At 73.7% G+C, this 56,471-nt stretch carries 53 protein-coding genes and 1 pseudogene (2 of these 54 cut by a window edge); 20 read left to right on the top strand and 34 right to left on the bottom strand.

Translation table 11 applies throughout. The features are described 5' to 3' along the window. Together AB0G14_RS01040 and AB0G14_RS01035 are read left to right on the top strand one after the other, a co-directional pair. Window positions 1–870, top strand: the 3' portion of a protein-coding gene (locus tag AB0G14_RS01040) for a GNAT family N-acetyltransferase (protein WP_357692466.1). The gene continues 294 nt to the left of window position 1, outside the view; only the last 870 of its 1,164 coding nucleotides appear in the window; the start codon falls outside the window, past its left edge; it ends in the stop codon at window positions 868–870. Next, window positions 867–1,976: a GNAT family N-acetyltransferase gene (locus AB0G14_RS01035; protein WP_357692464.1), complete on the top strand. Its 1,110-nt coding sequence runs from the start codon at window positions 867–869 to the stop codon at window positions 1,974–1,976. Before AB0G14_RS01040 ends, AB0G14_RS01035 begins: the two co-directional genes overlap by 4 nt. Before the next feature lie 97 nt (window positions 1,977–2,073). Here AB0G14_RS01035 and raiA read toward each other — a convergent pair whose 3' ends face one another. From raiA to mtrA, 5 genes are all read right to left on the bottom strand, one after another. Continuing rightward, window positions 2,074–2,712: a ribosome-associated translation inhibitor RaiA gene (gene raiA / locus AB0G14_RS01030; RefSeq protein ID WP_357692462.1), complete on the bottom strand. Its 639-nt coding sequence runs from the start codon at window positions 2,710–2,712 to the stop codon at window positions 2,074–2,076. 249 nt (window positions 2,713–2,961) lie between these two features. Beyond that, on the bottom strand, window positions 2,962–3,666 hold the full coding sequence (locus tag AB0G14_RS01025; RefSeq protein WP_357692460.1) for a ComF family protein: 705 nt from the start codon (window positions 3,664–3,666) through the stop codon (window positions 2,962–2,964). Continuing rightward, the gene (locus AB0G14_RS01020) at window positions 3,666–5,459 is read right to left on the bottom strand and encodes an LpqB family beta-propeller domain-containing protein (RefSeq protein WP_357692458.1); all 1,794 of its coding nucleotides are present in this window, start codon (window positions 5,457–5,459) and stop codon (window positions 3,666–3,668) included. The genes AB0G14_RS01025 and AB0G14_RS01020 overlap by 1 nt, the downstream gene beginning before the upstream one ends. Further along, a complete protein-coding gene (mtrB, locus tag AB0G14_RS01015) occupies window positions 5,456–7,243 on the bottom strand; it encodes an MtrAB system histidine kinase MtrB (protein ID WP_357692456.1) in 1,788 nt (595 codons plus the stop codon). The genes AB0G14_RS01020 and mtrB overlap by 4 nt, the downstream gene beginning before the upstream one ends. Window positions 7,244–7,255: 12 nt before the next feature. Beyond that, window positions 7,256–7,945, bottom strand: coding sequence for an MtrAB system response regulator MtrA (gene mtrA / locus AB0G14_RS01010; RefSeq protein ID WP_357692454.1), 690 nt, complete (start codon window positions 7,943–7,945; stop codon window positions 7,256–7,258). 199 nt (window positions 7,946–8,144) lie between these two features. Between mtrA and AB0G14_RS01005 the strand changes: the two genes are divergently transcribed. The 5 genes from AB0G14_RS01005 to AB0G14_RS00985 are packed head-to-tail and all read left to right on the top strand — an operon-like array spanning window position 8,145 to window position 13,411. Next, a complete protein-coding gene (locus AB0G14_RS01005) occupies window positions 8,145–8,987 on the top strand; it encodes a hypothetical protein (RefSeq protein ID WP_357692452.1) in 843 nt (280 codons plus the stop codon). Continuing rightward, window positions 8,984–9,556: a DUF4129 domain-containing protein gene (locus tag AB0G14_RS01000; RefSeq protein ID WP_357692450.1), complete on the top strand. Its 573-nt coding sequence runs from the start codon at window positions 8,984–8,986 to the stop codon at window positions 9,554–9,556. Before AB0G14_RS01005 ends, AB0G14_RS01000 begins: the two co-directional genes overlap by 4 nt. Then, window positions 9,553–11,115 carry a DUF4350 domain-containing protein gene (locus AB0G14_RS00995; protein WP_357692448.1) on the top strand — a complete coding sequence of 521 codons (1,563 nt, stop codon included), beginning with the start codon at window positions 9,553–9,555 and terminating at the stop codon, window positions 11,113–11,115. Before AB0G14_RS01000 ends, AB0G14_RS00995 begins: the two co-directional genes overlap by 4 nt. Beyond that, window positions 11,112–12,104 carry a MoxR family ATPase gene (locus tag AB0G14_RS00990; RefSeq protein WP_357692446.1) on the top strand — a complete coding sequence of 331 codons (993 nt, stop codon included), beginning with the start codon at window positions 11,112–11,114 and terminating at the stop codon, window positions 12,102–12,104. The genes AB0G14_RS00995 and AB0G14_RS00990 overlap by 4 nt, the downstream gene beginning before the upstream one ends. Beyond that, entirely contained in the window at window positions 12,101–13,411 is a 1,311-nt protein-coding gene (locus tag AB0G14_RS00985; protein ID WP_357692444.1) for a DUF58 domain-containing protein, read from the top strand. Before AB0G14_RS00990 ends, AB0G14_RS00985 begins: the two co-directional genes overlap by 4 nt. A gap of 24 nt (window positions 13,412–13,435) precedes the next feature. Here the strand turns inward: AB0G14_RS00985 and AB0G14_RS00980 are convergent, their stop codons facing one another. Continuing rightward, the gene (locus AB0G14_RS00980) at window positions 13,436–14,422 is read right to left on the bottom strand and encodes a stage II sporulation protein M (RefSeq protein WP_357692442.1); all 987 of its coding nucleotides are present in this window, start codon (window positions 14,420–14,422) and stop codon (window positions 13,436–13,438) included. Window positions 14,423–14,455: 33 nt separating this feature from the next. On the opposite strand from AB0G14_RS00980, the gene AB0G14_RS00975 reads away from it, so the two are divergent. From AB0G14_RS00975 to AB0G14_RS00960, 4 genes are all read left to right on the top strand, one after another. Continuing rightward, window positions 14,456–15,511, top strand: coding sequence for an RDD family protein (locus tag AB0G14_RS00975; protein WP_357692440.1), 1,056 nt, complete (start codon window positions 14,456–14,458; stop codon window positions 15,509–15,511). Window positions 15,512–15,611: 100 nt separating this feature from the next. Continuing rightward, entirely contained in the window at window positions 15,612–16,058 is a 447-nt protein-coding gene (locus AB0G14_RS00970) for a hypothetical protein (RefSeq protein ID WP_357692438.1), read from the top strand. Then, the gene (locus tag AB0G14_RS00965) at window positions 16,055–16,927 is read left to right on the top strand and encodes a tetratricopeptide repeat protein (RefSeq protein WP_357692436.1); all 873 of its coding nucleotides are present in this window, start codon (window positions 16,055–16,057) and stop codon (window positions 16,925–16,927) included. Before AB0G14_RS00970 ends, AB0G14_RS00965 begins: the two co-directional genes overlap by 4 nt. Further along, window positions 16,915–17,082: a hypothetical protein gene (locus AB0G14_RS00960; RefSeq protein WP_357692434.1), complete on the top strand. Its 168-nt coding sequence runs from the start codon at window positions 16,915–16,917 to the stop codon at window positions 17,080–17,082. The genes AB0G14_RS00965 and AB0G14_RS00960 overlap by 13 nt, the downstream gene beginning before the upstream one ends. 152 nt (window positions 17,083–17,234) lie before the next feature. Here AB0G14_RS00960 and ahcY read toward each other — a convergent pair whose 3' ends face one another. From ahcY to AB0G14_RS00895, 13 genes are all read right to left on the bottom strand, one after another. Continuing rightward, the gene (gene ahcY, locus AB0G14_RS00955; RefSeq protein ID WP_357692432.1) at window positions 17,235–18,734 is read right to left on the bottom strand and encodes an adenosylhomocysteinase; all 1,500 of its coding nucleotides are present in this window, start codon (window positions 18,732–18,734) and stop codon (window positions 17,235–17,237) included. Between the two features lie 315 nt (window positions 18,735–19,049). Beyond that, entirely contained in the window at window positions 19,050–20,213 is a 1,164-nt protein-coding gene (gene manA / locus AB0G14_RS00950) for a mannose-6-phosphate isomerase, class I (RefSeq protein ID WP_357692430.1), read from the bottom strand. Between the two features lie 3 nt (window positions 20,214–20,216). Further along, entirely contained in the window at window positions 20,217–21,218 is a 1,002-nt protein-coding gene (locus tag AB0G14_RS00945) for a cation diffusion facilitator family transporter (RefSeq protein WP_357692428.1), read from the bottom strand. Window positions 21,219–21,294: 76 nt separating this feature from the next. Further along, entirely contained in the window at window positions 21,295–22,491 is a 1,197-nt protein-coding gene (locus AB0G14_RS00940) for an SIS domain-containing protein (RefSeq protein ID WP_357692426.1), read from the bottom strand. Next, window positions 22,488–22,673: a Trm112 family protein gene (locus AB0G14_RS00935; protein ID WP_350682673.1), complete on the bottom strand. Its 186-nt coding sequence runs from the start codon at window positions 22,671–22,673 to the stop codon at window positions 22,488–22,490. The genes AB0G14_RS00940 and AB0G14_RS00935 overlap by 4 nt, the downstream gene beginning before the upstream one ends. Before the next feature lie 62 nt (window positions 22,674–22,735). Then, window positions 22,736–24,121: a phosphomannomutase/phosphoglucomutase gene (locus tag AB0G14_RS00930; protein ID WP_357692424.1), complete on the bottom strand. Its 1,386-nt coding sequence runs from the start codon at window positions 24,119–24,121 to the stop codon at window positions 22,736–22,738. A gap of 69 nt (window positions 24,122–24,190) precedes the next feature. Then, window positions 24,191–25,330 carry a hypothetical protein gene (locus AB0G14_RS00925; protein ID WP_357692422.1) on the bottom strand — a complete coding sequence of 380 codons (1,140 nt, stop codon included), beginning with the start codon at window positions 25,328–25,330 and terminating at the stop codon, window positions 24,191–24,193. Window positions 25,331–25,670: 340 nt separating this feature from the next. Then, a complete protein-coding gene (gene nfi, locus AB0G14_RS00920; RefSeq protein WP_357692420.1) occupies window positions 25,671–26,363 on the bottom strand; it encodes a deoxyribonuclease V in 693 nt (230 codons plus the stop codon). A gap of 167 nt (window positions 26,364–26,530) precedes the next feature. Then, window positions 26,531–27,124: a DinB family protein gene (locus AB0G14_RS00915; RefSeq protein WP_357692418.1), complete on the bottom strand. Its 594-nt coding sequence runs from the start codon at window positions 27,122–27,124 to the stop codon at window positions 26,531–26,533. A gap of 80 nt (window positions 27,125–27,204) precedes the next feature. Beyond that, window positions 27,205–27,639 carry a hypothetical protein gene (locus AB0G14_RS00910; protein ID WP_357692489.1) on the bottom strand — a complete coding sequence of 145 codons (435 nt, stop codon included), beginning with the start codon at window positions 27,637–27,639 and terminating at the stop codon, window positions 27,205–27,207. 10 nt (window positions 27,640–27,649) lie between these two features. Next, on the bottom strand, window positions 27,650–32,008 hold the full coding sequence (locus AB0G14_RS00905; RefSeq protein ID WP_357692415.1) for a toxin glutamine deamidase domain-containing protein: 4,359 nt from the start codon (window positions 32,006–32,008) through the stop codon (window positions 27,650–27,652). A gap of 18 nt (window positions 32,009–32,026) precedes the next feature. Continuing rightward, on the bottom strand, window positions 32,027–32,368 hold the full coding sequence (locus AB0G14_RS00900; RefSeq protein WP_357692413.1) for a hypothetical protein: 342 nt from the start codon (window positions 32,366–32,368) through the stop codon (window positions 32,027–32,029). Continuing rightward, window positions 32,365–32,784: a YbaB/EbfC family nucleoid-associated protein gene (locus AB0G14_RS00895; RefSeq protein ID WP_357692411.1), complete on the bottom strand. Its 420-nt coding sequence runs from the start codon at window positions 32,782–32,784 to the stop codon at window positions 32,365–32,367. Before AB0G14_RS00895 ends, AB0G14_RS00900 begins: the two co-directional genes overlap by 4 nt. Window positions 32,785–32,858: 74 nt before the next feature. On the opposite strand from AB0G14_RS00895, the gene AB0G14_RS00890 reads away from it, so the two are divergent. After that, complete coding sequence (locus AB0G14_RS00890) at window positions 32,859–34,091, top strand: SUKH-3 domain-containing protein (protein WP_357692409.1); 1,233 nt, start codon at window positions 32,859–32,861, stop codon at window positions 34,089–34,091. 1 nt (window position 34,092) lies between these two features. Here the strand turns inward: AB0G14_RS00890 and AB0G14_RS00885 are convergent, their stop codons facing one another. Next, window positions 34,093–35,532 (bottom strand): aldehyde dehydrogenase family protein, encoded by a 1,440-nt coding sequence (locus AB0G14_RS00885; RefSeq protein WP_357692407.1) that lies wholly within the window; start codon window positions 35,530–35,532, stop codon window positions 34,093–34,095. Window positions 35,533–35,667: 135 nt separating this feature from the next. Between AB0G14_RS00885 and AB0G14_RS00880 the strand changes: the two genes are divergently transcribed. The 4 genes from AB0G14_RS00880 to AB0G14_RS00865 all read left to right on the top strand — a co-directional run bounded on the left by AB0G14_RS00880 (window position 35,668) and on the right by AB0G14_RS00865 (window position 41,573). Next, window positions 35,668–37,104, top strand: a complete 1,437-nt coding sequence (locus AB0G14_RS00880; protein ID WP_357692405.1) for a gamma-aminobutyraldehyde dehydrogenase — start codon at window positions 35,668–35,670, stop codon at window positions 37,102–37,104. Between the two features lie 5 nt (window positions 37,105–37,109). After that, window positions 37,110–38,384 (top strand): 4-aminobutyrate--2-oxoglutarate transaminase, encoded by a 1,275-nt coding sequence (gene gabT, locus AB0G14_RS00875; protein ID WP_357692403.1) that lies wholly within the window; start codon window positions 37,110–37,112, stop codon window positions 38,382–38,384. A 171-nt stretch (window positions 38,385–38,555) separates the two neighbouring features. After that, entirely contained in the window at window positions 38,556–40,490 is a 1,935-nt protein-coding gene (locus AB0G14_RS00870) for a S8 family peptidase (protein WP_357692401.1), read from the top strand. A 261-nt stretch (window positions 40,491–40,751) separates the two neighbouring features. After that, entirely contained in the window at window positions 40,752–41,573 is an 822-nt protein-coding gene (locus tag AB0G14_RS00865; RefSeq protein ID WP_357692399.1) for an NAD(P)H-binding protein, read from the top strand. An 86-nt stretch (window positions 41,574–41,659) separates the two neighbouring features. Here the strand turns inward: AB0G14_RS00865 and AB0G14_RS00860 are convergent. The 9 genes and pseudogenes from AB0G14_RS00860 to AB0G14_RS00820 all read right to left on the bottom strand — a co-directional run bounded on the left by AB0G14_RS00860 (window position 41,660) and on the right by AB0G14_RS00820 (window position 49,923). Then, a pseudogene (locus AB0G14_RS00860) lies at window positions 41,660–41,969 on the bottom strand (helix-turn-helix transcriptional regulator). Further along, entirely contained in the window at window positions 41,966–42,151 is a 186-nt protein-coding gene (locus AB0G14_RS00855; protein ID WP_357692397.1) for a type II toxin-antitoxin system RelE/ParE family toxin, read from the bottom strand. The pseudogene AB0G14_RS00860 and the gene AB0G14_RS00855 overlap by 4 nt, the downstream one beginning before the upstream one ends. A gap of 32 nt (window positions 42,152–42,183) precedes the next feature. Continuing rightward, a complete protein-coding gene (gene speB / locus AB0G14_RS00850; protein WP_357692396.1) occupies window positions 42,184–43,197 on the bottom strand; it encodes an agmatinase in 1,014 nt (337 codons plus the stop codon). Then, window positions 43,194–44,396, bottom strand: a complete 1,203-nt coding sequence (locus AB0G14_RS00845; RefSeq protein ID WP_357692394.1) for a saccharopine dehydrogenase C-terminal domain-containing protein — start codon at window positions 44,394–44,396, stop codon at window positions 43,194–43,196. Before AB0G14_RS00845 ends, speB begins: the two co-directional genes overlap by 4 nt. Then, window positions 44,396–45,856, bottom strand: coding sequence for an FAD-dependent oxidoreductase (locus AB0G14_RS00840; RefSeq protein WP_357692392.1), 1,461 nt, complete (start codon window positions 45,854–45,856; stop codon window positions 44,396–44,398). The genes AB0G14_RS00845 and AB0G14_RS00840 overlap by 1 nt, the downstream gene beginning before the upstream one ends. Then, window positions 45,853–46,662: an ABC transporter permease gene (locus tag AB0G14_RS00835; RefSeq protein WP_357692391.1), complete on the bottom strand. Its 810-nt coding sequence runs from the start codon at window positions 46,660–46,662 to the stop codon at window positions 45,853–45,855. The genes AB0G14_RS00840 and AB0G14_RS00835 overlap by 4 nt, the downstream gene beginning before the upstream one ends. Further along, complete coding sequence (locus tag AB0G14_RS00830) at window positions 46,659–47,570, bottom strand: ABC transporter permease (RefSeq protein ID WP_357692389.1); 912 nt, start codon at window positions 47,568–47,570, stop codon at window positions 46,659–46,661. The genes AB0G14_RS00835 and AB0G14_RS00830 overlap by 4 nt, the downstream gene beginning before the upstream one ends. Beyond that, window positions 47,567–48,733 carry an ABC transporter ATP-binding protein gene (locus AB0G14_RS00825; protein ID WP_357692387.1) on the bottom strand — a complete coding sequence of 389 codons (1,167 nt, stop codon included), beginning with the start codon at window positions 48,731–48,733 and terminating at the stop codon, window positions 47,567–47,569. The genes AB0G14_RS00830 and AB0G14_RS00825 overlap by 4 nt, the downstream gene beginning before the upstream one ends. A 5-nt stretch (window positions 48,734–48,738) precedes the next feature. Next, window positions 48,739–49,923 (bottom strand): spermidine/putrescine ABC transporter substrate-binding protein, encoded by a 1,185-nt coding sequence (locus tag AB0G14_RS00820; RefSeq protein ID WP_357692385.1) that lies wholly within the window; start codon window positions 49,921–49,923, stop codon window positions 48,739–48,741. A gap of 204 nt (window positions 49,924–50,127) precedes the next feature. Here AB0G14_RS00820 and AB0G14_RS00815 point away from each other — a divergent pair, with 204 nt between their 5' ends. Next, the gene (locus AB0G14_RS00815; protein ID WP_357455242.1) at window positions 50,128–50,640 is read left to right on the top strand and encodes an Lrp/AsnC family transcriptional regulator; all 513 of its coding nucleotides are present in this window, start codon (window positions 50,128–50,130) and stop codon (window positions 50,638–50,640) included. 42 nt (window positions 50,641–50,682) lie between these two features. Here the strand turns inward: AB0G14_RS00815 and AB0G14_RS00810 are convergent, their stop codons facing one another. The 3 genes from AB0G14_RS00810 to AB0G14_RS00800 are packed head-to-tail and all read right to left on the bottom strand — an operon-like array spanning window position 50,683 to window position 51,828. Continuing rightward, on the bottom strand, window positions 50,683–50,877 hold the full coding sequence (locus AB0G14_RS00810; RefSeq protein ID WP_357692383.1) for a DUF397 domain-containing protein: 195 nt from the start codon (window positions 50,875–50,877) through the stop codon (window positions 50,683–50,685). Window position 50,878: 1 nt separating this feature from the next. Next, window positions 50,879–51,067, bottom strand: coding sequence for a DUF397 domain-containing protein (locus tag AB0G14_RS00805; protein ID WP_357692381.1), 189 nt, complete (start codon window positions 51,065–51,067; stop codon window positions 50,879–50,881). After that, complete coding sequence (locus AB0G14_RS00800; protein WP_357692379.1) at window positions 51,058–51,828, bottom strand: helix-turn-helix transcriptional regulator; 771 nt, start codon at window positions 51,826–51,828, stop codon at window positions 51,058–51,060. The genes AB0G14_RS00805 and AB0G14_RS00800 overlap by 10 nt, the downstream gene beginning before the upstream one ends. Before the next feature lie 456 nt (window positions 51,829–52,284). On the opposite strand from AB0G14_RS00800, the gene AB0G14_RS00795 reads away from it, so the two are divergent. After that, a complete protein-coding gene (locus AB0G14_RS00795; protein WP_350703251.1) occupies window positions 52,285–53,631 on the top strand; it encodes an aspartate aminotransferase family protein in 1,347 nt (448 codons plus the stop codon). 80 nt (window positions 53,632–53,711) lie between these two features. Continuing rightward, complete coding sequence (locus AB0G14_RS00790; protein ID WP_357692376.1) at window positions 53,712–55,088, top strand: FAD-dependent oxidoreductase; 1,377 nt, start codon at window positions 53,712–53,714, stop codon at window positions 55,086–55,088. A gap of 110 nt (window positions 55,089–55,198) precedes the next feature. Here the strand turns inward: AB0G14_RS00790 and AB0G14_RS00785 are convergent, their stop codons facing one another. Next, window positions 55,199–55,567 carry a DUF3499 domain-containing protein gene (locus tag AB0G14_RS00785; protein ID WP_357692374.1) on the bottom strand — a complete coding sequence of 123 codons (369 nt, stop codon included), beginning with the start codon at window positions 55,565–55,567 and terminating at the stop codon, window positions 55,199–55,201. Window positions 55,568–55,722: 155 nt separating this feature from the next. On the opposite strand from AB0G14_RS00785, the gene AB0G14_RS00780 reads away from it, so the two are divergent. Further along, complete coding sequence (locus AB0G14_RS00780; RefSeq protein WP_357083062.1) at window positions 55,723–56,166, top strand: metallopeptidase family protein; 444 nt, start codon at window positions 55,723–55,725, stop codon at window positions 56,164–56,166. Between the two features lie 86 nt (window positions 56,167–56,252). Here AB0G14_RS00780 and AB0G14_RS00775 read toward each other — a convergent pair whose 3' ends face one another. Next, window positions 56,253–56,471: the 3' portion of a WhiB family transcriptional regulator gene (locus tag AB0G14_RS00775; protein WP_007455784.1), read on the bottom strand. It continues 39 nt past the right edge of the window; only the last 219 of its 258 coding nucleotides appear in the window; the start codon falls outside the window, past its right edge; its stop codon occupies window positions 56,253–56,255.

Here is a 56,471-nt window from a genome sequence, read left to right as displayed (position 1 = left end):
ATCGGGTACTGGACCGCGCCCTGGGCCCGGGGCCGGGGCGTCACCGTACGGGCCGCCCGGGCTGTCGCGCGCTGGGCCTTCGACACGCGGAAACTGCGCCGGCTGATCTGGCAGGCCGAGGTCGGCAACCACGCCTCCCGCCTGGTCGCGCTCCGGACGGGCTTCCGCGTCGAGGGGCAACTACGGCTGGCCGACCCCGCGCCGGAGGGCGGGCCGGACGGTTGGATCGGCTCGCTGTTCCCCGGCGAGGTGCCCGCCACCGGCGAGACCGGACCCGCCGGGCCCGGCACCCTGGAGACCCGGCGGGCCGCCGTCCTCGGCCGCCCCCAGCCCGTCCTCTTCGCCACCGCCGGCGGTGGTGAGCTGCGGCTGCGCCCGATGGAGGAGCGCGACCTCGACGCGGTCGTCGAGACCTGCCAGGACCCGGAGACCATCCGGTGGACCGCCGTGCCCGACCCGTACGACCCCGCCGACGCCGAGTCCTACCTGGTCTACTCGCGCGGCACCTGGGCGGCCGGCACCAGCGCCTGCTTCGTGGTCGCCGACGCCGACGACCGGTACACCGGCTCGATCGACCTGCGGCTCTCCCCCGCCGACCCGCTGCTGGCCGACGTCGGCTTCATGACCGCGCCGGCGAGCCGGGGCCGGGGCTTCATGCCGGCCGCGCTGACCGCCCTCGCCACCTGGGGCTTCACCACGCTGGGCCTGGCCCGGATCGAGTGGCGGGCCAACGTCGGCAACACCGCCTCGCGCCGGGTCGCCGAGAAGGCCGGCTTCACGGTCGAGGGGACCGCCCGGGGCGGGCTCACGCACCGGGGCGAACGGGTGGACGCCTGGGTCGGCGCGCTGCTCGCCGGGGACCTGACGTGACGCCCGAGGTGATCGACGCCCACGGGGTGCGGCTGCGGCCGTTCCGCCCCGAGGACGCCGCCGACCTGGCCGCCGGCTGCGCCGACCCGGTCAACCTGCGGTTCAACCCGGGCCTGCCGGAGCCGTACACCGAGGCCGACGCCCGATGGTGGATCACCGAGGGCGCCCCGGCGGCCTGGACCGCCGGCGGGGCCGCGTACGCCATCGCCGACCGCGCCACCGACCGGCTGGTCGGCGGGGCGGGCCTCGGCCAGGTCGTGACGCAGCGCCGGCAGGCCGAGGTGGGCTACTGGGTCGCGCCCTGGGCGCGGCGTCGCGGCGTCGCGACCGCCGCGACGCGGGCCCTGGCCGACTCGGCGTTCCGGTGCGGGTTCGACCGGCTGGAGCTGCTGACCCACGCGGAGAACCCGGCCAGCCAGCGGGTGGCGCTCGCCGCCGGCTTCCGCCACGAGGGGGTACGCCGGGCGGCCGGCCAGCTCCGCGGCGGCGGCCGGACGGACCTGATGGCCTGGGTACGCCTCGCCGACGACCCGCCCGGCCCCGGCCCCCGACCGCTGCCCGACCTGCCCGAGGGCCGGCTCACCGACGGCGTGGTGACGCTGCGCCCGCTCGGCCCCGACGACGTCGACCTGATGTACCGCCTGCACACGCTGCCGGAGGTGGTGGCGAACCAGGCCCCGCCGGTGCCGCCCACCCGGGCGGCGATCGAGCGACGCTGCCGGCTCTCGGAGAGCGGGTGGCTGACCGGCAGCATCGCCCGGCTGCTGGTCCTCGACGCGACCACTGGCGAACCGGTCGGCAGTTGCGGGATGTCCTACCTCGACGCCGCCGCCGGGGAGGCGGGCATCGGCTACGCGCTGCTGCCCGCCGCGCGGGGTCGCGGGCTGGCCACCCGGGCGGTGCGGCTCCTCGCCGGCTGGGCGTTCGGGCCGGCGGGGATCGCTCGGCTGACGGCCGGCACCCTGCCCGGCAACGTGGCGTCGCAGCGGGTGCTGGAGAAGGTCGGCTTCCGCCGGGAGGGGCTGCTGCGCGGCCGGCTGCCGGGCCTGGCGGGCACCCGGATCGACGACCTGGTCTTCGGGCTGCTCCCCGACGAACTCCGCTGACCCGCGCCTGGTCGCACCTCGGGCGTGCGGTGGGCCGGAGGCCCGACGTCCGGTCGGCCGTGGCGGCGGCGCGGGCCGCCACCACGGCGCCGGAGGATCAGAGGGCGAGGGAGATGATGCCGTAGTCGTAGGCGTGCCGCCGGTAGACGACGCTCGGCCGGCCGGACTCCTTGTCCTGGAACAGGTAGAAGTCGTGGCCGACGAGTTCCATCTGGAACAGGGCGTCGTCGACGGTCATCGGCTCGGCGGGGTGCACCTTCTCCCGCGCGATGTGCCAGGGCTGCTCGTCGTGCTCCTCCTCGACCCGTTCCGCCACGGCCGTGGCCGTGCCGGCGCGGGCGCCGTCGACGGACGCCCCCAGGGGCGCGTCGAGGTCGGCGACCGGCAGGCCGGCGGTGGCGGCGGCGACGGAGAGCGGGGCGTGCCGACCCCGGTGGACGCGGCGGCGGTCGGCCGCCCGGCGCAACCGGGTGTCGAGCTTGGCGATGGCCGCGTCGAGCGCGCTGTAGAAGTCGTTCGTGCACGCCTCCGCCCGGATCACCGGGCCCCGGGAGACACAGGTGATCTCGACGCGCTGGCAGTGGTCCGCCTGGCGGGGATTCCGCTCGTGAAAAAGCTCGACATCGACACGAATAAGTTTGTGGTCGTAGCGTTCGATCTTTGCGAGTTTCTCCGCTACGTGCACCCGGTAATGGTCCGGCACTTCGACGTTACGGCCCTTGACCACGATGTCCACGTGACCTCCCTAGTTCGGACGGTCGTTCGATCCGGCATCCGGTCGCGCGCATCTGGGGGAGGTCCCACTCGGCGTCGACCGGTCAGTGCGGCTACGCCTCCTTTCACCGCCGGGAGCGGGTGGGAAGACCTCCTACCCCCGACAGGAAAACGCTAACGCCTGTTCGCCCGGCAGTCACCCCCGGTCGCGGAGACGGCCAGAAATTTTTCACACCTCATACACCAACGGGTGAAACGGAAACACTGTCGGTTACGACCGGTGCCGTTTCTCGGTCGCGGCGAGCACGGCGGCGACCGTCGGCGACAGCCCGCTCACGGTCAGCGCGCGTGCCACTGCGGCAAGGGTCGACCCAGTGGTGAGGATGTCGTCGAGCACCACGACCGCGGTCCCGTCCGGGGCGGGCGCGACCCGGGGGCGGACCCGGAAGGCGGACTCGGCCGCCGCCGCCCGCCCGGCGCTGTCCAGCGTCACCGAGTCGGGGCGGGGCAGGGCGCGCAGGGGCCGCCGCACCCGCACCGGCCAGCCCGCCCGGCGCAGCCGGTCCGCGCAGTGCCGGGTCAGCCGGCCGAGGTGGTCGCCGTACCGGGCGCGGGCCGCCGCCGCGGTGTCCGGCACCGGCACCAGCGTCACCGGCCGCGCCTCGCCAACCGCCGCCGCCACGACCTCGGCGAGCAGCGCGCCCAGCGGCCGGGCCAGCCCGTGCCGGCCGTGGTCCTTGTACGCGAGCAGCGTCTCCCGCAGCGGGCCCGCGTACGGGCCGAGGGCCACGCAGGGCGGCAGGTCGGGCGGGGCGGGGGTGGGGCGTACCGCCCGGGGCCGCAGCGCGTCCAGCGCCGCCGCGCACTCCGGGCAGACGCCGTGCCGCAGCCCCGGCCGGCGTTCCCGGCAACCGGCGCACTCCACCGGCAGCACCAGGTCGGTGAGGTCCGACCAGAGTCCGCCGAGGCGCGGCATCAGTAGAGGAAGAAGGGGGCGGTCGGGTTGCCGGCACGCGTCCCGGTCGAGGGCGGCGACACCTGCACCTGCTCGGGCTGGATCCGCTCGAACGGAGCGCTGCCGTACGCCACCTCGTTCGCCTCGTACATCGCCGCGCCGCGCGGCACCTCCGTGTTGGCCGGGTACGCGGCGAGGTGGGTCACCCGGGCGCCGATCTTGTCCTCCACCCGGCTGTCCCGGGTGCCGTCCACGCTGACCTCGTAGACCGCCGGGCGGCCGACCTCCCCCGCGAGGAGCAGCTTGTCCTCGCCGTACCAGTCGACGGCCGACAGGCCGGTCAGCCGGGTGGGCAGCCGACGGGCCGGACCGAGGGTGACCCCGCCCTCGGTGGGGCTCAGGGCGGCGACGTAGAGCGCGCCGCCGGCGATGACGGCGATCCGGTGCCCGTCCAGCGAGGCGGCAACCGCGGTCACCGTGCCGGAGACGCCCAGCGACACGGGGGTGAGCTGCGCCTGGGCGTCGAACCGGTAGAGAGCGCCGTCGGCGACCACCAACCCGGCCGGCTCGCCCCGGTCCGTCGAGCGCAGCCAGACCGGCCGGCCGATCGCGCCGTAGCCCTTCGCGCTGCGGTTGAAGACGGCGACGGGGTCGAGCCCGGCGCCGACGGACAGCCACTGACGACCGGCCTCCGTGACCACCAGCGCCGCCCGGATCTGGTCCTCCGCGCGGCTGAGCCCCGCCGTCACGACGTTCCTGTTCGCCTCGGCCGCCACCGGCACCGTGGCGATCGTTCCGGCCGCGTCGGACAGCGGGTGGATGGCGCCCTCGTAGACGCAGAACCGCTGGAAGCCGCCGCCGACCCGGTACACCGGGTTCGCCTGCCGGTGCGCCTCCAGGTCGGGGATGTCCTTCCGGGGCTGGGTACGGATCTTGATCTCGAGCTGTCCGTCGACGTCGTACAGCGACCAGGCGAGCTGCGTGGCGAGCTGCTCCAGGCGGACCTTCTCGTCCGGCATCTCCAGGTCGACCTCCCAGCGGCCCTCCGTCCGGGTGGCGTTGTTGATCAGGCGGGTGCCGTCCGGCAGCCCGGTGACCCCGGAGCGCAACCAGAGGGAGGGACCGGCGGTCAGCCACTTCACCACCTCGCTGACCAGCCGCTCGTCGGGCACGGCGAGGGGCAGGTAGCGCTGGTCCGGCACCAGCCGGGTGCGGGCGGAGTTCCAGAAGTAGATCGTCCGGCTCTGGTAGTACGCCTCGAGCGCGTCGACGCTGAGCAGCAGCACGTTCGGCGGGTTGGCCACGAACAGGCCCGGCTCCCCCCTGCCCTCCTGCCGGGGCGGGCTGCGCAGCTCGAACGTGTACGACGTGGTGCTCGTCTCCGGCGGGGCCAGCGTGCCGTCGGCGCGCAGCTGGCCGACCTGCTGCACCTTGAGGGTGACCTCGATCTTGCTCGGGGCGGTGACGATCACCGGCTCCTCCGTGAGCCGGACGACGGTCAGCGCGACCTCGCTGCCCTCCTTCACCTGGAGGCGGTCCTGGTCCTCCGGGGTGATGAAGTTCCGGACCCGCTGGTAGGCGCGGTCCGGCTCGCCCGCCGCGGCGGAGAGGAAGTTCTTGACGAACTGCCCCGGGGTGCTGCCGCTCGCACTGCGGTTCGGGGGCTCGCCCCGGATACCGCTGGTGGAGCCGGCCTCGGCCGCCGGCCCGGCGCCCTCCACCCGGACCTCGGTGTTGGCCGGGATGCCGCAGCCGGCCGTGCCAGCCAACAGCAGTGCGCCGCCCAGCACAGCGGCGAGCAGGTGCCGCCTCACGATCCCACCTCCGCGCGTCCCCCGGTCCCCTGCCGCCCCGGCCCGGCGGCCACCGCGCCGTCGGCCGGGCCGATCGCGAGCACGCCGCCGCTGCCCGGGCCGATGGCCAGCAGGCCGCCCTCGCGGGGGCCGCCGAAGGGCAGGGCGGCGTCGGCCGGGACCAGCCGCAGCGGCGAGGTGGTCAACCGGTCGCCGGCCCGGGCCGGCAGGGTGAGCCGGAACTGGGCGCCCTGCCCGGGTGCGCCCCACGCCTCCAGCCAGCCGCCGTGCAGCCGGGCGTCCTCCAGGCTGATCGACAGCCCCAGCCCGGTGCCGCCGGTCTGCCGCGCGCGGGACGGGTCGGCCCGCCAGAAGCGGTTGAACACCAGCTTCTCCTCACCGGGCTTGAGGCCCACCCCGTGGTCGCGGACGGTGATCGCGACGGCCGTGTCGTCCATTCCCAGGGTGATCAGCACAGGCTTGGCCTCGCCGTGCTCGACGGCGTTGCCGACCAGGTTGCGCAGCACCCGCTCGACCCGCCGCGGGTCGACCTCGGCGATCACCGGCGTGGCGGGCACGTCCAGCTCGATGGGCACCCCGACCCGCTCGGCCAGGCCGGCGAGCCGGTCGGCCACCCGGTGCACGACCGGCACCAGGTCGGTCGGCTCGGCGTCCAGCATCGCGAAGCCGGCGTCGAAGCGGCTGATCTCCAGCAGGTCGGTGAGCAGCTCCTCGAAGCGGTCCAGCTCGGCCTGGAGCAGCTCGGCGCTGCGCGCCACCGCGGGGTCGAACTCGTCCCGCTCGGAGAAGATCAGGTCGGCGGCCATCCGGACCGTGGTGAGCGGGGTGCGCAGCTCGTGCGACACGTCGGAGGTGAAGCGGCGTTGCAGCCGGGACATCTCCTCCAGCCGCAGGATCTGCCGTTGCAGGTTGGTCGCCATCTGGTTGAACGACGCGGCGAGCAGGGCGAGGTCGTCCTCGCCGTTGACCACCATCCGCTGGTCGAGCAGGCCGGCGGAGAGCCGCTGGGCCGTCCGGGCGGCCACCCGCACCGGGGTCACCACCAGCCGGGTGACCAGGCCGGCGAGCAGGCCGAGCAGGATCACCAGGGCCGCCCCGGTGGCGACCACCGTCGCGCGGGCATCGGCGGCCGTGGTGTCCTGCCGCGTCAGCGGCACGAGGTAGTAGAGCTCCACCTGGCCGAACTTGGTGGGCACGGGCGAGCCGTAGACCAGGTATTTCGTGCGCTCCCCGCCCAGCCGGCCGGTGCGGATCTGGCTGGCGACCTTGCCCCCGGCGACCGTGGCGCGCAGCTCGCGGCTGATCAGCGGCCGGACGTTGACCGCGGGCGAGGAACGCGGCTGGATGAGGCCGGCGTGGTTGTCGGCGGTGAGCGCCACGATCACGCCGGTGGTCTGCTGCGGGTCACCGCCGGCCAGGTAGTTGACCGTGCCGTCGACGGTCTCCTGGAACTGCGCGTCCTGCGGCTGGTTGTAGAGACCGAACTGCCTCACCGCGTACGCCGCGCCGCTGTCCAGCCGCACCCGCACGTCGGTCTCGGCGTTCTCCACCAGGATGTTGGTGATCTTGTCGGCGATCAGGTAGGCGAAACCGCCCACCAGCAGGCTGGACGCGACCAGCGTGATGGTCACCACCCGCAGCTGCAGCGACCGCCGCCAGGTCTGGTGCAGCCCGGCCAGCAGGCGCGCGGACCGGCCGCTCACGCCGCGCCACAGCTCCCGCACGGCGGTGACACGCCGGCGCGGAGCTGTCGGCTGGGGGTCCGGGAGCGGGGAGGTGGCCACAGTGTGACCAGGCTATCCGGTGCCCGCCTTGTAGCCCACGCCCCGCACGGTGAGGATGATTTCCGGTCGCTCCGGATCCGGCTCGATCTTGGCGCGCAGCCGCTGCACGTGCACGTTGACCAGCCGGGTGTCCGCCGCGTGCCGGTAGCCCCAGACCTGCTCCAGCAGCACCTCGCGGGTGAACACCTGACGCGGCTTGCGGGCGAGCGCCACCAGCAGGTCGAACTCCAGCGGCGTCAGCTTCACCTCCTCGCCGTTGCGGCTGACGGTGTGCGCCGGCACGTCGATGGTGATCTGGTTGCCGGACGGCCCGATGGTCAGCATCTCGGGGGCCACGTCCTCGCCGCGCCGCAGCCGCGCCCGCATCCGGGCGACCAGCTCCTTGGGCTTGAACGGCTTGACCACGTAGTCGTCGGCCCCGGACTCCAGGCCGAGGACCACGTCGACGGTGTCGCTCTTGGCGGTCAGCATGACGATCGGCACGCCCGACTCGGCCCGGATCGACCGCGCCACGTCGATGCCGCTCATGCCGGGGAGCATGAGGTCGAGCAGGACGATGTCCGGCCGGTTCTCGCGGAACGCGGCCAGGGCCCGCTCCCCGTCGGCGACGAACGAGGGCAGGAACCCCTCGCTGCGCAGGACGATGCCGAGCATCTCGGCGAGCGCGGGGTCGTCGTCGACCACCAGTACCCGGGCTCTCATGGGGTTAATGTTTCCATCCCGTTCAGTTTCGGTGGGATCCGCGTCACCCGGCACGGTACTGCCGTGGGACGCCGCCGCCCAGCAACCGACGCCGGCGTCGCCGCCCCGGCGTGCGGGTCCACCCGATCGGACCGCGCGTGTCACCATGATCCCCGCGTGCGCCGTCACGCGCCACCGCCGTCCGTCCCCAGGAGTACGCGTGCCCGACGCCGGCCCGACCGCCGTGCTCCCGCGCCGCCCGCTCACGGTCGGCGAGCTGCTGGACTCCGCGGTCCTGCTGCTGCGCGGCCAGGCCCGGGTGCTGGTCCCGCTCGCCCTCGCCCTGGCCGTCGGCGAGCAACTCCTGCTCTACCCGCTGCGGCTCGCCGCCGACGTCGAGCCCCCCGTCTGGTTCGTGGAGTTCAAGCAGTTCGGGGCGTACTGGCTGCTGCTGGCCGTCGGCGCGGCGACCGAGGCGATGATCATCACGCTGCTCGGCAACCCGGCCGCCCGGGCCGCCGGCGGCGCGCTGTTCGGCCGTACGGTCGGGCCGCGCGAGGTGCTCCGTCCCGCCGGCGCCCGCTGGGGCGCCACGGTGCTGCTCACCGCCCTGGTCGGGCTGGTGATGTGGGTGGCCGCGCTGTTCGGGCCGGCCTGGTTCATCGGTTTCGCCCTGCTCGGCGCCGTGGCGCCGGCGCTGGTCGTCGACCGGGTGCACCCGCTGCGGGTCCCGCTGCGCGCCGCCACCCTGGCCGTACGCGGCGGCGGCCGGGCCGGCGGGATCCGGCTGCTCGGCTACCTGTCCTGGTGGATCGTCCGCCTCGGCCTCGGCATCGGCGTCTACTACGGGCTGGACGCGCTCGACCTGGTCGACCGGGCCTGGGCCCCCTGGGTGTCGCTGGCCGTGTGGGCGGGCGTCAACAGCGTCGCGTACCCGGCGCTGGCCTGCCTCGACGCGGTGCTGCACCTGGAGACCCGGATGCGCACCGAGGGGCTGGACATCCGGCTCTCCCGGGCCCGGACGGGCACGCCGGAGACCGTTCTGCTGGCGGCCGACCGATGAGCTTCAGCCGGTGGTGGACCGAGACCACGGCCGCGCTCGGCGACCGGGTGCCGCTGCCCCTGGCCGCGCTGCTGCTGGTGCTCGCCGCGGTGCTGGTGGCGGTCGGCTGGTACACGTACCCCGCCTGGGTGCCCCGCCGGCTGCCCCGGCTGCGTCGACGCCGCCGGAAGCCCGGGCCGGTGGACGCCCCCGCGCCGGTCGTACCCGCGCCGCGCGAGCCGGAGCCGGAGTTGCCGGCCGCCGCGTACGTCTCCCTCGCCGACCGGCTGGCCGCCGAGGGCCGGTACGCCGAGGCCGTCCGGGAACGGCTGCGCGCGATGATCCGCGAGCTGGTCGCCCGGGGGCTGCTCCAGCCGCAGCCCGGCATGACCGTCGTCGAGGTGGTGCGGGCCGCGACGGCCAGCCGTCCGCAGGTCGGCCCGCCGCTGGGCGCCGCCGGGGCGATCTTCTCCGAACTCTGGTACGGCCAGCGCCCCGCCTCGGCCGAGCACGACCGGCGGATGCGGGAGCACGCCGCCGACCTGGACCGGCTGCTGACCGGCCGACCCGAGGACGGGCCACGACCATGAGCGCACAGGTCACCGCCGCCCAGCCGGCCCCGAAGGCCGGCGACGCCCCCCGCCGGCGTCGCCGCCGGCACCGGCTGCTGATCCCGTTGGGCCTGGCCGCGCTGCTGCTGACCACCACCCTGGTCACCCACGCGGTCGACCAGCCCGACCCCACCGACCGGGGGTTCCTCTCCCCCGTCGCGACCGGGGACGACGGCGGCAGCCGGCTCGCCGAGGCGCTGCGCGAGCGGGGCGTCACGGTGCAGCGCGAGACGGACACGCTACGCGCGCTGCTGGCCGCCAGCAGCGGGCCGGCCACGCTCTTCGTGCCCGCGCCGGCGCTGCTGCACCCGGACACGGTCGGTGCGTTGAGCTCGCTTCCCTCGGCCACCCGGCTGGTGCTGGTGGACCCGCCGCGGCGGGTGCTGGACGCGGTCCCGCTGCCGGTGGAGCCGGCCGGCCGGCGGTGGGCCGCGCAGGCGGTGGAGCCCGACGCGGCGGGCCTGCCCTGCCCGATGCCCGAGCTGCGCCAGCTCGGGCGGGCGGCGGTCGGGCTGCAACGCTACGCGGTCACCCCGGGCGGGTCGGCGCCCGTGCAGTTCTGCTTCGACGGCGGGCTCGCCCGGCTGCTCCGGGTCCCCGAGAGCGTGGTGGTGGTCGGCGCCAGCGACCCGTTCCGCAACGACCGGATCGACGAGTGGGACAACCGCGCGTTCGCCACCGCCCTGCTCGGCGGGCTCGGCCGGGTGGTGTGGCTCGACCTGGACGGCCAGGCGCCCCCGCCGACCTTCGGCTCCGGCAGCAGCGGCAGCCCGGCCTGGTCGCCCACCCCGGGCGGCTCCACCGGGTACGGCGGGCCGGGCGGCGGTCGTCCCGGCGGCCCGGGCGACGGCGACGGGCGGCCCGGCGGCCCCGGCGGCCCGGGCGGCGGCTCCGACGACGACGGTGACGACTCCCGCGCCGACGGCTCCGACCCGCCGAACCCGCTCTGGTCCGCCTTCCCCGGCTGGTTCTGGGCGCTGTTGGTGCAGCTCGCCGTCGCCGCCCTGCTGGCCGCGCTCTGGCGGGCCCGCCGGCTCGGCCCGCCGGCGCCGGAGCCGCTGCCGGTGACGGTCCGCTCGGCGGAGACGGTGCTCGGCCGGGCCCGGCTCTACGAGCAGGCCGGCGCCCGGGACGCCGCCGCGCGGACGCTGCGCACCGCCGCCCGGGACCGCCTGCTGCCCCGGCTGAACCTGCCGCCGACCGCCCCGCCCGCCGAGGTGGCCACCGCGGTCGCCGCCCGCACCGGCGACGGCCCCGGGCGGACCGAGGAACTGCTCTACGGCGGCGCGCCCGACACCGACCAGGACCTGCTGGAGCTGGCCCGCGCGCTGGACCGGCTGGCCCGCACGGTCGCCCCGCACCCGGCCGACGGGCCGCCACCCCCGACCGACGGAACGCACCCCGCGCGCCCGACCGAGGCGCACGCCGCGCCGCACCCCGCGCACCCGGCCGACGCGCACGCCGTGCCCCACCCCGCCGACGGGCCGCCCCCGGCAGCCGCACCGCACCCGCACCGACCCGAAGGAGACACCCGGTGACCCGACCCGCCGGAACCGCCGATCCGCTGACCGCCGGAACCGCCGACCCCCGTGCCGCCCTGCACCGGCTGCGCGCCGAGGTCGCCAAGGCGGTCGTGGGGCAGGACGCGGTCGTCACCGGCCTGGTGATCGCCCTCCTCTGCCGTGGGCACGTGCTGCTGGAGGGCGTGCCGGGCGTGGCCAAGACCCTGCTGATCCGCACCGTGGCCACCGCGCTCGACCTGGGGTCCAAGCGGGTGCAGTTCACCCCGGACCTGATGCCGGGGGACGTGACCGGCTCGCTGATCTTCGACCCGCACACCGCCGCCTTCACCTTCCGCGAGGGGCCGGTGTTCACCAACCTGCTGCTCGCCGACGAGATCAACCGGACGCCCCCGAAGACCCAGTCGGCGCTGCTGGAGGTCATGGAGGAGCGGCAGGTCTCGGTCGAGGGCGACCGGCGTCCGCTGCCCGACCCGTTCATCGTCGCCGCCACCCAGAATCCCATCGAGTACGAGGGCACCTACCCGCTGCCGGAGGCGCAGCTCGACCGGTTCCTGCTCAAGCTCACCGTGCCGCTGCCCAGCCGGGAGGAGGAGCTGGGGGTGCTCCGCGCGCACCACGCCGGCTTCGACCCGCGCGACCTGACAGGCGCCGGCGTACGGCCGGTGGCCAGCGCGGCCGACCTGGCTGCCGCCCGGGCGGCGGTCGGCCGGGTGCACATGGCCGAGCCGCTGTTCGGCTACATCGTCGACCTGTGCCGGGCCACCCGCAGCACGCCGGCGCTGGAGCTGGGCGCCTCGCCCCGGGGCGCGACCGCGCTGCTCACCACCGCCAAGGCGTGGGCCTGGCTGGCCGGCCGCGACCACGTCGTCCCGGACGACGTGAAGGCGGTCGCCCGGCCGACGCTGCGGCACCGGCTGCGGCTGCGCCCCGAGGTCGAGCTGGAGGGCGTCGGCGTGGACGCGGTGCTGGACACGGTGCTGGCCACCGTGCCGACGCCGCGATGACCTGGCGGGCGGCGCTCCTGCTGGCGGCGGGCGCGCTGACCCTGCCGGCCTGGCCGGCGCCGTTCGTCGGCCTGCTGGTGATGACCGGCGCGGTGCTGCTGCTCGTGCTGGTCGACCGGGCGCTGGCCGCGCCGCCGGGGGCACTCGCGGCGACCCGGGAGGGCGACCGCGCGGTGCGGCTCGGCGGCACCGCCACCGTCGCGCTGCTGCTGCACAACCCCACCGGCCGTACGCTGCGCGCCCGGGTCCGCGACGCCTGGGTGCCCTCGGCCGGCGCCCGCCCCGACGTGCCCCCGGCGCAGCTCGTGCGCGTCGAGCCGGGCGGGACGGTGGCGCTGCCCAGCCGGCTCACCCCGCTCCGGCGGGGCGACCGGCCGGCGGTGGCGCTGACCGTGCGCTCGTTCGGGCCGATGGGCCTGGGCTTCCGCCAGCGCTCCGGCCGCCCGGCCACCCCGCCGTGGACGCTGCGCGTGCTGCCCCGCTTCGACTCCCGCCGGCACCTGCCGGAGAAGCTGGCCCGGCTGCGCGTGATCGACGGCACCCAGGTCAGCCGGGGGCGCGGCCAGGGCACCGAGTTCGACACCCTCCGCGAGTACGTGGTGGGCGACGACGTCCGGTCGATCGACTGGCGGGCGAGCGCGCGCCGTGCCGACGTGCTGGTGCGGACGTGGCGGCCGGAGCGGGACCGCCGGCTGCTCTGCGTGCTGGACACGGGCCGCACGTCGGCGGTGCGGGTCGGCGACGAGCCCCGGCTGGACACCGCGATCGACGCCGCGCTGCTGCTCGCCGCCCTCGCCGCCCGCGCCGGTGACCGGGTCGACCTGCTCGCCGCGGACACGGCGGTCCGGGCCACGGTGACGGGCACCGGCCGGCCGGCCCTGCTCTCCCGGCTGGTGCACGCCCTCGCCCCGCTCCAACCGGCGCTGGCGGAGACGGACTTCGACCTGATCGCCGGTGAGCTGCTGCGCCGGCAGCGCCAGCGCAGCCTGGTGGTGCTCTTCACCGCGCTGGAGGCGGGCGCCCTCGGCGAGGGGCTGCTGCCGGTGCTCCCCCGGCTCGCCGCCCGGCACAAGGTGGTGATCGCCGCGACGCACGACCCGGTGCTGACCGCGCTCACCACGGCTGTCCCGCAGCGCCCCGGCGACGCCTACGCGGCGGCGGCGGCCTGGCGGGCGCTGGCCGAACGCGACCGGGTCCGCGCCGCGCTGGGCCGGCACGGGGTGACTGTCGTCGACGCCCCGGCGGGCCGCCTGGCCCCCACCCTGGCCGACACCTACCTGCGCCTCAAGTCCCTCGGCCAGCTCTGATCCCCGGGCCGGTCGGGGCGAGGGTCAGCGGCGGGCGTGCGGGTCGAGGACGTCGTCGCCCTCGGGCGCGGCGGTCGCCCGGCGGCCGAGCAGCACGACGTACGCCAGGAAGGCGAGCCAGACGGCGGCGCCCGCGAGGACGCGGAGCGGGACCGGCACGGGCGCGGGCGTCACGAACGCCTCGACGACGGCGGAGACCGCGAAGAGCCCCACCAGGCCGACGGCGACCAGGACGCCCTCGCGGCCCGCCCGGGCGACCGCCTGCCCCCGGGTGAGCTGGGCGGGCGGCGCGATCCACGTCCACCCGACGCGCAGGCCCACCCCGGCGGCCACGAAGACGCCGGTCAGCTCCAGCAGCCCGTGCGGGGTGATCAGTCCGAAGAAGACGTCCGCCCGGCCGTAGGCGACCATCACCCCGCCGACCACGCCGATGTTGAGCGCGTTCTGCCAGAGCAGGTAGAGCACGGGGACGATGAGCACCCCGGCGGCGAGGCACTGGGCGGCGAGCCAGGCGTTGTGCGTCCACAGGTGGAAGGCGAAGGTCGGCGCGGCGAACTCGGTGTAGTAGCCGGCGAAGCCGGACTCGACCAGGTCGGCGGCCGCCTCCTCACCGATGAACGCGCCCGCCGTCTCCGGGTTGCCCGCCACGTACCAGATGAGGAAGAAGCTGAGCAGGGTGAAGCCGGTCGCCACCCCGCACCACCAGGGCCAGGCGCGGTAGACCGCGCCCGGGAAGCCGACCAGCAGGAACCTGCCGACCGCCGCCCAGGACGGCCGCGGGCGGCCGGTGAGCCGGGCCCGGGCCCGCAGCACCACCTGGGAGAGCTGGCTGACCAGCGCCGGATCGGGTGAGCGGCTGCGCAGCACCGAGAGCTGGGTGGTCGCCCGCTGGTAGAGGGCGACGAGTTCGTCGACCTCGGCGACGTCGAGCCGGCCGCGCCGGGAGAGTTCCTCCAGCCGCCGCCACTCCCCGCCGTGTTCCGCGACGTACGCGTCTAGATCCACCGTCACCCCCGTCCGGCGATCATAGTGTTCACTGTCGGGGTGAGAGCGCAACCACGACCGCCGGCCCGACCCGCTCCGTGGGGCGACGCCGGGCTGGTCAGCGGGGAGGCCGTGGAGCTGGACGTCCGGGCCGCCCGGATCGGCTCCCGGGTGCTCGCGCTGATGCTCGACATCCTGGCCCAGCTGGTCCTCGTGCTGGTGCTGTCGATCGCCGCCGGCGTCGTGCTCACCAACCTGCCGACCGGGCTGGTCGACGAGGCGCTGACCGGTGCCCTCGCGACGGTGGGGCTGGTCCTGGTGCTGGTCGGCTACCCGGTGCTCTGCGAGCGGTTCAACCACGGCCGGACGCTGGGCAAGATGGCGGTCGGGTTGCGGGTGGTCAGCGCCGACGGCGCCCCGGTGGGGCTGCGGCAGTCGCTGACCCGGGCGCTGGTGGGCGTGGCGGTGGAGTGGCCGGGCCTGGTGCTGCCGCTGCTGAGCTGGGTCGCCGGCGTGACGGTGATGCTGACCGACCGGCGGGGGCGCCGGCTGGGCGACCTGGTGGCGGGCACCCTCGTCGTGCACACCCGGACGGCGACCGCCTGGCGGCCGGTCCCGACGGCGGTGCCCGTGCTGGTCGGCTGGGCGTACACGCTGGACCTGAGCCGGCTCGACGACGGCCTGGCGCTGGCCGCCCGGCAGTATCTGGCCCGGGTGCGCCACCTGGCGGAGCCGGCCCGCGGGCGGCTGGGCCGCGGCCTGTGGGCCGAGATCTCGGCGGTGACCACGCCGCCCCCGCCGCCGGGCATGCCGGAGTCGGTCTACCTGGCCGCGGTCCTCGGCGAGCGGCACCGGCGGGCCTGGCACCGGCTGGGACGCGGTCGCGCCGTCGCCGCGACGCTCTGGCCGGAGCTGACGCCCGGCCCGCCCGCGCCGCCCCGCGCGGTCCCGGCCGCCGCTCCGCCCGAGGTCGCCGCGCCACCCGGCACGATCCGTCCGGCGACGCCCGGCGGCGCGCCGGCCGCCGTGCCGGCGCAGCCCGTCGCGGCGGTACGGCCGGCGGTCGCCCCGTCGGCACCGGCGGGCGCCATGTCCACGCCCGACGCCGGCACCTGACCGACGGGCGAGGGCACCCGGGCGGCGGGCGCGGGACCGCCGACCGTCGCCCGGCTGTGGCAGGATCCGGCTCGCTCGCCCCTACCGAGACGGGAACACCGTGGCCGACGACCTGTTCACCCCCACCATCGCGCCGGCGGCGTACGAGGCGCGTCGCCCGCCGTGGCGACCGCAGTCGCTGATCTTCCCCGCCGTGTTCGGCGGCCCGACGGCGGCCACCGTGCTGGCCCTGGTCAACGGGCACCGGCTGGGCCTGCCCCGCCGGGCGCACCTGACGGTGCTCGGCGTCGGGCTGGCCGGGCTGGTGGCCCGGCTGGTGGTCACGCTCGTGGTCTTCGACGACGGGGCCGACCGGCCCGTCCGGCTGATCGGGGCGCTGGCCGGCGCGCTGGTCTGGCTCGCTGCCTCCGCCACGCAGAAGCGCCGGTTCCGGGCGTACGAGCTGCGCGGCGGCGAGCCGGCGTCGCTGTGGCTGCCCGGCGTCGGGGCGGTGCTCCTGTTCGGCTTCGCCGAGGCCGCGCTGATCATGCTGGTGGCCGCCGCGTGACCGCCCCGGAGACCCAGCTCGCCCGGGTGGCCCACCTACTGGAGCTGAACCGGCTGGAACAGGCCCTGGACGAGGTGCACCGGCTCCCCGCCGCGCTGGCCGCCAGCCCCGCCGCGTTCCGGCTGCGGGCGGCGGCACTGACCGGGCTGGACCGCTGGGACGAGGTGGTCGCCGTCGCCCGTCAGGGCCTGGCCGAGACCGGCCCGGACGCGGAGTTGCTCGGCCGGCTGGGTCTCGCGCTGCGCCACCGCCGCGAGTTCGCCCCCGCCGAGCGGGCGCTGCTCGACGCACTGGCCATCGAGCCGGAGAACCCGTGGCTGCTCTGCCAGTACGCCGACCTCTGCTCGGCCGTCGGCCAGACCGACAAGGCGGAACGCCTGGTCGCCCGCGCCGCCACGATCGTCCCGGACGCGCCGGCCGTCTTCGCCTCCCGCTTCCAGCTCGCGTACGCCAGGGGCGACGACCGGGCCGCCGAGCGCATCTCCCGCGAGTTCCTCGGGGCGTGGCCGGCCAACCCCGTGGCGCTCGCCCTGCACGGCGTCGCCGCGGCCCGGCGCGGCCGGGTGGGCACCGCGCACCGCGCCTTCGGCCAGGCGGTGGCGCACGACCCGACCGACGCCGACTACGCCGAGGCCGCCTGGGAGACCCGGGTGTACACCCACCCGCTGCTGCTGCCCCTGCGGCCGCTCTACCGGCTGGGGATCCTCCGCACCTGGCTGCTCGCGATCGGCATGGTGGTGCTGCTCAACCTCGCCGGGCTGGACCTGCTCGCGGGCCTGTTCGGCCTGGCGTGGGCGCTCTTCTGCGTCTGGTCGTGGATCGCCCCGCCGCTGGTCCGCCGCATGGTCCTCGGCCGGTGGCGGTCGTGAGGGCGTTCGGGCCGTGGCTGGCCGTCCTGGCGGTGGTGCTGCTGCTCAGCGCGCTGCGCCTGCGCACCCTGGCCACGGTGGTCTCGCTGGCCTGGCTCGCCTGGTGCGTGTGGACCTGGGTCCGCCCCGCCCGCCGCCGCTCCCGCCCGGACTGACCGCTCCCGCCCCGGCTGGCCCCGGCCCCGAGGGCTCCCGCCCGGCTGACCCACGCCCGCCGCGGCACACCGACGGGCCGGCGGCCCGCAGTCGCCGGAGACGCCGACGGGCCGGCCCGCTGCGCGGGCCGGCCCGGTCGGTGCGGGGAAGCTCAGTACCGGTAGTGCTCCGGCTTGAACGGGCCCTCGACGGAGACGCCGAGGTAGGCGGCCTGCTCCTTGGTCAGGGTGCTCAGCTTGGCGCCGAGCGCCTCCAGGTGCAGCCGGGCGACCTTCTCGTCCAGGTGCTTCGGCAGCACGTAGACGCCGACCGGGTATTCCTCGGTCTTCGTGAACAGCTCGATCTGGGCGATCGTCTGGTTGGCGAACGAGTTCGACATCACGAAGCTCGGGTGGCCGGTGGCGTTGCCCAGGTTCAGCAGGCGGCCCTCCGACAGCACGATGATCGCGTGCCCGTCGGCGAACTTCCAGAGGTCGACCTGCGGCTTGATGTTGACCCGCTCCACGTCGGACCGCTTCGCCAGGCCGGCCATGTCGATCTCGTTGTCGAAGTGGCCGATGTTGCCGACGATGGCCTGGTGCTTCATCCGGGCCATGTGCTCGTTGGTGATGACGTCGAAGCAGCCGGTGGCGGTGATGAAGATGTCCGCCTGCTCGACCACGTCGTCCAGGGTGGCGACCTGGTAGCCGTCCATCGCCGCCTGGAGGGCGCAGATCGGGTCGACCTCGGTGACCACGACCCGGGCGCCCTGGCCGCGCAGCGACTCGGCGCAGCCCTTGCCGACGTCGCCGTAGCCGAGCACGACCGCCATCTTGCCGCCGATCAGCACGTCGGTGGCCCGGTTGATGCCGTCGATGAGCGAGTGGCGGCAGCCGTACTTGTTGTCGAACTTGCTCTTCGTCACCGAGTCGTTGACGTTGATGGCGGGGAAGAGCAGGGTGCCGGCGCGGTGCATCTCGTAGAGCCGGTGCACACCGGTGGTGGTCTCCTCGGTCACGCCCTTGATGCCGGCGGCGATCCGGGTCCACCGCTGGCCGTCCTCGGCGAGCGAGCGGTGGAGCACGCCGAGGATGACCGCGTACTCCTCGGAGTCGGCGGACTCGACCGGCGGGACGGCCCCGGCCTTCTCGAACTCGACGCCCTTGTGCACCAGCAGGGTGGCGTCGCCGCCGTCGTCGAGGATCATGTTCGGGCCCTGCCCGTCGGGCCAGGCGAGCACCTGCTCGGTGCACCACCAGTACTCCTCGAGGCTCTCGCCCTTCCAGGCGTAGACCGGGACGCCGGCCGGGGCCTCCGGGGTGCCCTCCGGACCGACCACGATCGCGGCAGCGGCGTGGTCCTGGGTGGAGAAGATGTTGCAGGACGCCCAGCGGACCTGCGCGCCGAGCGCGACCAGGGTCTCGATCAGGACGGCGGTCTGGATGGTCATGTGCAGCGACCCGGTGATCCGGGCACCAGCGAGCGGCTGGGCGTCGGCGAACTCACGACGGATCGCCATCAGGCCGGGCATCTCGTGCTCGGCGAGCTGGATCTCCTTGCGCCCGAACTCGGCGAGCGACAGATCCGCCACCTTGTAGTCGCCCTCGGCGAGGGTGCTCGGCCGGGCCTCGGACGGCGTTCCACTTGCGGACGCCGGGAGGGTGCTGGTCATGGAAGCTCCTGTCGGACGATGTGCTGCGCGACCCTCCACCTTACGCGCGCGGGCCGCCGCGGAAGGGACCGGCCGGCGAAGAGAGCAGGAAGACAGAAGCGGGCAGCGCACGGGGCGGTCGGTCGTGGACGGACTCTCCGTCCACCAGCCGCCCGCCCCGTGCATCCCCCCGGTTTGGATCCCTCGCGCGCGTTCTCGGACCGTCGTCGCGATAACGCTGCGTACCCATAGAGTCACACTGTGCAGTGATCGCGTCAAGTCATTCCGGGAAAGTCGGACTTGCCCTGCACAGCGATCGCTGGGCTGGCGACCGGCTCAGCGCAGGCCGCAGCTCGCCACGTACGCCTCGCCCGTGCCCGCCACGCGCAGCGGCCCGGCGGCGGCCGTGCCGACCGCGGCCTGCCCCCGTCCGAGCGTCACCGCGCCCGTCCCGTCGTCGACCGAGAGCTCCCCCGCGCCGCAGAGCACCACGCGCGGCCCGGGCACCGACAGCGTCACCGCCGGCAGCGCCGCGCCCACCGTCACCCGGTGCAGCGCGAAGTCGTCCACCGGCACCGGCCAGGTGACCACCCCCGGGTCGACCTCCAGCGCCGGCACCACCGGGTCCCGGAGCACCTCGAAGCGCAGCACCCGGAGCAGCTCGTCGACGTCCACCCGCTTCGGCGTCAGACCGCCGCGCAGCACGTTGTCGCTGGCCGCCATGATCTCCACGCCGGTGCCCCGCAGGTACGCGTGCAGGTTGCCGGCCGGCATCCAGATCGCCTCCCCGGGCGCCAGCCGCACCCGGTTGAGCAGCATCGCCACCAGCACCCCCGGGTCGCCCGGATAGGCGGCGGCCAGCTCCCGGGCCAGCTCCGCGTCGGGCCCCGCGACCGCCGCCGACGCCGCGGCCCCCACCAGCGCGTCGCGCTCGTCGGCGGGCCAGGTCAGCAGCAGCCGTACGGCGTCGCGCAGCCCCGACGGGCCGGTGCGCAGCGCCGCCAGCACGGGCTCCAGCGCGGGTACGCCGAACCCGGCGAGCGCCTCCGCCGAGGCGACCGGGTCACGGAACCCGCAGAGCGCCTCCATCGGCGAGAGCGCGACCAGCAGCTCCGGCTTGTGGTACGGGTCGACGTAGTTGCGCTGCCCGTCGGGGCGGCCGGCGTCGGCGGCGTGCCCGGCACGGGCCTGCTCGGCGTCCGGATGCGCCTGCAGACTCAGCGGGGCGTCCGCGGCGAGCACCTTGAGCAGGAACGGCAGCCGGGTGCCGAACCGGCCGACGACCCGCTCGCCGAGCCAGTGGTCCGGCTCGGCGAGCAGCAGGTCGGTCAGGTCGACCCGGCCGCCGTCGCGGTCGACCGTGGCCGGGCCGCCCGGGTGGGCGCCCAGCCACAGCTCGGCCTCCGGGCCGTCGCTCGGCACCGGCCTGCCCTGCAACCGGGCGATCGCCGAGCGGGACCCCCACGCGTAGTCCCTGATCGGTCCGTACAGCAGTTCCACCGGTCAGCTCCCGGGCCGCCCGGCGGTCTCACCCGGCTCGGATCCCGGCACGGCGGTGTGCGCCGCGCTCCCGCTGCCCGCCCGCTCGGCGGCGGCGCTGTAGATGTCCGGCTCCAGGTAGATCACCCGGGCGGCCGGCACGGCGGCGCGGATCCGGGCCTCGACGACGTTGATGCCGCGGGCCAGCTCCTCGGCGTTGTCGCAGGCCGGCACGCCGATCTTCGCGGCGACCATCAGCTCCTCGGGGCCCAGGTAGAGCGTCTTCATGTGGATGATCCGCTCCACCTCCGGACCGTCCGTGACCGCCTTCTCGATGGCGGCGACGTCGTGCGCCTCGGCGCCCTCACCGAGCAGCAGGCTCTTGGTCTCGACGGCCAGGATGATGGCGATGGCCACCAGCAGCACGCCGATCGCCGCCGTACCCGCGGCGTCCCACTCGCCGTTGTCGGTGACCAGAGTCATGCCGACGCCGAGGAGCGCGAGGACCAGACCGACCAGGGCGCCGAGGTCCTCCAGCAGCACCACCGGCAGCTCGGGAGCCTTGGCCCGGCGGACGAACTTCACCCAGGACTGGTTGCCCCGGACGAGGTTGGACTCCTTGATGGCGGTGCGGAAGGAAAACGACTCCATGATGATCGCGACCACCAGCACGGTGACCGGCACCCACTGCCACTTGTCGATCGGGTGCGGGTCGGACCACTTGTGGTACGCCTCGTAGAGAGCGAACAGACCGCCGACGCTGAACAGCACGATGGACACGATGAACGCGTAGATGTAGCGCTCGCGGCCGTAGCCGAAGGGGTGCTGCGGGGTGGCCGCCCGCTTGGCCCGCCGGCCGCCGAGCAGCAGCAGCCCCTGGTTGCCGGAGTCGGCGACCGAGTGGATCGACTCGGCCAGCATGGACGACGACCCGGTCAGCACGAACGCGACGAACTTGGTGACGGCGATGCCGACGTTGGCCAGCAGCGCGGCGACGATCGCCTTCGTCCCGCCGTTGGCGCTCACGCCGCCGCCCCGTTCCGTCGCGCGGCGCCGCCGGGCACCGGCGCCCCGCGCCGCTCGACCCGCACCCTGCTATCGCTCACTGGTTCGCCAGCTCCTTCATCTCGGTGATGGCCGGAACGGCCATCGGATCCAGTCCGTGTGCCAGGGCGAGGTAGACCGAGGCGAAGTCCGGCACGGCGACCAGCGAGGCGAGCCGCTCCAGCGCGGAGCCGCCCTCGGCGGTCACCACGTCACAGCGCACACCGCGCCGCTCGGCGAGGGTCTGCACCGCGTCCGCGCGGCGCTCCTCGACGTCGAGCGGCTCGTCGGCGTCGTCCTCGGGGTTCAGCCCGCCGTCGCGCAGCAGCACCAGCCGCAGCCGGGTGCCAGCCGGCGCCTCGTCGTCGGGGTCGGCGAAGATGTCGCGCTCCCCCTCCGCCAGGCCGCCGAAGACGCCGTCGAGCAGGCCGACCCGCCCCCGCCCGGCCTCGCCGAGCGCCCCGCTGACCACCGGGTAGCGGGCGTTGGCGGCCAGGGTGTCGCCGAACCGGCGGGCCGCCACGGTGGCGAGCGGCGACGAGCCCCAGACGATCGGCACCGAGCCGGCCAGGCCCAGGGCGAGCGACTTCGCCGGGTTGACGAAGGACTCGGCCGTCGGGCGGCACCGGTCGGCTTCCGCGTCGAGCCGGGCCGCGGTCTCCGCCAGGTCCGCCTCGTTGACCTTCACCAGGCCGAGCGTACGGGCGGCGAGCAGGACCGGCACGGTGAGCGCCCAGAGGCTGGCCCGGGCCGGGGCGCGCCGGGGCACCGGGATGAACGGCGCCCGAGCCCGCTCGGCCACCGACTGCAACTGCGAGTCGGGCGCGCCGACGGCGACCAGCCGGGCGCCCCGCCGGTGCGCGGCCTCGGCGGCGCCCAGCGCCTCGGGGCTGCGGCCGGAGGCGCTCACGGCGATGACCACGTCGGCGGCCCCCACCCAGCCGGGCACGCCGGCGCTGCGGTGCGGGATGACCGGCACCGGGCAGCGCGGCCCGGCGACGGTGGCCAGCACGTCACCCGTACGGCCGGCGGTGCCGATGCCGGCGATGACGACCGCGCGGGGCCGGCCCTCGTCGGCGAGCACCTGGAGGTTCGCCTCGGCGGCCAGGGCGGCCGACTCGCGGACCTGCGCCCCGGCGGAGGCGGTGTGCCGCAGCATGCCGCCCGGGTCGTGCTCGGCGAGCGCGTCCTGGTCGTCGAGCAGGGCCTCGTCGGGATCGCGGCGGCCGCTGACCCCGGCCGTACCCTCGATCACGACCGCTCCGCGGGGCCGCCGCGCGCCTCGTCCAGCAGCAGCACGGGCACGTCGTCGCGGACCTCGAAGATCCGACCGCACTCGGTGCAGGTCAGCGTCTGCGCCTCCGCGTCGTAGTCGAGCGGGGCGTGATGCGTGTCCGGACAGGCGAGGATTTCCAGCAACTGCGGGTCCAGGGCCACGGCGCGGCTCCTTCCACGTATGCGGTTTCACCGATCGGCGGTGCCGACCGGCGCAGGCGATCTTATCGGCGAACCCGGTCGAGCACCTCGTCGCGGAGCGAGGTCATCCGCTCCCGGGTCGGGGCCTCGACGTTGAGCCGCAGCAACGGCTCGGTGTTGGAGGCGCGGAGGTTGAACCACGCGCCGTCCGGGAAGCGCAGCGTGAGGCCGTCCAGCTCGTCGGCCTCGGCCTGCGGGTACGCGGCCCGCACCTCGGCCACCTTGGCGGCCTGGTCGGCCACGGTCGAGTTGATCTCGCCGGAGGCGACGTACCGCTCGTACTCGCCGGCCAGCACGGACATCGGCAGCGACTGCTCACCCAGGGCGGCCAGGGTGTGCAACGCGGCGAGCATGCCGGTGTCGGCGAACCAGAAGTCCCGGAAGTAGTAGTGGGCGGAGTGCTCACCGCCGAAGATCGCGTTGGTGCGGGCCATCTCCGCCTTGATGAAGGAGTGCCCGACCCGGGCGACGACCGGCTCGCCACCGTGCTCGCGGATGATCTCCGGCACGGCGCTGGAGGTGATCAGGTTGTGGATCACCGTCGAGCCGGGGTGCTTGGCCAGCTCTCGGGCCGCCACCAGGGCGGTGATCGCGGACGGAGAGACCGGCTCGCCGCGCTCGTTGACCACGAAGCAGCGGTCGGCGTCGCCGTCGAACGCCAGGCCGATCTCGGCACCGTGCTCGAGCACCGCGCGCTGGAGGTCGACCAGGTTGGCCGGGTCCAGCGGATTGGCCTCGTGGTTGGGGAACGTGCCGTCCAGCTCGAAGTAGAGCGGCACGATCTCCAGCGGCAGCGCCGGCAGGACGGCGTCGCCGAGCACGGCCGGGACGGTGTAGCCGCCCATGCCGTTGCCGGCGTCGACGACGACCTTCAGCGGGCGGATCGTGGAGAGGTCCACCAGCTCGCGCAGGTACGCCGCGTAGCCGGCCAGCAGGTCGCGGCGCTCGGCCGGCGCGGTCGGCTCGCCAGCCGGGCGGGCCTCGTCCTTGTCCAACAGGGCCTGCGCCCGCTGGCGGATCTCGGCCAGCCCGCTGTCCTGCCCGATCGGCCGGGCGCCGGAGCGGCACATCTTGATGCCGTTGTACTGCGCCGGGTTGTGGCTGGCGGTGAACATCGCGCCGGGCAGCCCCAACGCGCCGGAGGCGTAGTAGAGCATGTCCGTCGAGCCGAGCCCCAGCTCGATCACCGAGCGCCCCTCGGCACGCACCCCGGCGGCGAAGGCGGCGGCCAGACCGGGACCGGTGGCACGCATGTCGTGCGCGATGAGCACGGCGTCGCCGCCCTCGCCGTAGGCGTCCAGCACCTGCGCGAAGGCCACGCCGAGGGCCTCGGCAGCCCGCTCGTCCCACTGGTCCGGCACCGTCCCACGGACGTCGTAGGCCTTCACGATCTGGGACAGATCAGACACCGGTATCGCTCCTCGCGCCGCAGGTCGTCAACGGCCTGAGCGTATCGGAGGGGCGCGGGGCGCCCCGGCTCAGCCAGGGAGCCGGGGCATGAACCTGGTCTGGTCGCCGCCGCCGGCCTCCGGGGGCGGGTCACCGGGTCGCCCGGTGGCGGGCGGAGCCGACGTCGGCCGGCCGTACTGCCCCGGGGCGGGCGGCGTCGACGTCGGGTTCCCGGGTGGGGCGGACACCGGCGGCGGGGTGGACCCGCCGGGCACCACCTGGGTGGCCTCCGGGGCCGGGCGGCTGCCGTACACGCCGCCGGCCGGACGCGGGGCGGGGGTGCCCCCGTACACGCCGGGGACGGGCGGCTGCTGGCCGTACACCTGGCCGGGCGGGACAGGGGCGGCGGCCGGGCCCTGCGCGGAGCGGTAGGTGGTGCCGCCGGGGTTGCGGGGCAGCGGGACGGGCGGCAGGTCGTCGGCGGGCTCCTTGTCCGCCCGGGAGCGGCGGAACAGCAGGAGAATGAGCAGGATCCCGACGGCCACCATGGCGATGCCGAAGAACATGACCACCGACCCGCCGCCGGACTCCTCCTCGGCGGCGTTGACGGTGGCCCCGGCGCCCTGCCCGGCGAGGGCCGCCAGGGCCGGCGACTCCTCGGCGGTCTTTGCCTGCGAGGCGACCGCGCTCGGGGTGGGCGACGGCTTCTTCGAGGGCGTCGGCGACGGGGAGGCCCGCCCGCCGACCACCCGGGACGCCTCGGCGCCCCGGCCCAGCAGTTGCCCGAGCGCGTTGCTGGCCGCGCCGGTGACCGTCAGCCGGCCGCCCGGCGCACCCTGGACGAACGCCACCCGGTAGCGCACCGTGATGCTCTTGCCCTTGCACAGCCGCGGGTTCGCCGGCGAGGTGGCCGGAGTGGCCACGCTGCCCCCGCCCCCGGAGAGCGACACCGGGAACCAATGGCCGCCCACGTTGACCTGCGCCCTGACCTGGTCGGCGCGCAGGCCGCCGAGGCGCAGCCCCAAGGTGGTACGCAGCAGCACGCAGCCGTCGCTGCGCTTGCGCACCTCGATCGAGACGCCCTCGGCGGAACCGCCGGCCGTGAAGCTGCCGGCCGACCGCACCCGGACCGAGTCGTCGGCGAGCGCCGGCGTCGCGCCGAGCGCCACCAGGCCACCCAGCAACGTGCAGACCGTCGCGAGCCGCGCCGCGTGCCGACGTACCGCCATGATCACCTCGCCGTTCCTCCCCCGACGGGGGTCCGCCGGTAGGCTACTACCGCCCCCGGGTGAGGCCCGGTCATAGAACGCTCCGGATGTGCGCCGCATTACCCCGGTGGTCGCGTCGCCGCACCTCACATCCGGTCCCTGCACCTGACCATCGTCAGCGGGGCGGGCCGGCACCTCGGCGTCGACACTCCCGGTGGTGCCCTCCGCGCGTTGTCCTGGCGGGCCGGGCGACTGGGGGTCTCGGGCGGGGTGTCTGCGGACGTCCCCGGGCGGGCGGGTGCCTGTGGACGTCTCGGGCGGGCGGGTGCTTGCGGGCGTCTCGGGCGGGCGGGTGCGGGCGTCAGCCCGCTTCGGCGGCCGCCAGCGCGTCGCGGCAGAGCCGGTCGGCGGTGCGGGTGGTCTCGGGCAGCCGGTAGCGCGGCGTCAACGCGAGCACCCGGGCCGTCGCGTTGTCGAGGCTCATCCGGTGGCCGACACTGACGAAGACCGGCTTCACGCCGTCCCGGGTACGCAGCACCCGACCCACGATCTCGTCCCCGTCGCGCAGCGGCGTCCACGCACCGCGCTCGTCGGCCGGCGGGGCCCACTCGCCGAGCAGCGGCGTCTTGCCCACCCCGATCGCCGGCAGGCCGGTCACCACGCCAAGGTGGCAGGCCAGCCCGAACCGGCGCGGGTGGGCCAGCCCGTGCCCGTCGCAGACCAGCACCTCCGGCCGCACGGTCAGCCGGTCGAGCGCGTCGAGCAACGCGGGCAGCTCGCGGAACGCGAACAGCCCCGGCACGTAGTCGAAGGCGGGCCGGCCCACGCTGACCGCCGAGTCGACCACCGCGAGCGTCCGGGCGTCCAGCACCGTCACGGCCGCCGCGAGGCGGTCGCCACTCTCGGCGTACGCGACGTCCAGGCCGGCCACCGTCGCCGGCTCGGCCGGCCCCGGCCCGACCAGGTCGACCAACGGCCGCAGCCGCTCCTGCACGGCCAACGCCTCCGCCACGCTGCCCGGCGCCACACTGGGCGCACCGGACACCTCAGACATGCCGACCTGCGCGATCCCCGATCCGTCCGTCGTCACGACGACCGGCCGGTGGCCTGCCTGCCGGCACTCTGCTGACCGGCGGACCGCTGGTCGGTGTCTGATTCAGCCATTTCGCCATGCTATTCCGGCCTCACAAACCACCCCGTCCACGGTGAACGGCGACGCTCCTACTGGCCGACGCGGCCGTCGATCAGCTCGCGGAGCAGGTCGGCGTGGCCGTTGTGCCGGGCGTACTCCTCGATCATGTGCACCAGCAGCTCCCGCATCGAGACCTCCCCGTCGCCGTGCCGCCCCGTGACCCCCAGGTCGTCGGACTCGGCGACGAAGCGCTCGGCGAACTCCACCTCCGCCCGCCAGGTGCGCCACGCCTCGGCCACCACCTCCGGGTCGCCGACCGCGCCGTCGAAGTCGCCGTCCGGGTCGGCCTCCGAGCAGTAGAGCTTCGGCGCGTCCTGACCGGCCATCGTCCGCCGGAACCAGCCCCGCTCCACCTCGGCCAGGTGGCGGACCAGGCCGAGCAGCGACAACTTCGATGGCGGTACGGCCCGCCGGGCCAACGCCTCGGCGTCCAGGTCGGCGCACTTGAGTTCCAGGGTGAGCCGCTGGTCGCGCAGGTACTCGACAAGGATCGTCCGCTCCTCTGAGTGGTTGCCGTCGGAGCGGGGGTCGTCGTCCGGGTGGACGAACATATTCGACCAGGCGAAGTTCTGGGTGGGACGGTCGGCGGCGGGGCTGGAGATGCCAGCAGGGGATTCAGCCATACGAGCGAAACTGACCGACACCGAACCGGAGCCGCAACAGGTTTCCAGCTCGCGGGGCATCAGGCTCAGTGGCGGAGGACTCAGCTGCTCTGCTCAGCCAGCGAAGGATCGGCAGCAGGGTCGCCCGCTCGCTGAAGCTCCTCCTCGAACATTACGAAAGTCCGGCGCCGGATGCCTCGAACCAACGCCAGTTCCTTTGTGGTCAACTGACGCCCCTCGGCCTGGGCGCTTTCCACGATGGCCCTGATCGTTTCGTACAACGCGAAAACGGGCCCCTCCCCCCGCAGGTAGCGACCGCGGTCATGTTCCGTCCACTCAACGAAGGAGTCCACCGTCAGGGAACTAATCTCTCCACCGACAGCAAACAGAATCTCCTCAATCAGGTCATCGGCGGGTTCCCACCCGCCCGTGGCGTGGGACAGCCGCCAAGCCCTGATACCACCATCAGGCGTGCCGACCATTTTGACTGGCGACTTGTAATAGCTGAAATAGGCCGGCAGCACCAACCCAGGCATCTCGGCCACCCTACGTCCCTCCGCCCAGTGTTGTCTGCAGCGCCTGCCAGAAATATCGCTGCTCCTCCTTGAGGACGCCGTTCCAGACGGCACGCTCCACCTGCGACATCGTACGACCCTGATCCTTGGCCACCGCCTTGAGGTCCCGCCGAACTTCGTACAGGGCATGCTCCCAGGAGGCCACATCGTCCAATGCTTGGAGGTGCAGGCGGAATTCCGCGATGTGCCCGTTTGACGTTCGCAGCGACATCTGAACATCCCGATATCCACTTGATTGAGGGGCAATGAAGCGGTCTTCGAATTCGACGATTTCCACGTCGACGTAACCATGAAGCACCTCAAGCCCTGCGTAGAGATCTGAGAGTTCACGAAAGGCGACCTTCGCAGCAGCGAGGTCGGTCAGCATCGAAACGTCCCCCCGATACTTAGCAACCTTGTCCTCAGCCCGCTTCCTATCCTTTGGCCTTGGGCGGCCGTCAGGCACGGCCGGCCCGGATGATTCAGCAGCCAGACGCTGCGCGAGAGCGACAACCTCCCTCTGCGCCTCGACCGCATCGACGTACAACCGGTCAAGGTACTTCGTCTGATACTCGGGATCATTCTTGCGAGCTACGTCAAACCCGGCCTGGGTCGCCCGGTCCCGGCCTGCCGGAAAAAGTGCGCCGATCCTTCGTTGATTGTCGGTGAGAGGCGTCTGCTGAGGCGTAGGCAACGGTCTGCGCGCAACTTCCTCGGCGCCTCTTTCCGTAATCTCATCGAGGACGGAGCCGAGGACGTCGATCGCCTGTTGGTGAATGGCCAGGTGGTGCAGTGTCACCGGACGCGCCGTCAGCGAGTTTGCCAGTTCCGGCGTGGCGAGGATCATCCGCGCCAGGTCGGGCCGTTCGACCAACTGCCGGACGAGGGTCTCGGCGAGCATCGGCTCGTCCTTCGGCGGCGTCCGCCACGTGTCGTCCAGCATTCGCTGTACGCGCGGCTCCGCGAACAGCCGTGCCACGTCCCGGGCGGCCGGCTCGTCGAGGTGCGGTACGAGTCGCCGGAGGTTCGGCGCATCGAGCCCGGCGGCCACCTCGACCGGGGTCACACCGGCGGCGAACACCCGCTCCAGGTCAGGCTCGTCGGCCAGAACGGCGCTCACGGGTTTGCCGTTCACCACCCGTTCCGCCTGTGCGCGTTCCCGTGCGGCCCGCAGCTCTTCCGGCGGGGCGTCGCCTCGATCGAGTGCCGGTCCCGGCTGTTCGGGCCGGGCTGATGGCAGCCCATCAGACGGGGCGGCCGACCCGGGGTCGTCGAGCAGGTACATGCGGTTGAGGTACGGCTCGCCGTACCCCTGGTCGGTCTCGGCGGGCGGGTGGTCCGGCAGGTCCGGACGCTCGCTGAACCGGCCGCGCCGCAGCCCGCCGAGCGGCATCGGTCGGGCGTCCGGGCCCAGCACCAGCACCTCGGTGTCGACAGCGTTGTACGGGTGCGGGGTGCCCTGGTGCCGGTACAGCGGCGCGTCCGACACGGCTCCGGTCTGCGGGTCGAGGTAGAGCACCGTGCCGTGCTGGTTGAGGGCGACCCAGATGTGGGAGCCGCCCTGCTCCCAGCTGTTGACGACGAAGGCGAAGCTGCCGTGGCCGCCGATGCGGAGCTGGTAATGGAGGTTGTCGTAGCCGGTGTCGACGGCCCTCCGCCGCTCGGCACCCTGAACGTCCTCCGTCGGCTGGCAGAGGCGCTGGAAACGCCCCCCGGTCACGTCCTCGATCCGCCCCATGCCGCCCAATTCACCGTCGATGGGGCGCGTGACGTCACCGGCCAGGTAGGCGTCGAAGGTGCGGGGCGCGGCCACCCGGGGCCGGCCGTGCATCCAGGTGTCGAACAGCGAGAGTGTGCAGTCGATGCAGTTGATGGCGCGGGTCGGGTCGGCTCGCGGCCCGCCGTCGTTCACCAAGCCGAACCAGCCACCGCGTCGCGGATCGGCGGTCCGCTTGACGCTCCCGTCGGGCTCGCGGGGCACCTGCCGCTCGATGTCGGTCTGGTGCAGCGCCAGCGGCGGACGCAGACCGCCGGGCTGGCCGTAGTTCCGCGACCGGTCGATCGGCGGCGGGTAGTCGTCCCTCGTCAGCGCCGAGCGGTCCGCGGTCTCCACGGCACCGAGTGCCAGGTCACCGACGTCGTCGTTGATCCCGCGGAAGTCCGTGTCGGTGACGGCGACGACGACCGGGGCGGCCGCCCCGGCGAGGACCTCTTCGGCCAGATCCCGCTGCTGGTGACACCAGCGCTCCCGTTCCCGGCTCTCCTGGAAGAAACGCTCGGAGGTGACACGGTGCCCGGCCTGCGCCAGCCGACGGCCCTCGCTGACGAGCCACCGGGCTTCGTCGTAGCTGCGGTCTGCGGCCTGACGTAGCCGGGCCGCGCTGTCCCGGCGGCGATTCTCCTCGTGGTTCGTCCGCTGGAACTGGAAGTGCCCCCGGTAGCGGCGTCGTTCGAACGCATCCCGATCCGCGGCCCACCTGGCGGCGTCCCACTCGGCGGTACGTGGACGCGGAGGTTGTTCTGCGGCTCCTGGCGGATGCGCCGCCCCGTCATGCGTCCGGGTCGCAGGTCCGTCCTCTGGAGCCTGGGGCGGCGACGGCGGGACGAGGGTGGGCGCGGTCTGCGGTGCCAGACCGCTCCTCGCCGTGGCCTCACCGACCGGCGTCTGCGTGGTGGCGGCGACCGGGTAGCTCTGCGCCGGGATGCCGCCAAGAGGGGAGGCGACCCCGGGATTGTTCGGCGTGGTCCCTCCGACCACCGGCGGGGCGGTTGTCGTGGCACTCGGATGCTGCGCGGTCACCCCGGCACCCGCTGCCTGTTCGACGACGTTGCCGGGGCCCGCCGACAGCGGGACTGTGGGCGCCGGAGGCGCTTCCGGCATGACCGAGGAGAGCGTCGGATCGAGTGGGGCGGCCGACGCGTCGACATGTGACGTCGGGGACAGCGCGGGCCCGGTGGCGTCGGGCCCAGGTGTGAGCTGGGGACCGTTCCGCGCTTCCGCGAGCGCGGGCTCGGCTGCCGGCGCGGCCACGGGAGTGGTGGAAACGATCTCCGCAGGCGCAGCCGGCAGCCCGGAGGAAGCCGCGCCCTGCTCAGGAAGCCGCACTCCGGGCTCGAAGGCACCCGGCCCGGGTGTCGCGCGCGTTTCGGGTGCCGGCGTGAGTTCCGCGGCCGGCGGGGCGACGTCGACGGGTGGGCCGGGTCGGGTTGCCGCCGCCTCCGGCGTCGCCAGCGGGTGCCGGGGCACATCCAGGTTTGCCGCCGGGCCTGCCGTGCCGGTCGAGGTCTGTCCCGCAGCCCCGCTGTCCATCGCAGTCAGCGACATGCCGGCCAGGGCGCTCATCTGGCCGTCGAGCCGGGCCTGCAGCGCGGCGTCGGCCTGGGCGGTGGCGGAGCCACGGGCACCGGACACGGCCGCCCGGGCCGCATCCTCCACGGAGGTGAGTCCCTGGCCGGTGGCGAGGCTCGCGGCCTGCTCGGCCATCACCTCGCCGGTCATCTCGCGGCCCAGGTGCTCCCCGATGCGGGCGCCCCGCCCGGTGGCGTGGCGCCCGAGGCCAGCCAGCGGCGCCACCGCTCCGCCGGCCAGGCCGCCGACCGCCGTCGTGCCCAGCTCCGTCATGTCCAACCCGTGCCGTCGGCCGGTCGAGTTCTGGTACGCCTGGGTGGCGAGGTTGATGCCGCTCTCCTCGGCCGCCTCGGACGCCCCGCTCAGCGCCGCACGCCGAGCGAGGCCCCGCACGCCGCCCTTGGTGACCTCCTTCGCCGCCCGCTCGCCGGCCTCCTTGAGCCCCTGCTTGAGGGACTTGCGGGCCAGTTGCGCCATCAGCCGCTTGAAGATCTGCTGCACGATCAGCCGGGTGGCGGTGATCGCCGCCCCGGCGGCGGGCGAGGCCGCGCCGGCGGTGAGCACCGTGGCGACCGCCAGCGACAGCAGCTCGATCACCAGGATGCCCAGCTCGATCCAGACCTCGAGCTTGGCGCCCTCGATGTCGCAGCCGCACTCCTCCACCAGCCGGCCCAGCTCGGTGCTGACGGCGAGCAGCACGGGCAGCGGTGCCTCGTCGCCCTCCGCGACCCGGCGCCAGGCGGTGTCGAAGGCGGCGGCGACCGCCCCGACGCCGCCGTACCCGCCGCGCACCTCGGCAGCGGCCGTGACGGCGTCGGCGTGCGGCCCGGCGAGCGCGGCGGCCACCGCGTACCACTGGTCGGCCAGCTCCCAGACCGCCCGCTCGTTCCCCTCCGGCCACTCGACGCCGATCACCCAGTCGAGGGCCTCGTAGACCCAGCCCGGCAGGTCCCAGGGCGAGTAGTCGAGCGGGTGCGGGATGGGGCTCGGCAACAGACTCATCCGGGTCTCCTCCGCGGATCAGCGCTGCTGGTGCCGGTCGCCGGCGCGGTCGAGCCGGCCGGCGCTCGACGCGTCCGTGCGGAGGTTGGCGTCGACGGACCGGACCACGTCGGCGCCGAGGCCCTCCAGGTGCCGCCCCACGCCCTCCCACACGCGCAGCACCAGCTCCTCGAAGCCCCGGTACTTCTGCTCGAAGGCCGCGCCGATGTCGTCCTTGCCCCACGGCCGGGATGCGCTCGCCGCCGCGATGGCCCCGCCCACCTCACGGCGCCGTGCGCCGACGGCCTCGCCGGCGAGCGAGAGGTCGGTGCCGCCGCGCCGGGCACGCTGCGGGTCGAGCCAGAGCTGCCCGTCCATCATTCGCCCCGGCGCAGCGCCGAGTCCGCCCGGCCCAGCAACGACCCGAAATCACCCGTACGCAGGAAGTCGACCGCTCCGGAGCCGGCGGGCAGGTAGCCGGCCACCAGTTCCTGGGTGGCGGAGGCGGCGGTCGCACCGGCCCGGTGGATCGTGGTGGTGATCTTCCGGCTCAACGCCTTCGCGTCCCGGTCGTGGTAGACGGAGGCGTGCAGCTCCACCGAGATCAGGTCGCCCCGGGCCCCGACGGTCGCGGTCACCTGACCGTCGTCGGAGCGCTCCGTCACCCGCAGCTCGGCGAGCCGGGCCCGCAGCTCGTCCAAACCGGACCGAAGTCGCCGGTAGTCCCCGTACACCTCGTCGAACCGCGCTCGTAGTGCGCGATTGGCGTCCCGGTCCACGCTCTCGCCCAACGCCACCCTCCCCGGTCACCGTCGGTAGGGCGAACCATACCGGCCGCCACGATTCCGTGGGGTCCGGTAGTTTCGAGCCCGTGATCGATCGCCAGCAGGCCGAGCAACTCGCCGCCGTGTGGGCCCGCCGCGAGTCACAGCGCCTGGGACTCGAGTGCCGCCCGACGGTCGACGAGTTCGACCTCGGTTACGTGATCACGTCCACTGTGTCCATCGACGCGAGGCCGGTGCCGGGCGAGCTGCCGACGACCGTGGTGGACAAGCAGACCGGCGAGGTGACCACCTGGCCGCGCGTGCCGGTGGAGATCGTCGAGCAGATGTACCGCACGAGCCGGGCGGAGGGTCCCGGCGCGCCGCGCACGGTCGATCCGGCGAGCCAACTGCTCCGCGAGATCCGCCGGCTGCCGACCCCCGGCACGGCGGCACACCTGACCGTCGAGGGCCGGCTGTTCCGCGCTCAGGGGGCCAAGGGCGACGTCGAGCTGCACCACCACCCGTTGGTCCGCGCCTACCTGGATGAGCTGCCCGCCGGCCACCTGGCCCGCGGCGGCGACCGGCACGCCGAGCTGATCGTCGTCTCGGACGCCCTGCACGACTTCGACCACCGCCGCGCCGCCGAGGGCATCGCCCCACTGGGCATGGCCGACGCGGAGACGCTGCTGGGCGCCGCCCGGTTCGAGGTCTTCCGGGTGCGCGAGCCGGGCGACCCGTACGGCGGCAGGGCCGAGCGCGCCTGCGACTCGTGTCTCAACTTCCTGGTGCACTTCAACGTGTTGCCCTGGTCCGAGCTGGCCTTCACCGCCGAATGGCATCCGGAGCCACAGCGCCCGCATCATCCGGACCGCTTTCCACCCGCGGTCGCGGACGCGTTGATGGAGGCCGGCTGGGAGGACAGCGAGTTCAATTCGGCCCTGGCCGCTGGGGCCATCCGCGAGACCTGTGAGGTCACCGGCCAGCGGCACGGCCACGAGCCGTTCCCGGCGGCGGAGCGGGCGCTGACCGCCTTCCCCGCCGTCGTGAGCAGTCGCCGGGGCCCCGGCGAGGAGGTGTGGATCAGTCGGTTCACGACCAATCCACTCCGGAGCGCGCACTCGGCCGACACGCTGGCCGATTTCGCCGCCGTCCTCGGGGTGCGGCTCTTCCCCATGGGGTCCGAGCATGGTGACAGCATCCTCGCTGTCGACGAGCGAAGTCGGGTGTTCGCGTTGGACCAGGCCGGCGAGTGGTTCCTCGGCGCGGACGTCGACGCCGCGCTGACCACTCTGCTGCTCGGCCGCGCCCCGGCCCGCGTCCGCGACGACGGCACCTGGTGAGCTACAACGTCACGCCGGTCAGCACCATGACGCGCGGGTCGGTGTAGTCCTCCATCGCGCTGCGCAGTCCCTCGCGCCCGACGCCGCTGCCCTTGACCCCGCCGTACGGCATCTGGTCGGCCCGGTACGACGGCACGTCGCCGACGATGACCCCGCCGACCTCCAGGGCGCGGTGCGCGGCGAAGGCGACATCCAGGCGATGGGTGAAGACGCCCGCCTGGAGCCCGTACGCCGAGTCGTTGACGGCGGCGAACGCGGCCCGGTCGTGCTCGACGCGGGCGACCACCAGCACCGGCCCGAAGACCTCCTCGGCGCTGACCCTGGCGTCCGCCGGCACCCCGGTGAGCACCGTCGGCGGGTAGGTGGCGCCCTCGCGCCGGCCGCCCACCTCGATGGCGGCGCCGGCCGTGACCGCCTCGTCCACCCACGCCTCGACGCGGCGGGCGGCCTCCTCGGACACCAGCGGGCCCACGTCGGTCAGCTCGTCGGACGGGTCGCCCGTGCGCAGCTCCTGCACGGCCGCGACCAGCCGGGGCAGGAACGCGTCGTAGAGCCATTCGTGCACGTAGACCCGCTGCACGGCGATGCACGACTGCCCGGCCTGGTAGTTGGAGAACGTCGCTATGCGGTGCGCGGCGAAGGTCAGGTCCTCGTCGGTGTTCCAGTCCTCGCAGATCACGGCGGCGGCGTTGCCGCCCAGCTCCAGGGTGACGTGCTTGTCGGGCACGGACCGGCGGATCGCCGCGCCGACCGGCCCGGAGCCGGTGAACGACACCACCGGCAGCCGGGGGTCGGCGACCAGCTCGGCGGCGCGCTCGTTGGGCAGCGGCAGCACCGAGAACATGCCCTCCGGCAGGTCGGTCTCGGCGAGCAGCTCGCCCAGCAGCAGCGCGGACAGCGGGGTGGCGGGGGCGGGCTTGACGACGATCGGGGCGCCGACCGCGATCGCCGGGGCGACCTTGTGCGCGACGAGGTTGAGCGGGAAGTTGAACGGCGCGATGCCGAGCACCGGCCCCTTCGGCACCCGCCGGACCAGGGCGATCCGCCCGGTGGCGGCGGAGTCGGTGTCGAGGCGTTGCAGCTCGCCGGAGAACCGTCGGGCCTCCTCGGCCGCCCAGCGGAAGGTGGAGACCGCCCGGCCCACCTCGGCCCGCGCCCACTTGAGCGGCTTGCCGTTCTCGGCGGTGATGAGCCGCGCGATCTCCTCGGCCCGCTCGGCGAGCCGCCGGGACACGTGGTCCAGGGCCGCCGCGCGGGCGTGCGCGGGCAAGGCCGCGGCCGTCTCGGCCACCCCGGCGGCTGCCGCGACGGCCGCTTCGACCTGGGCGGCGGTGGCGAGGGTGGTACGACCGACGGTGCGCCCGTCGTAAGGGTGGTGGACGGTCAGCTCGCCCTCGCCGTGGGCGGGGCGGGAGGCGACATAGAAGGCTGCGGACTCCACGTGGAGCAGCGTAGACGACCGACCCTTCCACTGAAACAGTCGCGTCAACCCTTGTCTGCCGCGAATTCAGTGGCCAAGATGGCAGTCAGATTGCGATAACCGCCGCAGACCGCCCCCTCTCGGAGTGAGCCCGTCATGAGTGACCAGCAGCAGCTGCGCAACTTCGTCAACGGCGACTACGTCGAGCCGACCGACGGCGGCTACGCCGACCTGGTCGACCCGTGCACCGGAGAGGTCTTCGCACAGGCCCCGGTGTCCGGGCCCGGGGACGTGGGCACGGCGATGCGGGCTGCCTCCGACGCCTTCGAGACCTGGCGGGACACGACCCCGGCCGAGCGGCAGAAGGCGCTGCTCCGGCTCGCCGACGCGGTCGAGGCCCGCGCCGCCGAGCTGGTCGACGCCGAGGTACGCAACACCGGCAAGCCGCGTCAGCTCACCGCCGAGGAGGAGTTGCCGCCGGCGGTCGACCAGTTCCGCTTCTTCGCCGGGGCGGCCCGGATGCTGGAGGGGCGCTCGGCCGGCGAGTACATGGCGGGCCACACGTCGTACGTGCGGCGCGAGCCGATCGGCGTCTGCGCGCAGGTCACCCCGTGGAACTACCCGCTGATGATGGCGGTCTGGAAGATCGCCCCGGCCCTGGCGGCCGGCAACACGGTGGTGCTCAAGCCGTCGGACACCACGCCGGTGTCGACGCTGCTGCTGGCCGAGATCGCGTCGGAGTTCTTCCCGCCGGGGGTGTTCAACGTGGTCTGCGGCGACCGGGACACCGGTCGTACGCTCGTGTCGCACCCGACCCCGCAGCTCGTGTCGATCACCGGCTCGACCCGCGCGGGCATGGAGGTCGCCTCCGCCGCGGCCCCCGACCTCAAGCGGACCCACCTGGAGCTGGGCGGCAAGGCCCCGGTGGTGGTCTTCGACGACGCGGACGTGGCGGCGGCGGCCGAGGCGATCGCGGTCGGCGGCTACTTCAACGCCGGGCAGGACTGCACGGCGGCGACGCGGGTGCTCGCCGGCCCCGGCGTCCACGACGACTTCGTGGCGGCGCTGGCCGAGCAGGCCCGCAACACGAAGACCGGCGCGCCGGACGACGCGGACGTGCTCTACGGCCCGCTCAACAACGCCAACCAGCTCTCCCGGGTCAGCGGCTTCGTCGACCGGCTCCCCGACCACGCCGACCTCCGGACCGGCGGCTCGCGCCTCGGCGAGCGCGGCTACTTCTACGCCCCGACCGTCGTCAGTGGGCTGCGCCAGTCCGACGAGATCATCCAGGACGAGGTGTTCGGGCCCGTCATCACCGTGCAGCGGTTCTCCGACGAGGACGAGGCCGTACGCTGGGCCAACGGCGTCGACTACGGCCTGTCGGCCTCGGTCTGGACGAAGGACCACGGCCGGGCGATGCGGATGACCCGGCGGCTCGACTTCGGCTGCGTCTGGGTGAACACACACATCCCGTTCGTCTCCGAGATGCCGCACGGCGGCTTCAAGCACTCCGGCCACGGCAAGGACCTCTCGGTCTACAGCCTGGAGGACTACACCCGGATCAAGCACGTCATGCACAACATCGAGGGCTGAGCGCGATGGCCTCCTCGGACGAACTGCACAAGCGGCGCGGCGCGGCTGTGGCCCGTGGCGTCGGCAGCACCATCGCGTCCTACGTGGACCACGCGTCGGGCGGCACCATCGTCGACGTCGACGGCCGGGAGTGGATCGACTTCGCGGCCGGCATCGCCGTCACCAACGTCGGCAACTCCGCGCCGCGCGTGGTCGAGGCGGTACGGGCGCAGGTCGAGCGCTTCACGCACACCTGCTTCATGGTCGCCCCCTACGAGTCGTACGTGGCGGTCTGCGAGCAGCTCAACGCGCTCACCCCGGGCACGTTCGACAAGCGGTCCGCGCTGTTCAACTCGGGTGCCGAGGCGGTGGAGAACGCCGTGAAGATCGCCCGGCATGCCACCGGGCGGCCGGCGGTGGTGGTGTTCGACCACGCGTACCACGGCCGGACCAACCTGACCATGGCGCTGACCGCGAAGAACATGCCGTACAAGCACCGGTTCGGGCCGTTCGCCGGGGAGGTCTACCGGGTGCCGATGTCGTACCCGCTGCGCGACGGCGGGCTGGACGGGTCGACCGCCGCGGCCCGCGCGATCGAGACGATCGAGAAGCAGGTCGGCGCGGAGAACGTCGCCGCGCTGCTGATCGAGCCGATCCAGGGCGAGGGCGGGTTCGTCGTACCGGCGCCGGGGTTCCTGCCGGCGCTGCGGGAGTGGGCGACGGCGGCCGGGGTGGTGTTCGTGGCCGACGAGATCCAGACCGGGTTCTGCCGCACCGGCGACTGGTTCGCCTGCGAGCACGAGGGTGTGGAGCCGGACCTGGTCACCCTGGCCAAGGGCATCGCCGGCGGCCTGCCGCTGGCCGCGGTCACCGGCCGGGCCGACCTGATGGACGCGGTCCACGTCGGCGGGCTCGGCGGCACGTACGGCGGGAATCCGATCGCCTGCGCGGCGGCGCTCGCGTCGATCGCGACCATGCACGAACTGGACCTGGCGGGGGCGGCCCGCCGGATCGGCGCGGCGATGACGGCGCGCCTGCGCGCCGTGGCGGACCGCGATCCCGGCGTCGCCGAGGTACGTGGCCGGGGCGCGATGCTCGCCGTGGAGATCGTCCGGCCCGGCACCCTGACGCCCGACCCGGTCGCCGCGGCGGCGGTCTCGGCGGCGTGTCACGCCGCCGGCCTGCTCACCCTGACCTGCGGCACGTACGGCAACGTGCTGCGCTTCCTGCCGCCGCTGGTGATCTCCGACGCCGAGCTGCGTCGAGGGCTGGACATCCTGGACGAGGCCTTCGGCACGTAGCGGCGCGGGTGCGGGGCGGCACCACACCCACCCCTATCTTTGTTTCCCCCGAGTAACCAAACATCGATCGATCTACACATCGCGCCGCGGACGATCTACGCTCTTGCTCACTTTGATCAATTGCGATCGATGGCGGGACCCGCCGTCAGGAGCGAGAGGAACACCCGAGGGATGACACTTCCCCACCTTGCCGCGCGCCGCTGGCGTCTCGGCGTGATGACCGCCGCCGTCGCCACCGCCGTGGCGTTCGGCGCACCCGCGACGGCCGCCCCCGCCGAGGGGCAGATCCTCCTGGCAGGCGGCCCCACCGCCGTCGACGAGTCGTACATCGTCGTGTTCAAGGACGCCACCGTGGGGCGGACCGACGTCACGAAGAGGGCGCGCGACCTCGCCGGCCGGCACGGCGGCGCGGTCAACCGGACGTACCAGAACGCGCTGCGCGGGTTCGAGGCCCGGATGTCCGAGGCCGAGGCCAAGCGGCTCGCCGCCGACCCGTCGATCAGCTACGTCCAGCAGAACCACACCGTGCGGATCAGCGGTACGCAGAGCCCCACGCCGTCCTGGGGCCTGGACCGGCTCGACCAGCGCGCGCTGCCGCTGAACAACTCGTACACCTACCCGAACACCGGCTCGGGCGTGAAGGCGTACATCATCGACACCGGCATCCGGTTCGGCCACGGCGACTTCGGCGGCCGGGCCGTCACCGGGTTCGACTCGATCGACGGCGGCAGCGCCGACGACTGCAACGGGCACGGGACCCACGTGGCCGGCACGGTCGGCGGCAGCGCCTACGGCGTGGCCAAGGGCGTCACCCTCGTCGGCGTCCGGGTGCTCGACTGCCAGGGCAGCGGCACCGACGCCGGCGTCATCCAGGGCGTCGACTGGGTGACCGGCGACCACGCCGCCGGCCAGCTCGCGGTGGCCAACATGAGCCTCGGCGGCGGCTTCAGCCAGGCCCTCAACGACGCGGTGGCCCGCTCCATCGCCGACGGCGTCAGCTACGGCCTCGCGGCCGGGAACGACTACGGGGCCGACGCCTGCGACAGCTCGCCGGCCAGCACCCCCGCCGGGATCACCGTCGGCTCGACCACCAACACCGACGCCCGCTCGTCGTTCTCCAACATCGGCACCTGCCTGGACATCTTCGCCCCCGGCAGCTCGATCACCTCGGCCTGGCACACCAGCAACACCGCCACGAACACCATCAGCGGCACCTCGATGGCGACCCCGCACGTGGTCGGCGCCGCCGCGCTCGTGCTCGCCGCCAACCCGTCGTTCACCCCGCAGCAGGTACGCGACAAGCTCGTCGCCGACGCCACCAGCAACGTGGTGACCAGCCCCGGCACCGGCTCGCCCAACAAGCTGCTCAACCTCGGCGACGGCGGCACCACGCCCCCGCCGACCACCGGCTGCACCCAGACCAACGGCACCGACGTGACGATCCGGGACAACGCCACGGTGGAGAGCACCATCACCATCGCGGGCTGCACGGGCAACGCCAGCGCCACCAGCACGGTCGCGGTGAACCTGGTGCACACCTACATCGGTGACCTCGTCGTCAGCCTCGTCGCCCCGGATGGCAGCGCCTACACCCTGCACAACCGCAGCGGCGGCTCCGCCGACAACATCAAGCAGACCTACACCGTCAACCTGTCCGCCGAGGTCGCCAACGGCACCTGGAAGCTGCGCGTCCAGGACGCCGGTGCCGGCGACACCGGTTACCTGAACAGCTGGACGCTCAACCTGGGCGGCTCCGGCACGCAGCAGTGCACCGGCACCAACGGCACCAACGTGACCGTCGGTGACAACGCGACGGTCACCAGCACCGTCGCGATCAGCGGCTGCACCGGCACCGCCTCGTCCAGCAGCAAGGTCGCGGTGCAGATCGTGCACACCTACATCGGGGACCTGGTCGTCAGCCTCGTCGCTCCCGACGGCAGCGCCTACACCCTGCACAACCGCAGCGGCAGCTCCGCCGACAACATCAACCAGACCTACACGGTCAACCTCTCCGCGGAGACCCGTAACGGCAACTGGACCCTGCGCGTCCAGGACGCCGCCTCCGGCGACACCGGCTACATCGACACCTGGACGCTGACCCTCTAGGTCTCCGGAACGGACGGCCCCGGCGGGCCGCCACCGTCGCAGGGCCCCTCGCCGTCGCGGCGAGGGGCCCTGCACCGTCACGGCGAGGCGACTTCGTCCCTCCCGTCGCCCGTGCTTCCCGTACGCCGCCTGGTACGGACCGGGAGCGCCGCACCGTTCACGGGTCACACACCGGCGTCCCCGACTGGGCCACACCGCAGCGCTTGACCTGAAGTCGGGTTGAACTCCTAGCGTCGTGGTCACCGGACGAAGGAGGATTCCGTGACGTATCTGGTGACCGGCGCGACCGGCAGGGTGGGTCGGCACGTGGTGTCCGAGCTACTGGCCCGTGGGGTGCCGGTGAGGGCCCTCACCAGGGAACCCGCCCGGGCCGTCGGCCTGCCGCCCGAGGTGGAGGTGGTGGCTGGCGACCTGACCGATCCGGCCACCCTTCCGGCGGCCCTGGACGGCGTCGTCGGCGTACACCTGCTCACCACCGGCGGCGACGACTACGCCACGCTGCGCACGGGCCCGGAGATCGTTGAGCTGGCGGAGAAGGCCGGCGTCCGGCGGATCGCCGTGCTGTGGAACGGCAAGCCCGGCCCGGTGGAGGACGCCGTCCGCGCCGGCGGTGCGGAGTGGACGATGCTCCAGGCGGTCGACTTCATGAGCAACACCCTCGGCTGGGCGGAGTCGATCCGCGCCGCAGGCGAGGTGCGGGAGCCCTTCGGCGACGTCCGGGCCGCGGTCGTCGACGAGGCCGACGTGGGCGCGGTCGCGGCGGAGGTGCTCACCGGCGAGGGGCACGCCGGGCAGGTCTACACGCTCACCGGCCCGGAGGCGCTCACCCCGAGGCAGCGGCTCGCCACCATCGCCGCCGCGATCGGCCGCGAGCTGCGCTTCGTCGAGCTGACCGAGCAGCAGGCCCGCGACCGGTGGCGGCAGGCGGGCTACGACGACGAGTTGGTCGACCTGCTCGCGTCCTGGCAGGGCAACCCGCCCCCGACGGCGTACACGGTCACCGGCACCGTCGAGCGACTCCTCGGCCGCCCACCCCACACCTTCGCCACCTGGGCCCACACCCAGGCCGCCGCCTTCCGCTGACCCTCCCCCGCGCCAGGTCGGCCCACAGCACCAGGGCGCCCCCGCCCGCCCGCCTCGCCTACCCGGGTCGGTCGACAGGCGGGCGGTCAGGCGATCTGCCGCAGATCGTTGCCGTAGTCGAAGATGATGCGGAGCCGAGCGCCCAGCGCTGCGGCGTAGCGGCTCAGCGTGGCGACCTCGTTGACATCGAGGTCACCGTTCTCAATCTGACTGACCCGTCCCGGGGTGACACCCATCAGTTCGGCCACCTGGCGCTGGGTCAGCCCCAGTCGCTTACGCTCCTCAGCCAGGTGGAACGCACTCACCCACGCTTCGGTACGCCCGCTCCCTCTCGTGCTCCGTCTCGTCGTCACGAAGCTCATCACGGACGTCTTCCCAGTCGTAGAACTCGGTCACGGCTCCCCCCTTCGCCTGCTCTCATGGTCGAGCCAAGCCTTGTAAGCGACCTCCGCCAGCGGAATGTTGTCGTGGTACCAGCGCGTCCAGTTGTGCGCCTTGTTACCTGCCACGAGCAGGACGGCCTGGGACCAGGGATCGAAGACGAACAGCACCCGAACCGCGACGTCCCGTCCCGACATTCACCCTGGCGCCCGAGCGAGGTGATCTCCGATCAGCGGGAGTCGAGGAGGGGTTGGGTCGGGGTCCAGGGCGGGTGGCCGGCGGCGTCGCGGCGGCGGCGGGCGATGGCCGACAGCGCCTCGAGCACCACGCGGTTGCCCAGGTACGCGGTGATGTCGGCGTGGTCGTACGGCGGGGCGACCTCGACCACGTCGACGCCGACGACCGGCAGCTCATAGCAGCAGCGCCGCACCGCGTCGAGCAGTTGCCGGGAGGTCAGCCCGCCGGGCTCCGGGGTGCCCGTGCCGGGTGCCATGCCCGGATCGACCACGTCCACGTCGACGGAGAGGAAGACTCCCTCGCACTCGTCGGTGGCGATGGTGAACGCCTCGGTCAGGCAGTCGTCCAGGCCCCGGGCGACCAGCTCGGTCATCTCGTACGACCGCATCCGCTGCTCGGCCATCCACGACAGGACTGAGGGGCCGGGCCAGTAGCCGCGCAGGCCGATCTGGAGGAACCGGTCGCCGCGTACGGCGCCGGACTCGATGAGCCGGCGCATCGGCTGGCCGTGCCCGTGCAGGCTGCCGAACTCGATGTCCCCGGTGTCGGCGTGCGCGTCGAAGTGCACCAGCGACACCCGGCCCAGCCCGTAGTGGCGGGCGACGCCGGTCGCGTCGGGCAGCGCGATGGAGTGGTCGCCGCCGAGCACGACGGGGATCGCGCCAGCCCGCGCCACCGCGAAGACCGCCGACTCCAGGGCGGCCAGGGAGCGCTCGATGTCGCCGGAGAACATCTCGACGTCGCCGGCGTCGTACACCCGCAGGTCGCGCAGCGCGTCGACGCGCAGCGCGAGGGACGGGCGGGAGCCGTCGTGCGGCAGGTAGCAGGCCTGCCGGATGGCGGACGGGCCGAACCGGGTGCCCGGCCGGTGCGAGGTGCCGCCGTCGAAGGGCGCGCCGACGATCACGACGTCGGCGTCGACGAAGGACGACGGGTCGTCGAGGGTGCAGCGGTCGACGCCGAGGAAGGTGACGTCGGGGCCGAACATCGGGCCGTAGCGGGTCATCGCTCCTGCATCCCCCAGGGTGAGCCGTAGCCGGTGAGCAGATCGAGGAAGGGGCGCGGGGGCAGCGCCTCCGGGCCGATCACCCCCGACCCGGACCACGCGCCGGTGGCGAGCAGTTCCAGGGCGACGACGGGGTTCACGGCGGTCTGCCAGACGACGGCCTGGTGGCCGTACTCCGTCATGGACCACTCGTTGTCGACCACGTGGTAGAGGTAGACCTCGCGCGGCCGGCCGTCACGCGCCGTGCCCCGCACCCAGGTGCCGGCGCAGGTCTTGCCGCGCATCCGGTCGCCCAGGGTCGCCGGGTCGGGCAGGCAGGCCGCCACGACGTCGCGGGGCGCGACCGTCACGCCGCTCACCCGCACCGGAGACGCCGCGTCGAGGCCGAGCTTGTGCAGGGTCCTGAGGACCTCGATGAACTCGTTGCCGAGGCCGTACTTGAAGGTGACCCGCTTCGCCGCGACCCAGCGCGGGATCAGCAGCACCTCCTCGTGCTCGACGTTGACGCACTCGACCGGGCCGATGCCCTCGGGGAAGTCGAACACCTCCGGCTCCGAGAACGGCGGGGTGGTGTACCAGCCGCGGCCGGCCTCCCAGATAACCGGCGGGTTGAGGCACTCCTCGATGGTGGTCCAGATGGAGAACGACGGCGCGAAGTCGTAGCCGTCGACGGTGAGGTTGCCGCCGTCGCGTACCCCGATCTCGTCGATCTCGGCGAACAGCTCGTCGGCGGCGTAGCGGGCGAAGACGTCCGACAGTCCCGGCTCGACGCCGATGCCACACAGCGCCAGCCGGCCGGCGGCCGACCAGCGGTCGGCGGCGGCGAACTGGTCGTCGCCGAGCTTGACCCCGGTCTCGGCGTACGGCCGGTCGGGGTGCGGCCGGGACAGCGACATGGCCATGTCGAGGTAGTCCGCGCCGGCCGCGAACGCCCCGTCGAAGATCGGCATGACGAAGCGTGGGTCGACCGCGTTGAGCACGTGGGTGATCCGGTGCTCGCGGCACAGCGCGGCGACCGCGTCCGCCGAGGAGGCGTCGACGGCGGCGGGAACGAACCGGTCGCCGTGGCCGGCCACGGCCCGCGCCGCGCGGGCGGGGTCGCGGTCGGCGACGACCATGGTCTCGAAGAAGGAGCGGCGGGCGGCGATGGCGACGGCGGCGGAGCCGACCCCACCGGCGCCGACGAGCAGGATCCGCATCAGGAATCAAACCCCAAACCAAGACGATCGAGCGTACGGAGCCAGAGGTTGCGCCGTCCCGCTCGCGCGTCGGCCCGGGCCAGGGACCAGCGGGTGAGGTGGATGCCGGTGGCCCGCAACGGCTCCGGCGGGAACGGCAGCGGCTTGCTGCGCACCAGGTCGAGCCGGGTCAGCGGGGTCTGCCCGCCGCCCAGCAGGTCGAGCACCACGCGGGCGCCGAACCGGGTGGCGCCGACGCCGAGGCCGGTGTAGCCGGCCGCGTACGCCAGCCGGCCGTCGTACGCGGTGCCGAAGAACGGGCAGAACCGGGTGCAGGTGTCGATGACGCCGCCCCAGCGGTGGCTGAAGCGCACGTCGCCGAGCTGCGGGAACGTGGCGAAGAAGTGCTGGGCGAGGGCGGTGAAGGTGGCCGGCCGTTGGGCCAGTTCGGGGGCCATCCGGTTGCCGTAGTGGTAGACGGCGTCGTAGCCGCCGAAGAGGATCCGCCCGTCGCCGGTGAGCCGGTAGTAGTGGAACTGGTTGCCGGTGTCGGCGAGCCCCTGCCGGTTACGCCAGCCGATCGATTCGCGTTGCGCGGCGGTCAGCGGCTCGGTCGTGAGCGCGTAGTCGTAGACCGGCACCAGCCAGGCCCGCAGCCGGCGCAGCAGCGGCGGGAACGCGTTGGTGGCGAGGACGACCCGCCGCGCGCGCACCGAGCCGGGGGCGCCGTGGCCGCCCGGCCCCGGGTCGTCGGCCCCGGGCGCACCGGACGGTCCACCTCGGGTGGTGGCGCGCAGCGCGGCCCCGTCGCGGCGCAGCCCGGTGGCCCGGGTGTGCTCGTGGATCCGCACGCCGAGGTCGAGGCAGGCGCGGCGCAGGCCCCAGGCCAGTTTCGCCGGGTCGAGCATCGCCACCCGGTCGCGGTCCCACAGCCCGCCGAGGTACGTCGGCGAGTCCACCTCGGCGCGTACCTCGTCGCGGTCGAGCAGCCGCACGTCGTGGCCGAACCGGCGGGCCAGGTCGACGTCGGCGGCCAGCCCGTCGAGCTGGTGGGGCTCGACCGCCACGGACAGCTCGCCGGTGCGCTCGAACTCGCAGTCGATCCCGTACGCGGCCACGGTGTCGGCGATGGCGTCCAGGTTGTCCCGGCCGAGCCGGTCCAGCACGCCGATCTCGTCGGGGAAGCGTTCGACGCCGTTGCCCAGGCCGTGGGTCAGCGAGGCGGCGCAGAACCCGCCGTTGCGCCCGGACGCCGCCCAGCCGCAGGTGCCCGCCTCCACCAGCAGCACGTCCCGGCCGGGGTCGTCCTGCTTGGCGAGCAGCGCCGCCCAGAGGCCGCTGTAGCCGCCGCCGACGACCAGCAGGTCGGTGTCGGTGCCGCCGTGCAGCGGCGGCAGCGGGTCGGGGCGTTCCGGACGGTCCAGCCAGTACGGCACGGGCGCCGCGTCGGCGAGCGCCCGGCCGGTGGGCGGGGGCGTCATGGCAGCCGCTTCGCCCGCCGGCCGCGCAGGGTGCTGGCGAGCACCAGCAGCAGCGCGACCACGAACATCGCCGTGCCGATGACGTTGACCTGCGGCGGGATGCCCCGCTGGGCGGCGCCCCAGACGTACATCGGGAACGTGACGGTGGTGCCGGCGTTGAAGTTCGTGACGATGAAGTCGTCGAACGACAGCGAGAACGCCAGCAGCGCGGCGGCCACGATGCCGGGCAGCACCAGCGGCAGGGTGATCCGCCGGAAGGTCTGCCACTCGCTGGCGTAGAGGTCCATCGCGGCCTCCTCCAGTCGGGAGTCCATCCCGGCCAGCCGCGCCTTGACGGTGACCACCACGAACGACACGCAGAACATGACGTGCGCGATGACGATGGTCCAGAAGCCCTGCGGCACCCCGGCGGAGACGAAGAGGGCGAGCAGCGAGGTGCCCATCACCAGCTCGGGGGTGGCCATCGGCAGGAAGATCAGCACGTTGATCCCGGACCGGCCGCGGAACCGGTGTCGCACCAGCGCGAACGCCATCAGGGTGCCGAGCACCGTGGCGACCACGGTGGCGATGAAGCCGATCTGGACGCTGCGCACCACCGCGTCGCACATGTCGGAGGTGGCACACGGGTTGCGCCAGTTGTCGAGGGTGAACTCGTGGAAGTCGTACGACAGGCGGCTGGACGGGCGGTTGAAGGACAGGGCGGCGACCACGGCGATCGGCAGGAAGAGGTAGCCGAGCACCAGCAGCGCCACGCCCATCACCCAGCGCTCGGCGAGCCAGCGACCGATGCGGTGTCCCACGGTCACAACACCTCCTCGGTGCCGGCCCGGCGCAGGTAGACGAAGACGACCGCGAGGATCGCCGCCATCAGCAGGAAGGACAGCGCCGCGCCCTGCGGGTAGTCCAGCCGGACCAGGAACGCCGAGTCGATGACGTTGCCGATCATGTACTCGTTGGGGGTGCCGAGCAGCTCGGCGTTGATGTAGTCGCCGCTGGCCGGGATGAAGAACAGCAGCGTGCCGGCGACCAGGCCCGGCATGGACAGCGGCAGCGTGACCCGGCGGAACACCCGCAGCGGGCTGGCGTAGAGGTCGCTCGCCGCCTCCAGCAGCCGGTGGTCCAGCCGCTCCAGGCTCGCGTACAGCGGCAGCACCAGGAAGGGCAGGAAGTTGTACGTGAGGCCGAGCACCACCGCGACCGGGGTGGCCAGCAGCCGGCCGTCGGGGGCGAGCAGGTGCACGTCGCGCAGCAGCCCGACGACCCAGCCGTTGTCGGACAGGATCGTCTTCCAGGCCAGCGTGCGCACCAGGAAGCTGGTGAACATCGGCGCGACCACGCAGACCAGCAGCAGGTTCTTCCACCGGCCGGCCTTCTGCGCGATCGCGTACGCCAGCGGGTAACCCATCAGCAGCGCCAGCACCAGCGCGATGCCGGCGTAGACGAAGGACCGGGTGAACTGCGGCCAGTACGCCGCGAGCGCGTCCGGGTAGTTGCCGACCGCCCAGGTCAGCGCGTACCCGGTGGCGAGCGAGCCGGCGGGGTCGTAGAGGCTGGCGGCGGCGAGCTGGAACAGCGGCACGGCGAAGAAGAGGAACAGCCATGCCGCGCCGGGCAGCAGGAGGAGGTACGGCAGGAACCGGTGCCGACCGGACCGGCGGGTGGGCGGGGGCGCCGCCGACCGCCCCGAACCGGGCATGTGCGCGAGGGCTGTCACGAGGAGGCACCCACCGGCTCGTCCAGGACCGGCGTGGTCCGATCGTGCTCGCCGGGCTCCCGGGGCAGCAGGAAGGCGTGCCGCGGGTCCCAGTGCGCCACCGCCTCGCTGCCCACCGCCAGCGGGCCGGTCACGCCGCTGTTGGCCACGAAGACCGACAGCTCGCTGCCCCAGCCGGTGCGCAGCAGGTACTGGGTGCTGACCCCGACGTAGGAGGCGTCGGTGACCACCCCGGTGACGTGCTGGTGCCCGGCGGGGACCTGGTCGACTCCGTCGACCAGGTGCAGCTTCTCCGGGCGTACGCCCAGGTGGACCGGCCCCCGGTCGACCCGGGCCCGGCCGGCGGGCACCGAGAAGCGGTTGCCGTGCGCCGAGACCGCCACCTCGCCGCCGCCCGGGCCGGCGGCCTCGCCGGCGAGCAGGTTGGACTGGCCGAGGAAGTTCGCCACGAACGCGGTGGCGGGAAACTCGTAGATGTCGGCGGGTGCGCCGAGCTGCTCGATCTTCCCGGCGTTCATCACCGCGACCGTGTCGGCCATCGTCATGGCCTCCTCCTGGTCGTGGGTGACGTGCACGAACGTGATGCCGACCTCGGTCTGGATCCGCTTCAGCTCGATCTGCATCTGCCGGCGCAGCTTCAGGTCGAGCGCGCCCAGCGGCTCGTCGAGCAGCAGCACCTGCGGGCGGTTGACCAGGGCGCGGGCCAGGGCGACCCGCTGCTGCTGCCCGCCGGAGAGCTGGGCGGGACGGCGGTGGCCGTAGTCGTCGAGCTGCACCAGCGCGAGCATGCCCCTGACCTGGTCGTCGACCGAGCGGATGCCGCGCCGCCGCAGCCCGAAGGCCACGTTCTCGAAGACGTTCAGGTGGGGGAAGAGCGCGTAGCTCTGGAACACGGTGTTCACCGGCCGCTTGTACGGGCGCAGCCGGGCGATGTCCCGGTCGCCGAGCAGCACCTGCCCGCTGGTCGGCTCCTCCAGCCCGGCGATCATCCGCAGGGTGGTGGTCTTGCCGCAGCCGGACGCCCCGAGCAGGGCGAAGAACGAGCCCTGCGGGATGGTCAGGCTGAGGTCGTCCACGGCGGTGAAGATGCCGAACCGCTTGGTGAGGTTGGCCAGCCGCAGGTCGCCGGCCGGTGTCTCGCGCCCCACAGTCGCCGCGCCCATGCCGCTCACGCCCCGATGACCTGCTGGAACTTGCTCTCGTACTCGCGTTCCTGCTTCTCGTCCAGCGCCATGAAGACCTTGGACTTCGACAGCATGGTGTCGTCGGGGAAGATCAGCGGGTTGGCGGCCAGCTCGGGGTCGATCTTCTCCATCTCGGCCTTGGCGCCCTGGACCGGGCAGATGTAGTTCACGAACGCGGCGAGCTTCGCGGCGACCGCCGGGTCGTAGTAGTAGTTGACGATCTGCTCGGCGTTGCCCTTGTGGGTGGCCTTGTTCGGCACGAGGACGTTGTCCGACCAGAGCATCACGCCCGACTCGGGCACCACGAACTTGACCTTGTCGTCCTCGAAGCCGAGCTGGATGACGTCGCCGGACCAGCCGATGCACGCGGCGATGTCGCCCTTGGCGAGGTCCGGCGCGTAGTCGTTGCCGGTGAACCGGCGGATCTGGCCGGAGTCGACGGCCTTCTTGAGCTTGTTGAGCGCGTCGTCGAACTGTGGGGCGGTGAAGTTCGCCGGGTCGTGGCCGTTCGACTGGAGCAGCAGGCCCATGGTGTCGCGCATCTCGGACAGCGCCGTCACCTTGCCCTTGAGGTCGGGGCGGGTGAGCAGCTCGTCGACCGTCCGGATCTCCTTGGTCACCTTGCCGTTGTAGGCCAGCCCGGCCAGGCCGGACTGCCACGGGATGGCGAGCTGGTTCTCGGTGTCGAAGGACCGGTTGCGCAGCGACGGCAGCAGGTTGGCCTCGACGTTGGGCAGCTTCGACTTGTCGAGCTTCTGGATCCAGCCGAGGCGGATCATCCGCGCCGCCATCCAGTCGGTGAGGACCATGACGTCCCGGCCGGTGCCCTGGCAGCCCGCGAGCTGGTTCTGCACCTTGCCGAAGAACTCGTTGTTGTCGTTGACGTCCTCGGTGTAGGTGACCGCGATGCCGGTCTTGGCGACGAACGCGTCGAGGGTCGGCCGCTTGGACTCGTCCTTCTCGTCCACGTCCATGTACTGCGGCCAGTTGGAGAAGGCCAGCTTCTTCTCGGTGGCGGACAGGTCCTCGCTGACGCAGCCGGCCTCCGTCTGGGTGGCGGCCTTGGTGCCGCAGCCGGCGAGCGAGCCGCCCGCGGCCAGCAGCGCTGCGGAGCCGAGGGTGCCGGTCAGGAGTCCACGCCGGGTGAGGGGCCGAAAGGGAGTACGCATGTGACGACTCCTAGGGGTCATCGTCGGCGGCGGGACGGGGGTGGCACGCCGGCGGGAGGGTCAGGTGCGGCGGACGACTGATCCTGACATGAGGTGACCTTCCTTACAAGGGATTCCGTTGCCGGAATAGCTCTGCACGACGAAATACGCCAGACTGCCCGGGGGCACTAGGCTCAGCCCGGGCACGGACATGGGGAGCGGTCGATGACGAACCGGCAGCACGACAACGGCAACGGCGGACGCAGGGTCACCGTCCGCGAGGGTGCCAGCCACGTACTGCTCGACGACGTGGCGAAGCAGATCATCGAGCAGCTCCAGGAGGACGGTCGCCGGCCGTACGCGACCATCGGCAAGGCGGTCGGGCTGTCGGAGGCGGCGGTGCGCCAGCGGGTGCAGCGGCTGCTCGACGCCGGGGTGATGCAGATCGTCGCGGTGACCGACCCGCTCCAGCTCGGCTTCCCCCGCCAGGCCATGATCGGCCTGCGTACGAACGGCGACCTGGAGGCCGTGGCCGACCGCCTCGCCGAGCTGGACGAGGTCGACTACGTGGTGATCACGGCGGGCTCGTTCGACCTGCTGACCGAGGTGGTCTGCCGCAACGACGACCACCTGTTGGAGATCCTCCAGCGGCTGCGGTCGGTCGAGGGCGTGCTCTCCACCGAGGCGTTCGTCTACCTCAAGCTGCGCAAGCAGACGTACACCTGGGGCACCGCCTGATCATGCCGCTCGTCGCCGACCAACGTCAGGCGCCGGTCGGCCTCAGCCGGCACCCCCGCCGCGCCCGACCGAGGCGACGAACGCCCGCCAGGCGTCGGGCGCGAAGCTGAGGGTGCCACCGACGCGGTCCTTGCTGTCCCGCACCAGCACCCGGCCGGGCAGGTTGTCGGCCACCTCGACACAGTCGCCGCCGTTGTTGCTACTGCGGCTGGCGGTGCGCCAGCGGGCGTCGGTCATCTCAGCCCTGCCGCAGCCGACCGACAAAGGTGCGCCATGCCTCGGGTGAGAAGGCGAGGACGCCACCCGCACGATCCTTGCTGTCCCGCACCAGCACCCGACCCGGAAGGTTGTCGGCCACTTCCACACAGTTGCCGCCGTTGTTACTGCTGCGGGTGGCGGTGCGCCAGCGGGCGTCCGTCATGTCCATGTCGTCGCCACTTCCCTTATCAGCTCGATCGATTGGCGTCGCGGCAGCGCCTCGCCGGCTACGCTCTCCCATCTGCTGCCCAGGCTAGCAACATCAGCACTCTCGGTCACCACCTGACCGCAGATCTGACTGTCCACATAAGCCACCTCGGTGCCGCCGGGTAGGCGGATCAGAACGAACGGCCCGGCGAGCCCGGTGTGCCAGGGCACCTCGGCCGGAATCACTCGGATCTGCACGTGCTCGCGATCGGCGACCGTCAGCAGATGGGCCAATTGCTTAGCCATCACCGCCCGGTCACCGACCCGCCGGCGCAGCACCACCTCGTCAATCACCGCGACGAACTGCGGCGGGGCCTCCCGCGCCATGATCGCCTGCCGGGCCAGCCGTCCGGTTACGATCTCGTCCACCTCGGCCGCCGGGAGCAGGCCGCCGGTCGCCAGCACCGCGCGGGCGTACCCCTCGGTCTGGAGCAGGCCCGGCACCAGCAGCGGCTCGTACGACCGGATCGAGGTGGCGTCCTGTTCCAGCTCGGCCCAGGGGCGGAACCAGGGCAGGTCGCGGCGGCGGAACGGCTCGGGCCACAGCTCGGCGGCGTCGCGGTCGAGCACCTCGGCCACCGCCAGCCGGGTCCTGGGGTGCGGGATCCGGCCCGACGTGAGCCACCGGCCCGCCGTCTTCGGGTCGACGCGCACCTTCTCCGCGAGCGACTCGACGGTCTCCCCCTTGGCGGCCATCGCCACCCGCAGCGCCTCGTTGGCCATCGGATCCTCCCTCCACGCGGGTTCACGCTCCGGCGCACGATAGCCACGCTCAGTGCCGGCGTCCGCCGCCTACCGGCGTGTCGCGGTGGGATGTGTTTCGCGCACCTCAGGTGCGCCGCGAGCGCGGCCGAAGTGCCCCGAAGGTGTCCCGCAACGCGACGCCTCGACGCGGTCTCACCGCGATCCCGCTCGACGCGGTCTCACCGCGGCCCGCCCCGACGCGGTCTCACCGACGGGGCAGCTCGACAGCGCCCGTCCGGCGGGACCCATCGACCGTTCACGTCACGACCTCGCGATACGGATTCCGTCGTTCACGCTTTGGCTACTCGCTGATTCCGTTGCCATATCGGCCACACACCACCGATCCCACTTGCTTTTGGCCGCCGGGCTGTGGGATAACCGTGGGCAGAGCGGCCGGTGTCACCCCTGACCGGCCCGAGACCCGATGGGGCTGACATGGCCGACGCCACCGACCACCTCTGGATGCACTTCACCCGGATGGCGAGCTACTCCGCCGGCGAGGTGCCGACCATCGTGCGCGGCGAGGGCGCGTACGTCTGGGATGCCCAGGGCCGCCGCTACCTGGACGGCCTCGCGGGGCTCTTCGTCGTCAACGCCGGCCACGGGCGCACCGAGCTGGCCGAGGCCGCCGCCAAGCAGGCGGGCGAGCTGGCCTACTTCCCGCTCTGGTCGTACGCCCACCCGAAGGCCGTCGAGCTGGCCGAGCGGATCGCCACGCTCACCCCCGGAGACCTGAACCGGGTCTTCTTCACCACCGGCGGCTCCGAGGCGGTCGAGGCGGCGTGGAAGCTCGCCCGCGCCTACTTCAAGCGCACCGGCAGACCGAACAAGCACAAGGTGGTCAGCCGCTACATCGCCTACCACGGCACCTCGATGGGCGCGCTGTCGATCACCGGCCTGCCCGGCATCAAGAGCGACTTCGAGCCGCTTGTCCCCGGCGGCATCAAGGTGCCGAACACCAACTTCTACCGCGCCCCCGAGCACGGCGACTCCCCCGAGGCGTTCGGCCGCTGGGCCGCCGAGGAGATCGGCCGGGCCATCGAGCGGGAGGGGCCGGACACGGTCGCCGCCGTGTTCCTGGAGCCGGTGCAGAACTCCGGCGGCTGCTTCCCGCCGCCGCCCGGCTACTTCGAGCGGGTCCGGGAGATCTGCGACGCGTACGACGTGCTGCTCGTCTCCGACGAGGTGATCTGCTCCTGGGGCCGGCTCGGCGAGTACTTCGGCGCCGTCCGGTACGGCTACCAGCCCGACATCATCACCACCGCCAAGGGCATCACCTCCGGCTACGCCCCACTCGGCGCGATGATCGCCAGCGACCGGCTGATGGAGCCGTTCCTGACCGAGACCGGCATGTTCGCCCACGGCGTGACCTTCGGCGGCCACCCCGTCTCCTGCGCGGTGGCCCTGGCCAACCTGGAGGTCTTCGCCCGCGAGGACCTGGTCGGGCACGTACGGGCCAACGAGGCGGCCTTCCGCGCCACCCTGGAGAAGCTGCACGACCTGCCGATCGTCGGCGACGTGCGCGGCGACGGCTACTTCTACGGCATCGAACTGGTCAAGGACAAGACCACCCGGGCGACCTTCGACGAGGCCGAGTCCGAGCGGCTGCTGCGCGGCTTCCTCTCCACCGCGCTCTTCTCCGCCGGGCTCTACTGCCGCGCCGACGACCGGGGCGACCCCGTCGTGCAGCTCGCGCCGCCGCTGATCGCCGAGCAGCAGCAGTTCGACGAGATCGAGCAGATCCTGCGCGCCGTGCTCACCGAGGCGTGGGCGCGCCTGTAACCCCTCGTCCACCCGGCCGGGCCGGCCGCGCGCCCCGCGGCGCGTGGTCGACCCGGCCGTTTCCGCACCCGGAGCGGCCGATGCGCTACCAGGACCTGTCGTACTGGCTGTCCACCGTGGACGAGCCGCTGACCCCGCGCCCGCCGCTGACCGGCGACGCCGAGGCGGACGTGGTGATCGTCGGGGCCGGCTACACCGGGCTCTGGACGGCGTACTACCTCGCGGTCGCCGACCCGACGCTGCGGATCACCGTGCTGGAGGCACAGGTCGCCGGCTACGGCGCGTCCGGCCGCAACGGGGGCTGGTGCTCGGCGCTGTTCCCCACCTCGCTGCCCGCGCTGGCCCGCCGGCACGGGCGGGACGCCGCGATCGCCATGCAGCGCGCCATGCACGCCACCGTCGCCGAGGTCGGCCGGGTCGTCGCGGCCGAGGGCATCGACTGCGACTGGGCGTACGGCGGGACGGTGGTGCTCGCCCGCACCGGCCCCCAGCTCGACCGGGCGCGCGCGGCCGTCGCGGAGGCACGGGCGTACGGGCTCGGGCCGGAGGACCTGGCGCTGCTCGACGCCGACGAGGCCACCGCCCGCTGCGCCGCCGACGGGGTACGCGGCGGCACGTACACCCCGCACTGCGCGGCGGTGCACCCGGCCCGGCTGGTGCGCGGCCTGGCCCGGGCGGTGGAACGCCGAGGGGTGACGATCCACGAGGGCACGCGGGTGACCCGGATCCGGCCCGGTGCGGCGGTGACCCTGGCCGGCACGGTGCGCGCGCCGGTGGTGGTACGGGCCACCGAGGGCTACACGCCCGGCCTGCCGGGGCAGCGCCGCGCCGTCGCGCCGGTCTACTCGCTGATGGTCGCCACCGCGCCGCTGCCCGCCGCGACCTGGGCGCGGATCGGCCTCGCCGAGCGGGAGACCTTCTCCGACCACCGGCACGTCATCGTCTACGGCCAGCGCACCGCCGACGACCGACTCGCCTTCGGCGGCCGGGGCGCGCCCTACCACTTCGGTTCCCGGGTCTCCCCCGGCCACGACCGGGAGCCGGCGGTCTTCGCGGCACTGCGCCGTACGCTCGGCGAGCTGTTCCCGGTGCTCGGCCCGGACGTGCCGGTGACCCACACCTGGGGCGGCCCGCTCGGGGTGGCCCGGGACTGGGCGGCTTCGGTCGGTTTCGACCGGGCCGACGGGCTGGCCTGGGCCGGCGGCTACGTCGGCGACGGCGTGGGCACCAGCAACCTCGCCGGCCGTACCCTGGCCGACCTGATCCGGGGCGAGCGGACGGACCTGACCGCCCTGCCCTGGGTGAACCACCGCTCCCCGAAGTGGGAGCCGGAGCCGCTGCGCTGGCTGGCCGTGAACGCGGGCCTGCGGCTGATGTTCTCCGCCGACGCGGCGGAGAACCGCACGGACCGCCCCGCCCGCCGCGCCACCCTCCTCACCCGCCTCCTAGGCCACTAACCCACCCACCCCACCCCCGCCCGTTGATCATGATGTTGCCGCGACACGCCGAAGCGCGCGCCAACAACTTCATGATCAACGCGCGGGGTGGGTGGGAGCGGGGAGGGGGGTTAGTGGGTGGGGGGGATGACGCGGAGGTGGCCGCGGCGGCCCGTCTGGGGGGCCGTGTTGAGGGTCTCGTCGTTCTCGGGCGGGCGGGGGGCCACCGGGCGGGCGGCCTCGCGGACGGCCTCGGCGAGCGCGACCAGGTCGTCGGTGGTGGGCGGCGGGGGCTCGAACTCGCCCTCGTGCCGGACCACGTCCCAACCGCGCGGCGCGGTCAGGCTGCGGGCGTGCGGCTCGCAGAGGTCGTAGGTGTGCGGCTCGGCGAAGGCGGCCAGCGGTCCCACCACGGCTGTCGACTCGTTGTAGACATAGGTCAGCGTGGCGACCGCTTGCCGGGGGCAGCCGTTACGGGAGCAGCGCCGTGGTGACCTCACGGCGGCAGGGTATCTCCATTACCGGGTCCGGCGCACCGCTTCGCGTTGCGACACGCCCGTCACGGTGATCACAATTCGGCCCGGCGCGACCCGCGCCGCGCCACACCCGCCGCGCTGCCGCAGGCCAGGTCGGTGCGGGAGCTAACCTGTCCCTCATGACGAGCCCGGAACACCGCCGCCCCGGCCGGCGCGCCCACCGTGACCGGCACGGGCGCGGCCTGCGCGGGCGGCTGGTGCCGGCGACGGTGCCGCTGGCGCGGACGAAGGCGGAGATCTTCGACGACCTCGTGCTGGACACCGTCGAGACCCTGGAACGGCGGTTCGCCAAGGAGCTGGCCGGGGTCGAGTTCGCGGTGGAGGACGTCCCGCCGGACCTGAACGTCTACGACTCCGACGTGCTGGAGGACGGCGAGGTGCCGCTCGCCCGACTGCTGCCCGGCCGGCCGGGCCGGCAGGAGGTGCCCCCGCGGATCGTGCTCTACCGCCGGCCGCTGGAGTTCCGCGCCATGGACCGCGAGGATCTCGCGGATCTCGTGCACGACGTGATCATCGAGCAGGTGGCCAACCTGCTCGGGGTCGACCCGGACGAGTTGGCCTGAGCCGCCCCGCCGGATGCCGCCGCGAACGGCGACCGGTTCGACTGCGCCTGAGCCGGGCGGCCCCCACCGCCCCGGCCCGGCAACGCTCAGGCGGCCCGCCGCTTGAGCTTGCGCCGCTCCCGCTCCGAGAGCCCACCCCAGATCCCGAACCGCTCGTCGTGCCCGAGAGCGTATTCGAGGCATTCCGTCTTGACCTCGCAGCGCGAGCAGATCCGCTTCGCCTCGCGGGTCGAGCCGCCCTTCTCGGGGAAGAACGCCTCCGGATCGGTCTGCGAGCAGAGCGCCCGCTCCTGCCACTCCGGCGC

This window comes from Micromonospora sp. NPDC023814 (genome assembly GCF_040639595.1).
In the GTDB taxonomy this organism is placed as follows: Bacteria; Actinomycetota; Actinomycetes; order Mycobacteriales; family Micromonosporaceae; genus Micromonospora.
The sequence above is the reverse complement of the archived record's forward strand: the minus strand, read 5'-3'. Positions and strand labels throughout refer to the sequence as shown.

Coding starts and splice junctions, on each gene's coding strand:
- AB0G14_RS00870 (WP_357692401.1), top strand. CDS start 38,556: ATGACACTTCCCCACCTTGCCGCGCGCCGCTGGCGTCTCGGCGTGATG.
- AB0G14_RS00820 (WP_357692385.1), bottom strand. CDS start 49,923: ATGCGTACTCCCTTTCGGCCCCTCACCCGGCGTGGACTCCTGACCGGC.
- AB0G14_RS01000 (WP_357692450.1), top strand. CDS start 8,984: ATGAGCTTCAGCCGGTGGTGGACCGAGACCACGGCCGCGCTCGGCGAC.
- AB0G14_RS01025 (WP_357692460.1), bottom strand. CDS start 3,666: ATGCCGCGCCTCGGCGGACTCTGGTCGGACCTCACCGACCTGGTGCTG.
- AB0G14_RS00795 (WP_350703251.1), top strand. CDS start 52,285: ATGGCCGACGCCACCGACCACCTCTGGATGCACTTCACCCGGATGGCG.
- AB0G14_RS00905 (WP_357692415.1), bottom strand. CDS start 32,008: ATGAGTCTGTTGCCGAGCCCCATCCCGCACCCGCTCGACTACTCGCCC.
- AB0G14_RS00995 (WP_357692448.1), top strand. CDS start 9,553: ATGAGCGCACAGGTCACCGCCGCCCAGCCGGCCCCGAAGGCCGGCGAC.
- ahcY (WP_357692432.1), bottom strand. CDS start 18,734: ATGACCAGCACCCTCCCGGCGTCCGCAAGTGGAACGCCGTCCGAGGCC.
- AB0G14_RS00805 (WP_357692381.1), bottom strand. CDS start 51,067: ATGGACATGACGGACGCCCGCTGGCGCACCGCCACCCGCAGCAGTAAC.
- AB0G14_RS00825 (WP_357692387.1), bottom strand. CDS start 48,733: ATGGGCGCGGCGACTGTGGGGCGCGAGACACCGGCCGGCGACCTGCGG.
- AB0G14_RS00780 (WP_357083062.1), top strand. CDS start 55,723: ATGACGAGCCCGGAACACCGCCGCCCCGGCCGGCGCGCCCACCGTGAC.
- speB (WP_357692396.1), bottom strand. CDS start 43,197: ATGACCCGCTACGGCCCGATGTTCGGCCCCGACGTCACCTTCCTCGGC.
- AB0G14_RS00910 (WP_357692489.1), bottom strand. CDS start 27,639: ATGCCTGGGTTGGTGCTGCCGGCCTATTTCAGCTATTACAAGTCGCCA.
- AB0G14_RS00810 (WP_357692383.1), bottom strand. CDS start 50,877: ATGACCGACGCCCGCTGGCGCACCGCCAGCCGCAGTAGCAACAACGGC.
- AB0G14_RS00985 (WP_357692444.1), top strand. CDS start 12,101: ATGACCTGGCGGGCGGCGCTCCTGCTGGCGGCGGGCGCGCTGACCCTG.
- AB0G14_RS00880 (WP_357692405.1), top strand. CDS start 35,668: ATGAGTGACCAGCAGCAGCTGCGCAACTTCGTCAACGGCGACTACGTC.
- AB0G14_RS00790 (WP_357692376.1), top strand. CDS start 53,712: ATGCGCTACCAGGACCTGTCGTACTGGCTGTCCACCGTGGACGAGCCG.
- AB0G14_RS00925 (WP_357692422.1), bottom strand. CDS start 25,330: ATGGCGGTACGTCGGCACGCGGCGCGGCTCGCGACGGTCTGCACGTTG.
- AB0G14_RS00800 (WP_357692379.1), bottom strand. CDS start 51,828: ATGGCCAACGAGGCGCTGCGGGTGGCGATGGCCGCCAAGGGGGAGACC.
- AB0G14_RS00815 (WP_357455242.1), top strand. CDS start 50,128: ATGACGAACCGGCAGCACGACAACGGCAACGGCGGACGCAGGGTCACC.
- mtrA (WP_357692454.1), bottom strand. CDS start 7,945: ATGAGAGCCCGGGTACTGGTGGTCGACGACGACCCCGCGCTCGCCGAG.
- AB0G14_RS00840 (WP_357692392.1), bottom strand. CDS start 45,856: ATGACGCCCCCGCCCACCGGCCGGGCGCTCGCCGACGCGGCGCCCGTG.
- gabT (WP_357692403.1), top strand. CDS start 37,110: ATGGCCTCCTCGGACGAACTGCACAAGCGGCGCGGCGCGGCTGTGGCC.
- AB0G14_RS00855 (WP_357692397.1), bottom strand. CDS start 42,151: ATGTCGGGACGGGACGTCGCGGTTCGGGTGCTGTTCGTCTTCGATCCC.
- AB0G14_RS00915 (WP_357692418.1), bottom strand. CDS start 27,124: ATGGCTGAATCCCCTGCTGGCATCTCCAGCCCCGCCGCCGACCGTCCC.
- AB0G14_RS00900 (WP_357692413.1), bottom strand. CDS start 32,368: ATGATGGACGGGCAGCTCTGGCTCGACCCGCAGCGTGCCCGGCGCGGC.
- nfi (WP_357692420.1), bottom strand. CDS start 26,363: ATGTCTGAGGTGTCCGGTGCGCCCAGTGTGGCGCCGGGCAGCGTGGCG.
- AB0G14_RS00845 (WP_357692394.1), bottom strand. CDS start 44,396: ATGCGGATCCTGCTCGTCGGCGCCGGTGGGGTCGGCTCCGCCGCCGTC.